48 protein-coding genes and 1 tRNA gene (1 of these 49 running past the window's edge) are annotated in these 57,671 nt (G+C 54.0%); 22 read left to right on the top strand and 27 right to left on the bottom strand.

The features are described 5' to 3' along the window. From V7775_RS06705 to V7775_RS06695, 3 genes are all read right to left on the bottom strand, one after another. Positions 1-699, bottom strand: the 5' portion of a protein-coding gene (locus tag V7775_RS06705; RefSeq protein WP_335751114.1) for an ATP-binding cassette domain-containing protein. Its footprint begins 1,521 nt before the window's first position; only the first 699 of its 2,220 coding nucleotides appear in the window; its start codon is at positions 697-699; its stop codon lies off the left edge, out of view. Continuing rightward, positions 696-1,988, bottom strand: coding sequence for a TolC family protein (locus V7775_RS06700; RefSeq protein WP_335751113.1), 1,293 nt, complete (start codon positions 1,986-1,988; stop codon positions 696-698). Before V7775_RS06700 ends, V7775_RS06705 begins: the two co-directional genes overlap by 4 nt. A 137-nt stretch (positions 1,989-2,125) precedes the next feature. Next, entirely contained in the window at positions 2,126-5,320 is a 3,195-nt protein-coding gene (locus V7775_RS06695; RefSeq protein ID WP_335751112.1) for an Ig-like domain-containing protein, read from the bottom strand. Positions 5,321-5,650: 330 nt separating this feature from the next. On the opposite strand from V7775_RS06695, the gene V7775_RS06690 reads away from it, so the two are divergent. From V7775_RS06690 to V7775_RS06670, 5 genes are all read left to right on the top strand, one after another. After that, positions 5,651-7,648 (top strand): CocE/NonD family hydrolase, encoded by a 1,998-nt coding sequence (locus V7775_RS06690; RefSeq protein WP_335751111.1) that lies wholly within the window; start codon positions 5,651-5,653, stop codon positions 7,646-7,648. A 121-nt stretch (positions 7,649-7,769) separates the two neighbouring features. Beyond that, on the top strand, positions 7,770-9,377 hold the full coding sequence (locus V7775_RS06685; RefSeq protein WP_335751110.1) for an ABC transporter substrate-binding protein: 1,608 nt from the start codon (positions 7,770-7,772) through the stop codon (positions 9,375-9,377). Positions 9,378-9,380: 3 nt separating this feature from the next. Next, positions 9,381-10,337, top strand: a complete 957-nt coding sequence (locus tag V7775_RS06680) for an ABC transporter permease (RefSeq protein WP_335751109.1) — start codon at positions 9,381-9,383, stop codon at positions 10,335-10,337. Beyond that, positions 10,334-11,149, top strand: coding sequence for an ABC transporter permease (locus tag V7775_RS06675; protein ID WP_335751108.1), 816 nt, complete (start codon positions 10,334-10,336; stop codon positions 11,147-11,149). Before V7775_RS06680 ends, V7775_RS06675 begins: the two co-directional genes overlap by 4 nt. After that, positions 11,146-12,783: an ABC transporter ATP-binding protein gene (locus V7775_RS06670; protein WP_335751107.1), complete on the top strand. Its 1,638-nt coding sequence runs from the start codon at positions 11,146-11,148 to the stop codon at positions 12,781-12,783. The genes V7775_RS06675 and V7775_RS06670 overlap by 4 nt, the downstream gene beginning before the upstream one ends. Before the next feature lie 19 nt (positions 12,784-12,802). Here the strand turns inward: V7775_RS06670 and V7775_RS06665 are convergent, their stop codons facing one another. Beyond that, positions 12,803-13,297 (bottom strand): hypothetical protein, encoded by a 495-nt coding sequence (locus tag V7775_RS06665; protein ID WP_335751106.1) that lies wholly within the window; start codon positions 13,295-13,297, stop codon positions 12,803-12,805. A 139-nt stretch (positions 13,298-13,436) separates the two neighbouring features. Here V7775_RS06665 and V7775_RS06660 point away from each other — a divergent pair, with 139 nt between their 5' ends. Continuing rightward, the gene (locus V7775_RS06660; protein WP_335751105.1) at positions 13,437-14,273 is read left to right on the top strand and encodes an alkaline phosphatase family protein; all 837 of its coding nucleotides are present in this window, start codon (positions 13,437-13,439) and stop codon (positions 14,271-14,273) included. A gap of 6 nt (positions 14,274-14,279) precedes the next feature. Here V7775_RS06660 and V7775_RS06655 read toward each other — a convergent pair whose 3' ends face one another. From V7775_RS06655 to V7775_RS06605, 11 genes are all read right to left on the bottom strand, one after another. After that, complete coding sequence (locus V7775_RS06655; protein ID WP_335751104.1) at positions 14,280-15,197, bottom strand: alpha/beta hydrolase; 918 nt, start codon at positions 15,195-15,197, stop codon at positions 14,280-14,282. A gap of 2 nt (positions 15,198-15,199) precedes the next feature. Further along, complete coding sequence (locus V7775_RS06650; RefSeq protein ID WP_335751103.1) at positions 15,200-17,077, bottom strand: acyl-CoA synthetase; 1,878 nt, start codon at positions 17,075-17,077, stop codon at positions 15,200-15,202. A 212-nt stretch (positions 17,078-17,289) separates the two neighbouring features. Further along, positions 17,290-17,721 carry a peptidoglycan-binding protein LysM gene (gene lysM, locus V7775_RS06645; protein WP_335751102.1) on the bottom strand — a complete coding sequence of 144 codons (432 nt, stop codon included), beginning with the start codon at positions 17,719-17,721 and terminating at the stop codon, positions 17,290-17,292. A 72-nt stretch (positions 17,722-17,793) separates the two neighbouring features. After that, positions 17,794-19,596, bottom strand: coding sequence for an ABC transporter transmembrane domain-containing protein (locus tag V7775_RS06640; RefSeq protein WP_335751101.1), 1,803 nt, complete (start codon positions 19,594-19,596; stop codon positions 17,794-17,796). Between the two features lie 97 nt (positions 19,597-19,693). Continuing rightward, a tRNA-Gly gene (locus V7775_RS06635) sits at positions 19,694-19,768 on the bottom strand. Between the two features lie 82 nt (positions 19,769-19,850). After that, entirely contained in the window at positions 19,851-20,579 is a 729-nt protein-coding gene (locus V7775_RS06630) for a maleate cis-trans isomerase family protein (protein ID WP_335751100.1), read from the bottom strand. Then, a complete protein-coding gene (locus tag V7775_RS06625; protein ID WP_335751099.1) occupies positions 20,576-21,718 on the bottom strand; it encodes a M24 family metallopeptidase in 1,143 nt (380 codons plus the stop codon). The genes V7775_RS06630 and V7775_RS06625 overlap by 4 nt, the downstream gene beginning before the upstream one ends. Further along, complete coding sequence (locus V7775_RS06620) at positions 21,718-22,755, bottom strand: pyridoxal-phosphate dependent enzyme (RefSeq protein ID WP_335751747.1); 1,038 nt, start codon at positions 22,753-22,755, stop codon at positions 21,718-21,720. Before V7775_RS06620 ends, V7775_RS06625 begins: the two co-directional genes overlap by 1 nt. A 59-nt stretch (positions 22,756-22,814) precedes the next feature. Next, complete coding sequence (locus tag V7775_RS06615) at positions 22,815-23,384, bottom strand: hypothetical protein (RefSeq protein ID WP_335751098.1); 570 nt, start codon at positions 23,382-23,384, stop codon at positions 22,815-22,817. Positions 23,385-23,391: 7 nt separating this feature from the next. Beyond that, positions 23,392-25,632, bottom strand: a complete 2,241-nt coding sequence (locus V7775_RS06610; protein WP_335751097.1) for a xanthine dehydrogenase family protein molybdopterin-binding subunit — start codon at positions 25,630-25,632, stop codon at positions 23,392-23,394. A 3-nt stretch (positions 25,633-25,635) separates the two neighbouring features. Next, positions 25,636-26,094, bottom strand: coding sequence for a (2Fe-2S)-binding protein (locus V7775_RS06605; RefSeq protein WP_335751096.1), 459 nt, complete (start codon positions 26,092-26,094; stop codon positions 25,636-25,638). A 227-nt stretch (positions 26,095-26,321) separates the two neighbouring features. Between V7775_RS06605 and V7775_RS06600 the strand changes: the two genes are divergently transcribed. After that, the gene (locus V7775_RS06600) at positions 26,322-26,870 is read left to right on the top strand and encodes a TetR/AcrR family transcriptional regulator (protein ID WP_335751095.1); all 549 of its coding nucleotides are present in this window, start codon (positions 26,322-26,324) and stop codon (positions 26,868-26,870) included. Positions 26,871-27,036: 166 nt separating this feature from the next. Here the strand turns inward: V7775_RS06600 and V7775_RS06595 are convergent, their stop codons facing one another. Further along, positions 27,037-28,149, bottom strand: coding sequence for an S-(hydroxymethyl)glutathione dehydrogenase/class III alcohol dehydrogenase (locus V7775_RS06595; protein WP_335751746.1), 1,113 nt, complete (start codon positions 28,147-28,149; stop codon positions 27,037-27,039). A gap of 57 nt (positions 28,150-28,206) precedes the next feature. Continuing rightward, positions 28,207-29,175, bottom strand: coding sequence for an NAD-dependent epimerase/dehydratase family protein (locus tag V7775_RS06590; RefSeq protein ID WP_335751094.1), 969 nt, complete (start codon positions 29,173-29,175; stop codon positions 28,207-28,209). Between the two features lie 93 nt (positions 29,176-29,268). Here V7775_RS06590 and V7775_RS06585 point away from each other — a divergent pair, with 93 nt between their 5' ends. Continuing rightward, entirely contained in the window at positions 29,269-30,150 is an 882-nt protein-coding gene (locus V7775_RS06585; RefSeq protein WP_335751093.1) for a LysR family transcriptional regulator, read from the top strand. On the opposite strand, the gene mnhG is transcribed toward V7775_RS06585, so the two are convergent. From mnhG to V7775_RS06540, 9 genes are all read right to left on the bottom strand, one after another. After that, positions 30,147-30,548 (bottom strand): monovalent cation/H(+) antiporter subunit G, encoded by a 402-nt coding sequence (gene mnhG / locus V7775_RS06580; RefSeq protein ID WP_335751092.1) that lies wholly within the window; start codon positions 30,546-30,548, stop codon positions 30,147-30,149. The two genes, V7775_RS06585 and mnhG, sit on opposite strands and share 4 nt — an antisense overlap. After that, the gene (locus V7775_RS06575) at positions 30,545-30,832 is read right to left on the bottom strand and encodes a K+/H+ antiporter subunit F (RefSeq protein ID WP_335751091.1); all 288 of its coding nucleotides are present in this window, start codon (positions 30,830-30,832) and stop codon (positions 30,545-30,547) included. Before V7775_RS06575 ends, mnhG begins: the two co-directional genes overlap by 4 nt. Beyond that, entirely contained in the window at positions 30,829-31,329 is a 501-nt protein-coding gene (locus V7775_RS06570; protein ID WP_335751745.1) for a Na+/H+ antiporter subunit E, read from the bottom strand. The genes V7775_RS06575 and V7775_RS06570 overlap by 4 nt, the downstream gene beginning before the upstream one ends. Before the next feature lies 1 nt (position 31,330). Then, positions 31,331-32,887, bottom strand: a complete 1,557-nt coding sequence (locus V7775_RS06565; protein ID WP_335751090.1) for a monovalent cation/H+ antiporter subunit D — start codon at positions 32,885-32,887, stop codon at positions 31,331-31,333. Further along, positions 32,884-33,228, bottom strand: a complete 345-nt coding sequence (locus tag V7775_RS06560) for a Na+/H+ antiporter subunit C (protein WP_335751089.1) — start codon at positions 33,226-33,228, stop codon at positions 32,884-32,886. Before V7775_RS06560 ends, V7775_RS06565 begins: the two co-directional genes overlap by 4 nt. A gap of 1 nt (position 33,229) precedes the next feature. Then, positions 33,230-36,097: a monovalent cation/H+ antiporter subunit A gene (locus V7775_RS06555; RefSeq protein WP_335751088.1), complete on the bottom strand. Its 2,868-nt coding sequence runs from the start codon at positions 36,095-36,097 to the stop codon at positions 33,230-33,232. 159 nt (positions 36,098-36,256) lie between these two features. Beyond that, entirely contained in the window at positions 36,257-37,003 is a 747-nt protein-coding gene (locus V7775_RS06550) for an SDR family oxidoreductase (protein ID WP_335751087.1), read from the bottom strand. Positions 37,004-37,029: 26 nt separating this feature from the next. Further along, positions 37,030-37,527: a GNAT family N-acetyltransferase gene (locus V7775_RS06545; RefSeq protein ID WP_335751086.1), complete on the bottom strand. Its 498-nt coding sequence runs from the start codon at positions 37,525-37,527 to the stop codon at positions 37,030-37,032. Then, positions 37,520-38,974: an aldehyde dehydrogenase family protein gene (locus tag V7775_RS06540; protein ID WP_335751085.1), complete on the bottom strand. Its 1,455-nt coding sequence runs from the start codon at positions 38,972-38,974 to the stop codon at positions 37,520-37,522. The genes V7775_RS06545 and V7775_RS06540 overlap by 8 nt, the downstream gene beginning before the upstream one ends. 274 nt (positions 38,975-39,248) lie before the next feature. Between V7775_RS06540 and V7775_RS06535 the strand changes: the two genes are divergently transcribed. The 14 genes from V7775_RS06535 to V7775_RS06475 all read left to right on the top strand — a co-directional run bounded on the left by V7775_RS06535 (position 39,249) and on the right by V7775_RS06475 (position 55,335). Continuing rightward, the gene (locus tag V7775_RS06535; protein WP_335751084.1) at positions 39,249-40,991 is read left to right on the top strand and encodes a sensor histidine kinase; all 1,743 of its coding nucleotides are present in this window, start codon (positions 39,249-39,251) and stop codon (positions 40,989-40,991) included. Continuing rightward, complete coding sequence (locus V7775_RS06530) at positions 40,988-42,325, top strand: sigma-54-dependent transcriptional regulator (RefSeq protein WP_335751083.1); 1,338 nt, start codon at positions 40,988-40,990, stop codon at positions 42,323-42,325. Before V7775_RS06535 ends, V7775_RS06530 begins: the two co-directional genes overlap by 4 nt. Before the next feature lie 126 nt (positions 42,326-42,451). Beyond that, the gene (locus V7775_RS06525) at positions 42,452-43,447 is read left to right on the top strand and encodes a TAXI family TRAP transporter solute-binding subunit (RefSeq protein ID WP_335751082.1); all 996 of its coding nucleotides are present in this window, start codon (positions 42,452-42,454) and stop codon (positions 43,445-43,447) included. A 65-nt stretch (positions 43,448-43,512) separates the two neighbouring features. After that, on the top strand, positions 43,513-45,669 hold the full coding sequence (locus V7775_RS06520; protein WP_335751081.1) for a TRAP transporter permease: 2,157 nt from the start codon (positions 43,513-43,515) through the stop codon (positions 45,667-45,669). Between the two features lie 383 nt (positions 45,670-46,052). Beyond that, on the top strand, positions 46,053-47,057 hold the full coding sequence (locus tag V7775_RS06515; RefSeq protein ID WP_335751080.1) for a LacI family DNA-binding transcriptional regulator: 1,005 nt from the start codon (positions 46,053-46,055) through the stop codon (positions 47,055-47,057). Then, complete coding sequence (gene xylA / locus V7775_RS06510; RefSeq protein WP_335751079.1) at positions 47,057-48,367, top strand: xylose isomerase; 1,311 nt, start codon at positions 47,057-47,059, stop codon at positions 48,365-48,367. Before V7775_RS06515 ends, xylA begins: the two co-directional genes overlap by 1 nt. Before the next feature lie 18 nt (positions 48,368-48,385). Then, positions 48,386-49,438, top strand: a complete 1,053-nt coding sequence (locus V7775_RS06505; RefSeq protein WP_335751078.1) for a sugar phosphate isomerase/epimerase family protein — start codon at positions 48,386-48,388, stop codon at positions 49,436-49,438. Between the two features lie 279 nt (positions 49,439-49,717). Further along, positions 49,718-50,851 carry a Gfo/Idh/MocA family protein gene (locus tag V7775_RS06500; RefSeq protein ID WP_335751077.1) on the top strand — a complete coding sequence of 378 codons (1,134 nt, stop codon included), beginning with the start codon at positions 49,718-49,720 and terminating at the stop codon, positions 50,849-50,851. After that, positions 50,848-52,356, top strand: coding sequence for a sugar ABC transporter ATP-binding protein (locus V7775_RS06495; RefSeq protein WP_335751076.1), 1,509 nt, complete (start codon positions 50,848-50,850; stop codon positions 52,354-52,356). The genes V7775_RS06500 and V7775_RS06495 overlap by 4 nt, the downstream gene beginning before the upstream one ends. Beyond that, positions 52,356-53,351, top strand: coding sequence for an ABC transporter permease (locus V7775_RS06490; RefSeq protein WP_335751075.1), 996 nt, complete (start codon positions 52,356-52,358; stop codon positions 53,349-53,351). Before V7775_RS06495 ends, V7775_RS06490 begins: the two co-directional genes overlap by 1 nt. A 40-nt stretch (positions 53,352-53,391) precedes the next feature. Then, positions 53,392-54,339: an ABC transporter substrate-binding protein gene (locus tag V7775_RS06485; protein ID WP_335751074.1), complete on the top strand. Its 948-nt coding sequence runs from the start codon at positions 53,392-53,394 to the stop codon at positions 54,337-54,339. Positions 54,340-54,465: 126 nt separating this feature from the next. Beyond that, positions 54,466-54,636 carry a hypothetical protein gene (locus tag V7775_RS06480; protein WP_335751073.1) on the top strand — a complete coding sequence of 57 codons (171 nt, stop codon included), beginning with the start codon at positions 54,466-54,468 and terminating at the stop codon, positions 54,634-54,636. Next, on the top strand, positions 54,587-54,823 hold the full coding sequence (locus V7775_RS24705; RefSeq protein ID WP_443070096.1) for a helix-turn-helix domain-containing protein: 237 nt from the start codon (positions 54,587-54,589) through the stop codon (positions 54,821-54,823). Before V7775_RS06480 ends, V7775_RS24705 begins: the two co-directional genes overlap by 50 nt. Before the next feature lie 59 nt (positions 54,824-54,882). Further along, entirely contained in the window at positions 54,883-55,335 is a 453-nt protein-coding gene (locus V7775_RS06475; protein WP_335751072.1) for a hypothetical protein, read from the top strand. A gap of 661 nt (positions 55,336-55,996) precedes the next feature. Here the strand turns inward: V7775_RS06475 and V7775_RS06470 are convergent. Next, a complete protein-coding gene (locus tag V7775_RS06470) occupies positions 55,997-57,124 on the bottom strand; it encodes a CAP domain-containing protein (RefSeq protein ID WP_335751071.1) in 1,128 nt (375 codons plus the stop codon). Between the last annotated feature and the right edge of the window lie 547 nt (positions 57,125-57,671).

Below are 57,671 nucleotides of genomic sequence, written 5' to 3'. Positions count from 1 at the left end.
ACCCGCGGCCAGAACCCAAAGCGTTGCCTCGGATTGGTGGGGAATAACACGGTCATAAACCTGCAAGGAAAACAACGCGACGGCCACAGCCAACAGGTTTGCCACAAACGAGCCAAGGGCGACTTCGCCCAATTGACGGCGGAAACGGCCAAACTGTCCCCAGAACCAATGTTTTGGTTTTTCTGCGGTTTTGTGAATCTCTGCGACTTTTTCGATCTGCATTTGCGCACGCAGCGTCAGGCCAGAAAAGAAAGGTACAAAATCAGCGGCAGGGACCTGCGCACGGTTGTCCGGGCACGTCACGTCGTACACAATCAGATCATCACGGTCGCGCCCCATCACCAACAACAACTGGCCTGAAGTCATGTAGACCAATGCCGGAAACGATTGTTCGTCCAGAGTTTTGCTGCGCAAAAGCTCGGCACTTAGGCCATTCCGGCGCAGCAATGTTGCAATGACTTGCGCCTCATCCTGTTCGCTTGCTTCTGGTTTCAGGCGCCGCGCCAGTGCGTCAGCCAAATCAGATTGCGAAACCTCAATACCCAATACGCTGGCGTATGTTGCGATCAACGCGCCCCGTGCGCGAAGACGGTCCTCAAAGCTGGAGGTGTTATCCGCCTTTGGCACCTCGACTGTGTCGTCCAGTTGCAACCGCGCAGAGTTTCCGTTCACGATCGTAAGAGTAAAGGGTTTGCTCATATTGCTGATCCATCCGCCAGAACGCCCAAAAGCTCGGCCATGGCCACGCGCAAACGGATCGCTTCGTATTTCAAAGTAACTTCAGATTCTTGCTGGAGTGCGTAGGTCTCATAAACGCCGACAACATCCATCACCTGACGTTGACCGCCATCGTACTGCGCCTGAAACAGATCAAGGTTCCGTTTCGCCTGTGCAGTTAGGCCAGCGGCCTCCGCTGCTTGGCGTTCTTTGGACGCGATTTGGCCCTCGTACTTGCGCAGTTGACGGTTAGTGTCTTCTACCGCTTGGGCCACACGACGGCCTGCAGCTTCTTTTGTGGCCTCAATGGCTTTCAGCCTGTCGCCCGTTCCAAGCCCAAGAAGGCTGTCGGTGCTCAGTTGAAGCCCGAATGTGCTGTCCTCACCTATGGTGCCGCCTGCGCTTAAGCCCGGCAGTTGGCCAGCGCGGTCAATCTTAGCAGCAGCGATGGCGCGGGTCTTTTCTGCTTCGGACTGGGTAACGCTAAGCGGCTGCGCTAATCCGGCACTTACGGGTAATGCAGGCGTCCCGCGCACATCCCCTAAATCGCCAACAGACATCGCATTTAGTTCAGAGATGGATGTGGTTGCGGTTTCGAGTGCGGCAGATTGGCGGGCTCGGATCTTAAGTAGTTTTTGGCGCAGAATATTGAGGTCTGAACTGTCTGAGACACCGCCTTCAACACGTTGCTGCATAATCCATTCAAAGTGGCCGATATCTTTTGCGTTCCGGCCTTCCAGAACGTGCATTTCGCGTGCTTCGGCTGCATCGATATACAGATCAAGCCCCGTACGGACCCGCTCATTGGTGTCCGTGGCCAGTGCCACGGCGGCAACTTCAACGTCGGCAATGGCGAATTCGCGTTCGCCCTTCTTGCGACCGTTGTCAAAAATCACCTGCTCAACAACCAAGTTGGCAACAATAGATCCGAGGGACGCCAGACTGACGCTTGGGCCAATCTGAGGCAGCCAATTTTTTGATGCGGCGCGTGCGCGAAGTTGCGCTGCGCGCAGGTCACTTTCGGCACTGCGCGAGTGTGCCGCCAACACTGCGGTCGCGACGTGGCCATACGCACTACCTGACGGCAACACGGATTTGCGGGCCTGCAGCCCCTGAATGATATCACTTTGCGCGTTTATCTTTTCAGCGTGGGTCGGTTTTACAGTCGCCGTATTGGACCCCGTGGCTTGCATCGCCACAACATCCGGCGCGCCTGCATTGCCACCTACATCTGATAAACACCCCGCCAACGCGAGCGCACTTGCGCACATCGCTGCCGTCTTTCGCCTACACTGCCCCATATCCTGCCCTTAACGTGCCGATATTGTTATATTTTATTCATATTTTTAGTGTGCCGGGTGCGGCGGTGGTTTGGCCCCGCCGCATCCGGTTTTTGTGTCTTGATCATTTAGATCGTGACAGGGATTTCCTGTTCGATCAGCAACGTACCCTCAGAACCAACTGCGTAGACATTGTATGTCTGGCCGTCGACGTCCTGCGTACCTTGCGCAACACCGCCCTGAATGGTCACTTGATCCTCGGCAGACCCGTGGATGGTCAGCGTGTTGCTTTCGGTGGACAGTGCCAACAGGCTTGCCTCATCGATAACAACGCTAGCCGCTTCGGCGAAGTCCAGATCGAGGTTTTCGATCTGGTAATCACCAAGTGCCATGTTCGTCAGATCAACAGAGTTTGTCGCCGCTTCATCATCCAGTACCAAATAGGTCCCGGACGTGTTGCCTGCGTCATCTGTTGAGCTCACGATCAACTGCGAACCGTTTGGAACATTTTCGTTGAAAACAAAGTCTGTTTCACCGCGCAGGGTGTTAAAGCCTTGCTGACCTGCAACCTCGGAAATGGACCCATCTTCCGCAACCTGAGAGACGCTTTGAACATCGCCAGCGGGCGAGCCATCTTCCATGACGGTCTCGATAGAGATGCCCCGGATACCATCACCAGCGCGGGTGAAGGATGCGATGACTGGGCCTTCTGGTGCAGCTGTATCGATGGACAATGTGTCCGTGATTACAGCTACGTTGCCAACGTGGTCAGTTGCTTCGACAGAGATGTCAGCCGCATAAGCGCCACTCCGCACTTCGCCTGCAGGTACAGTCAAAGACCAATTGCCCGACGCGTCGACGTTTGCAGTATAGGCTGTGCCGTCAAAGGTAACTTCAACAGTTGAACCCGCTTCGACAGAACCACCAAGATCAATGCCCGTTGCCGCTTCGGCAGCATTCACTACCTCATCAGCACCAGCAGAGTTAGTTGTCACTTCTAGTGGAACAACTTCGGTATCGACATCAACAGTTGCAGATGCAGTTGCGGTGTTACCCGCAGCGTCAGTAGCTGTTACGCCAACATCTGCAGTGTACGTACCGGTTTCCAGTTGCGTGCCATCAAATACCGCTGTCCAGTTGCCAGCAGCATCAATCACTGCATTTGCCGAAAGACCCTCAAGCGTCACAACAACCGATGTAGAACCAACCTCGGTTGATCCAGTAATCGTTACGTCGCCGTTTTGCTCGACTGCACTGATGATGTTGTCAACTGCGATATCGTCCACATTGACGCTCAGGTTATCGACACGAGTGTCAACTTCAACGCTATCAGATGCTTCACGGCTGTTGCCATAAGCGTCTGTAGTTGTTGCGGTGATTTCAGCAGTATAGACACCTGCAGCCACGTCGTTCGCTGAGAAGAATGCTTCCCAGTTTCCCGAACTGTCTGCAACCACGTTGTGGCTTACGCCTTCCATGGTCACGGTCACCACAGCACCTGCATCAGCAGTACCTGTGAGAACCACACCATCGCTGGCCTCGACTTCGTTTACAACATCGTCACCCTCAACTGGCGTGCTATCAATCGTCAGCACACCCGCGTCGGTATCGACCTGAACAGAAGTGGTCGCAGTATCAACGTTGCCAGCAGCGTCTGTCGCTGTAGCGGTCATCGTGGAGGTATATGTACCCGCCGTGATGGAACCCGCAGCAAATGTTGCTGTCCAGCTGCCGCTTGCAGAAACAACTGCAGTTGTCGTCACGCCGCCCAATTCAACCGTTACAGTTGAGCCTGGCTCGGTCATGCCGCTTACAGTCAGCGCTTCGCCCGCTTCTGCTGCGTTGATCACGCCATCTGCACCACCGGTGCTGGATGTAATTGAGAAATCGCGCACAAGTGTGTCGACCTCAAAAGTGCCCGATGTGCTGGCGGTGTTGCCAAATGTATCAGTTGATACAACTGAAACTGTGCCCGTATATTCGCCTGTCGCCAAATCGGTGGAGGAGAATGTGGTGGACCATGTGCCAGATTGCGTCGCTGTAACGGTTTGCGTTACGCCCGCTACTGTCACTTCCACTGAGGAACCAGCCTGCGCCGTACCTGTAAAGGATACGCCGTCTGCGTGCTCAACACCGTTGATAGTGCCATCGCCGCCAACTGTAGTTGTATCCACAGTAACGGTTGTGACCGTATCTACGACCAGTGTTTCGGTGTAACTGCGCGAGTTACCAAATGTGTCTGTCGTCACAGCCGAGATTTGAGCCGTGTATTCACCAGCAACCAGCGTGCCTGAATCCCAAGTAACGGTCCAAGTACCAGCCTCGGTGATTACCGTGGACTGTGTAATACCAGCGATCGTGACGTCCAGCGTCGCGCCCGCTTCGCCCGTACCGGACAAAGACACACCATCAACAAAGCTAACTTCATTAAAGAAGTCACCAGTGGATTCTGTACCCTCGGTAAACACGATTTCAGGTGCGATTGTATCGATCTCGAAAGAAGGACCATCCAGCTCAGTTGTAGAGCCCGTTGGATCCGTGAAAACCACTTCGGAGTCATAAACACCGTCTTCAGGGAAATCTTCGCCCTCAAACACAGCTTCAAAGTTACCGTCGTCGTCGATTACCGTTTCTACGGTCTCATCGCCAACTGTAACAGTCACGGTATCACCCGGCTCACCGCCACCAGTGATCGTCAGAACTTCTTCGCCGTCATCACCACCAATGGTGACGTTCGCGTCGTCATCATTTACATAGGGTGTAGCAGGGCCGCTGCCATCATCATCACCACCGCCGCCAGCAACACCAGCAACAACAGCTGCGGCACCAACACCAGCAGCGATTGCAGCGCCGCCACCAAATAAACCAGTACCACCCAAAAGAGCGGCGCCAAGCATGGAGACGTCTTCATCACCCGTGGCCAATGGAACACCAGCTAATTCTGAATTCCCAAGAAAGATCAGCTCGTCTGACGGGCTCCACTTGCCCCATTCAGCTGTAGGACCGTACTGTGCGTACAAGTTGCCCTGACCGGAATCCACAAAGCTTACCTCATTGAGGTAACCATCCGCAGATACGAACAGGCGGTTTGCCGTGCCGTTGTCATTGAAAAAGTTGTCAATTGTGATCGTACGTCCATCAGCAAGCGTAATAACAAGCTGATCCCCCGAGCGCACTTGGCTCGCAAAGTCGGATTGACGCGCATTAATGGAAATTTCTTGGCCAGCACCGGCCACAATCACTTGGTTGGTTGCATCCGCGGATATTGTACCGCGCTGCATGCCGCCCGCACTTCCGCGAACGACGAAATCAATCGCATTCATAGTCTATACCACTCTACTCGAAAGCCCCTGCGTTCTGCAGATCGCTTAACTTCAATATTTTTTGTTTTGCTGCTACCCGGCCCGTTCGAGCGTGCCGTGATTTCACCTTTATTGCGTCACAATATTCACATGAATTACTAAAATCCAGTGTTTTATTATCAAAATTTCCCCGCAGATTCAAATATGTGCGCCTTACGCAACAGACACACGTAAAAAGTGCATCGCACCTCTAGAGGTCTAAAACAAGTAACTGATTCCTATTCAATACCTTACCCTCAATTATTAACTTATCACGTTGACATATCGGCCACGCAAACAGACCCTAGGCGCATGGTACACAACAACAACGCCTTGCGCGCCCTGACCGAAGAAGCCGACCACCCCGTAATTATGTCGGACGGGACACGCCTATCCGCGCGTCTTTGGCGTCCTACGGACGCTGCTGATGATCCGGTTCCCCTTATATTGGAATTTCTCCCCTACCGTAAACGTGACGGCACCTGCGCGCGCGATGCGCTGACCCACCCCTATTTCGCAGAACGCGGCTATGCCTGTGCGCGGGTAGACATGCGTGGCAATGGCGACAGTCACGGCTTAATGGAAGACGAATACACCGCCCAGGAACTTGCGGATGCCGTCGAAGTGATCCAATGGGCGGCCCAACAACCATGGTGTAACGGCAATGTGGGAATGATGGGCATCAGCTGGGGTGGGTTCAATTCACTTCAGGTAGCAGCCCTTGCACCGGACGCCCTAAAGGCCATCATCACACTTTGTTCCACAGTGGACCGTTTTGCGGACGACATTCATTATAAGGGCGGCTGCCTACTGAACGAGAATCTTGGCTGGGGCGCCACCATGTGGAGTTACTCTAGCGTCGCACCAGACCCTGCCTTGCGCGAAGACTGGCGCGAGATGTGGCTTGAACGGTTAGAAAACGAACCCTTCCTGCCATCGGTCTGGCTTCGCCATCAACGCCGCGACGCATACTGGGAACATGGTTCGGTCTGCGAAGACTACTCAAAACTAAAAGTAAAAGTGTTGGCGGTTGGCGGTTGGGGCGATGCCTATAAAAACGCCGTGCCGCAGTTGGTCGAAGCACTAGATGGTGCAAAAGGTATTGTTGGTCCATGGGTTCACAAATACCCACATTTCGCGGCCCCCGAGCCGCGCATCGGTTTTTTACAAGAAGCCTTGCGATGGTGGGATCACTGGCTCAAGGGAATTGATACAGGCGTCGAGGCTGATCCAGACTACCGCGCCTATCTGATGGACGGCGTGCGCCCCAAAGCTTGGTACACTGAACGGCCCGGACGCTGGATCGCCGAAAAGAACGGGGCCACAACCCACCTCCCCGTCCAAACATTGCACCTTGGTACAGAAGGCACGTTAGGGGATGCCCCACAGGCGATGGACGCAGACGTAACATCGCCTGCGCATTGCGGCGCAGCGGCTGGTGAATATTGCGCGATCTGGCTTGGCCCTGAAATGCCCGGCGATCAGCGCGGCGATGATGCGCTCTCAAGAACGTTCACATCCGCTCCCCTGGACGCAGATATGGATTTGGTTGGCGCACCGCGCCTTAGGTTGAAATTATCAAGCGACAAACCTCAAGCTCAGATCGCTGTACGCCTCAACCACATTCACCCCGACGGGGCGGCAACCCGCATCACATACGGCGTCCTAAACCTGTCTCACAGAACCAGCGCAGCAGAGCCGACATCAATGCCGCAAAATGCAAGCGAAGACATAACGCTAGATCTCGATCAAATCGCGTATCGCATCCCTGCTGGCCACCGCATTCGCGTTTCCATTTCGACGGCCTATTGGCCCCTGATCTGGCCCGCCCCTGAGGCTGCCCAACTGAACATCACCCAAGGCAGCATTGCCTTGCCCCAGCGCCCAACCCAAGGCGGCGACGAAGTGAGTTTTCTTGCCCCTGAGGCCGCAGAGCCTTGGAATATTGAGGGAATTCGCCCCGGCAACCACATCCGTCGACATGAGATCGACATGGTAACAGGCATCCAAAGCCTTGTTATCGAAGATGACTTTGGCGAGTTGCGTGATGTTGATCACGGACTAATCAAAGGCGGCATTGCGCGCGAGCGCTGGGACATCCATCCAGATGATCCACTATCAGCGCGCGGGGAATGTGACTGGGAATCCAAATTGGTGAGGGACGATATTGTGCTGCGCACCCGCACACAGTGCACCATGAAATCGGACGCCACAAACTTTCACCTCACCGCCAAGATCGAAGCGTGGGAGAACGACACGCTCGTTTACACACGAGAGGAAAGTGACACCATTCCACGCGACCACATGTAACCCCATGATGTAAAATCAAGGGATTAAACCTTGCGAGTCGGTTGCAAATGCGTAACCCTACCGCATCAATCAAAATGAGCGCGCGCAAAAGACGTGCGATTCCAAATGGGAGACCACCACTATGACAGACCAACTCCAACAGCTAAGTGCAGCCGTCACCGAGGGTCTGATGACCCGCCGTGAGTTCGTTGCACGCGCTGCAGCACTCGGTGTGACAGCAGCAGTTGCCAACTCAATGCTTGCATCTACAGCCAAGGCCGACGGCCATGCTAAACCTGTTGCAGGCGGCACATTCCGCATGGGTGTTTCCGGCGGCGAAAGCACAAACACTCAAGATCCAGCTGGCTGGGCATCCGATGTGCCACTGGCAACTGGCTTCTTCTGGGGTGAGCCTCTGGTAGAACTGGGCGAAGACGGCGTCCTGCGCGGTCTGGTTGCCGAAAGCTGGGAAGGTTCCGCAGACGCCTCCAAATGGACATTTACTGTTCGTCAGGGCTGCACGTTCTCTAACGGCGCACAGGTAACAGCCGATGACGTTTTGAAAACGATGGAACGCCACTCCAACGAAGATTCAAAGTCTGGTGCGCTGGGTATCATGAAAGGCATCGTTGCGATGTCCGTGGACGGCAACAACTTCACATGTGAACTTGAAACAGGCAACGCCGACCTACCATTCCTGATGGCCGACTATCACCTGATCATTCAGCCCGGCGGCGGCTTTGACGATCCAACGGCGGCAATCGGTACCGGCGCATATGTCATGGAAGACTTTGAGCCGGGTGTACGCGCAACTGCGACACGTCGCGCTGATTATTGGGGCGGTTCCCAAGAAGAAGTGGCCCACTACGACAGAGTAGAACTTATCGTTCTGAACGATGCAACTGCCCGTACTGCTGCTTTGCAATCTGGTCAAGTTGACGCAATCAACCGCGTTGAGCCAAAGATCGCAAAACTACTGGACCGTTCACCAAACCTCACTGTGAAAAACGTTTCCGGCCGTGGCCACTATGTGTTCATCGCGCATGTGGATACCGCACCGCTGGACAACAATGACCTGCGTCTGGCACTGAAGTACGCAATCAACCGTCAAGAGCTGGTTGACAAAATCCTTCAGGGTTACGGCGGCATCGGTAACGACATGCCAATCAACGCAGCCTACCCCCTGTTTGATGACACAATCCCACAGCGTGAATTCTCACTTGAGAAAGCGGCCGAGCACTATAAGAAGTCCGGTCACGATGGCAGCCCGATTGTTCTGCGCGTTGCAGACGGTGCCTTCCCTGGTGCGGTTGATGCAGCAGCGTTGTTCCAGCAGTCCGCGCAAGCAGCTGGTATTCCACTGGAAATCAAACGTGAGCCAAACGATGGTTACTGGTCAGAAGTATGGAACGTTCAACCGTTCTGCGCATCTTACTGGGGTGGCCGTCCGGTTCAGGACCAAATGTACGCAACTGCGTATCTGTCCACAGCCGATTGGAACGACACCCGTTGGAAGCGCGAAGATTTCGACGCGATGCTTCTGGAAGCACGCGCCGAACTGGACGAAGGCAAGCGCAAGGAAATCTATTCCAAGATGGGCCGCATGTTGAACGAAGAAGGCGGTGTAATCCTGCCAATGTTCAACGACTTCGTTGATGCGATCTCCAACGATGTTCAGGGCTTTGTGGGCAACCCAAGTGGGCCACAAATGTACTGGAAGACCTTCAAGTACACATGGAAGACGGCATAACCCGTGCATCCCATTATCATATTGGTTGTCCAGCGCTTAGCGCTGGGCATCCTACTGCTCTTCGCCGCGTCCATCCTCATATTTGCAGGCACTACGATGTTGCCGGGCGATGTGGCGCAACAAATTCTCGGACAGGGCGCGACCCCCGAAAACCTTGCAAACCTACGTGCTGAACTTGGACTAAACGATCCCCCAGTCTCCCGCTATTTTAGCTGGTTGGGCGGTGTCTTGCAGGGAGACCTCGGCACAGCGCTAACCAACGGCCGCGACATTGCCGACAGCATCGGCGGACGTCTCAAGAACACCATGTTTCTCGCATTCTGGGCCGCCGTTATATCAGTACCCCTTGCTATCTTCCTTGGACTGCTGGCCGTACGTTACAAAGACAAATTCCCAGACAAACTGATCTCGGCCGTGACCCTCACGACCATCTCGATCCCGGAATTTATGATCGGCTATATCCTAGTATATTGGTTGGCGATCAAACTCCGCTGGTTCCCCTCCGTAGCAATCATGAACGATTCAATGAGCCTGGGTGAGAAGCTGAACGCAATTGCGATCCCTGTGATGGTTCTGACATTGGTTGTGTTGGCGCATATGATGCGTATGACACGCGCTGCGATCCTCAATGTGATGCAGTCGGCCTATATCGAAACTGCCGAGCTTAAGGGTCTGCGCATGCTGACGGTTATCCGCAAACATGCATTTCCTAACGCAGTCGCGCCTATCGTGAACGTCGTTATGATCAACATGGCCTATCTGGTTGTTGGTGTTGTGGTTGTTGAGGTGGTCTTTGCCTATCCTGGCATGGGACAGTACCTAGTTGACCACGTAAGCAAACGTGACGTGCCTGTTGTACAAGCCTGTGGCCTGATTTTCGCCGCCGTCTACATCGGCCTTAACCTGATTGCAGATATCGTTTCTATTCTGACCAATCCGCGCCTGAGGCATCCAAAATGATCCGTATACCTCCCGCCGCTTTGATCGGCTTGTTCTTCACCTCTGTGTTCTTCTTTTGCGCAATCTTTGCTCCCTTCATCGCTCCCTACGGCATGGCCGAAGTGGTTGGTGATGTCTGGGAGCCTTCATCCTCTGAGTTCCTGCTTGGAACAGACAGCATTGGACGTGATCTGCTAAGTCGCATGATCTGGGGCGGCCGCACGACGATCTTTATCGCCACTGCCGCAACCATCCTAAGCTTTGCCACTGGCGCCACGTTAGGCTTTTTTGCTGCCGTGTCCGGTGGCTGGGTAGATCAGGCGCTTAGCCGCTTTATTGATTTGATCATGTCTATCCCATCCTTGATCTTTGCCTTGGTGGTTTTGTCGGTTCTTCCAACAACCATCTTCACTTTGATCATTCTCATGGGTCTGCTCGATAGCACACGGGTATTCCGTCTAGCACGTGCTGTTGCAGTGGATATCACTGTCATGGACTACGTCGAAGCAGCCCGTCTGCGCGGCGAGAAAATTGGCTGGATCATCTTTCGTGAAACACTGCCAAACGCACTCTCGCCTCTGATTGCCGAGATGGGCTTGCGGTTTATCTTTATGGTCCTCTTCGTGTCCACACTGTCCTTCCTTGGCCTTGGCGTACAACCTCCACAGGCTGATTGGGGTGGCATCGTGAAAGAGAACAAAGAAGGCATCAACTATGGCATCCAAGCAGCACTATACCCTGCCTACGCCATTGCGACGCTTTGCATCTCGATCAACCTCATCGCTGACTGGATCCTGTCACGTACCACATCACTGAAAGGCGGCCGGGGATGACCGAACCACTGCTAAAAGTACGCGGCTTAAAAATCGGCGCGACCATCTATCCACCCGGTGAAAAGTCTCGCGACATCGAGATTGTGCACGGTGTGGATTTCGATCTGGAAGCTGGCAAAGTGCTAGGCCTTATCGGTGAATCCGGTGCGGGTAAGTCAACCATCGGCCTTGCGGCCATGGCCTACGGGCGTGGCGGTGTTGAGCTGACTGGTGGCGAGGTTTGGGTGAACGGGCGCGACGTGCTTCAATCCAACATGAGCGACAAACGTCGCTTGCGCGGCGCTGAGGTCACTTATGTGTCTCAATCCGCCGCAGCATCCTTCAACCCTGCCAAGCGGATCATGGAACAAGTCACCGAGGCTGCAATTTTCCAAGGTAAATTCTCCAAGAAAGATGCCGAAGAACGTGCTGTTGCACTATTTGGAAAGCTGGGATTGCCCGATCCGGAAAACATCGGCTCTCGCTATCCACACCAAGTATCCGGTGGCCAGCTTCAGCGTTGCATGACTGCGCTTGCGCTGTGTCCAGAACCTGATTTGGTGGTCTTTGACGAGCCTACTACTGCGCTTGATGTGACGACCCAAATCGACGTGCTGAAGGCGATCAAAGATGCGATCCGTGATACGGGCGTTGCTGCGCTTTATATCACGCACGACCTAGCGGTTGTGGCGCAAGTCAGCGATCACATCATGGTTCTGCAACAAGGCGAGATGGTAGAATACGGTACAACCGATCAGATCATCAACAACCCTGCGGAGGAATACACGCAGGCACTGGTGTCGGTTCGCTCGATCAAACACATCGAGAAAGAACCATCAGATGCACCGATCCTTAAGGTTGAAGGGATTACAGCACGCTACAAAGGCACAGACTTTGACGTTCTCAAAGACATCAATGTTGAAATCCATCCGGGTCAAACATTGGCTGTTGTGGGTGAAAGTGGGTCAGGCAAATCAACACTTGCACGTGTGATCACGGGGCTGCTGCCCCCTAGCAAGGGCAAGATCACATTCGATAATCGCACCCTCACACCAGACCTCGCTACAAGGCCACTGGATGATCTGCGTGAGTTGCAGATGATCTACCAGATGGCGGACACCGCGATGAACCCGCGTCAGACCGTTGGCACCATTATCGGTCGCCCGCTTGAGTTTTACTTTGGCCTCAAGGGCAAAGAAAAACAGGCCCGCATTCAGGAATTACTGGATGAGATCGAAATGGGTGAAGGTTTCCAAGACCGCTACCCTGCAGAACTGTCAGGTGGCCAAAAGCAACGTGTGTGTATCGCACGCGCACTGGCAGCCAAGCCCAAGCTGATCATCTGCGATGAGGTCACCTCAGCGCTTGATCCGCTGGTTGCTGACGGCATTCTCAAGCTGTTGTTGCGTCTGCAAAAGGCCGACGATGTGGCCTATCTGTTCATCACCCACGATCTGGCAACGGTGAAAGCCATCGCTGACAGTATCGCAGTGATGTTTCAGGGTAAGGTTGTGCGCTACGGACCGAAATCCCAAGTGCTTGCACCACCCTTTGATGACTACACCGACCTGTTGCTCAGCTCCGTTCCAGAGATGAAGCTGGGTTGGCTCGAAGAAGTCATCGACAGCCGTAAAATGGAAAGTGCGGGCAACTAATGCCCCGCTGGCGCGCCCGTTAGCGGGCGTGCCTTTCAAAAATGGGCTCCAGCTCATCGCGGGTCCGGCTTCCCGTTAAGGTCTGCACACGCTTCCCATCAGCATCAAACAGCAAAAGCGTAACATGGGGTACACTGTGCCGCTGCGCAAATACCGCTCCTTCTGTCTGGGTGATATCCGCAATTAGATAGACTGGCGGTTCACCCTTCAATTTACCCAATGCCTTACGCGTCTCGCGCTGCAACGCATTGCAAATCGGGCATTGCGGGTCATGGATTTGCACAATGCTAGGCCTGCCCTTCCCGATCTGGCTTAGGTCTCGCTCATCCATAGAACGGTTGAACGAATTGACGGCCCACGCACCTCCGCCCCCCAACACACCTACGCCAAGGGCGCCCATGCCAATCCACCCTAGAACAGTACGCCGTGACGGCGGTACGTTTTCTGCGGCTAGGCTTGTCACCTTGGCCGATTGTGCCTTTTTGCGTTTATTGTTTTTTGACGTGCGGGCCATGGGGTGTCTCCGAATATCCGTTACTCGGATACAGTTACTGCAAAATCAGTGCCTGATCCTCTCACTTTAATGTGTGCTATCGCTTGCGCGTCGCGGCTAGCTGGCCTCATATGGGATGAGCATTTGGGAAGGTATATCCATGGACAACAAACTACTTTTGATCATTCTTGATGGTGTGCCCTACCGCAATTGGCGACGCCTGTTTGGCAACCTTGAAGGCTGGGTAGACAGTGGCGATGCACGGGTGTGGAAAATCCGCTCGGTGCTGCCCTCAATTTCGGCGTCTTGCTATGCCTCTATCCATACAGGCGTTGCGCCGGCCCAGCATGGCTGTACAGGCAACGGCAACGTGTTCCGGATCAGTGAACCTGACGTCTTTGCCCAAGTACGCAAAGGTGGTGGCGTAACGGGTGCTGTCGCGCACAGCTTTTGGTCAGAGTTCTTTAACCGCCATCCTTTCGACCTTGTTCGCGATATCGAATATGATGAACCTGATAGCGACACGATCAATCACGGACGTTTTCATACAATGACAGGCTATAGCGCGGTCAACCAAATGACCCCCTGTGACCTTGATCTATTTGCGACGCTGACCAACATGTGCCTGCGGTTTGGATTGGACTATGGCATGCTGCACACCTGCACTCTCGACAGCATGGGCCACCGGTTTTTCCACGACTGTCAGGAAATGGATCATGCCTGTCACGTCATGGACGAAATGCTGGCACCCTTCATCATGAAATGGCGTCAGGCGGGATATGAAATAATGGTGACCGCAGACCACGGACAAGACGCGCGCGGCCACCACGGTGGGCGCGATCCGCTGCAACAAGAGGCGGCGCTGTATTACTTTGGTGATGCGGAAGGTCCGACGCAGGATGTGGTCATTGACCAGTTGCAACTGGCCCCTACCATCCTCAGCCGTCTTGGCGCACCTGTGCCTGATACAATGAAGGCAGGCAGCTTCCTTAAGTAACGGCCCCTAATAGGGCCAGTTACCCTTTGCCAGTGCATCAATGGCACCAGCCACACGGTCAAAAAACGCGGCTCCACGCGCGCTCATTCCTCGGGCGCGCAGGCATCCATGCACAAGACCTGCCTCATTGAACCACACCGCCTGCCCACCTGCCGCTAGGATCGCATTGCGATAGCTTTCGCCGTCGCTTGCCAGCGGGTCACATTCCGCAGTGACAATAACCGTCGGCGGTAGACTGCTAAAATCCGTATCGTGCAACGGCGCATAACGCGGATCGTCTGTGGGCGGCGGGGTGCCACCCGTGCGGATCGTCTGGTAGAATAACATGTCTTTGGTGGTCAGCTCTGGCGCATTGGCGTGCTCGATATAGCTGCCCTTTGTAGGGTCGCCACCCAGCCCCGGATAGATCAGGATTTGCCCTGCAATCTGCCCGCGTGCGTGATGTGTAACCGCTGCTGCCAAATTGCCGCCTGCGCTATCGCCTGCCGTCAACAATGTTTGCGGATAGGCCAAAGCAATCGCATCAAACGCAGCCTTGGCATCATTGTAGCATCCCGGGAAAATCGTCTCAGGGGCCAGCCCATAATTAACCGAAATAACACGCACACCAACCCGCGCGCAGAGTTCAGCACAGACATCATCGTGGCTATGTAGGCCGCCAACGACAAACCCCCCGCCGTGATAGTAAATGAGGGTGACGTCAGCCTCGCCTGCCTCATAGCGGCGACAAGGCACCCCGCCGTACGGTTCATCCCACACCTCTACGCCCTCAGGGCGTCCAGCGTGGAAAGCAGCGCACATGTCGTCATAGACTGCCCTCTGCTGGGTTATGTCTAGATCGACTGCGTGAGGCGGATAAAACTCCGCCCCCCGCGCGATATAGGCCCGCACCTCCTCATCAAGGAGCAGGCCATAGTCAGCCATGCTCAAGCAGCGTCCCACTGGTTGACGAACGCACCCAATACATTGCCCACCGCATCAGCATCCGCACCGTTCATATTAACGATTGCAACCAAGCCACGTTTTTTATCATCGATCACATGATCCACGCGCGCGCCAACATCTGCTTTTTCCAGCGCCCCGTTAAAGACACGTGTAATCGCGCTACGGCGTAGATCAGGTTTAAATATCTTGCCAACAGCCGTTTTCGGCAGTTCCGGCATGATCTCGATATGCTTGGGATGTGCCGCGCGCTCGTGAACATGAACGTCACAAAAGGCTATCAATTCTTCGGGCGTTACTGATGCCCCGTCGACCAATTCAACAAAGGCACAGGGCACTTCACCCGCATGCGCATCTGGCTGACCAATTGCACCCGCAAAGGCAACCGCTTCATGGCCCAACAGAGCTTCTTCGATTTCGGCTGGATCGATGTTGTGACCGCCGCGAATGATCAGATCCTTCGCGCGACCTGTAATCCAGATATAACCGTCTTCGTCTTTGCGGCCCAGATCGCCTGTCCGAAGAAATTTTTCATCGTAATACAGGTCTTTGTTTTTCTCGGCCTCAGTATAGGTATTGCCAGCAAAGACGCCCGGATTGGACACACAGATTTCGCCAACTTCGTCTACGTCTGCATCGATTGGACCATCTGGAGTGCCTTTGATGATCCGCACCTTGGTATAGGGAAACTCAACCCCGATGGAGCCTACTTTGCGCAACCCATCCGTCGGATTGCCAGACACAAGCACGGTTGCTTCTGTCAGGCCGTAACCCTCAACGATTGTGATCCCTGTCGCTTTTTCAAACCGCTTGAACAGCTCTAGCGGTAGCGGAGCTGATCCGGAAAAGGCTGTTTTTACAGAAGACAAATCCGCATCAATCGGGCGCTGCATCTTGGCAGAAATGGCCGTTGGTACGGTGATGATAAACGTGACCTTCCAGCGCTCGCAGAGCTTCCAGAAGTTATCGAAGACACCTTCGCCGCGATAACCTTGCGGTGTTGGCAAGATGATGTGCGCGCCAGAGTGGATAACACCCATAAACACCGAGTGAACCGCCATAACGTGAAAGAACGGCAGCGGGCACATGGCAACGTCATTTTCCGTATAGAGCAAACGGTTGCCCAGCCAGCCATTGTAAACCAAGCCCGAATATTTGTGCTGTGCCACTTTTGGCATACCTGTGGTTCCACCGGTGTGGAAATAGCATGCAACGCGGTCTTCTTGCGGGTCCTCGAATTGTAGCGTCGTTGGCTGTTTCGCCATCTCCGCATTGAGGTTCATATAGGTCGCTTGGTTTTGGACTGTCCGCTTTGGACGGATCAGCGGCACGATGACCTTTTTCAAACCTGTCAGATAGCGGTGCAGGTCTACTTCCATGACAGTTTTGACATTTGGGGCCAGTGCAACAGCCTCGGCCGTTTTATCAGCCACATCCGTTTTCGGGAAAGGCCGCAGTGTGACAACCACGGTTGCGTTTGTTTCGCGCAAGATTGCACCAATCTGTTCGGCGTCCAACAGCGGGTTGATCGGATTTACGATCCCTGCAATTGCACCACCAACCAATGTGATCGCTGTCTCATTGGTGTTAGGCAACACATAGGCAACCACATCTTTTGGGCCTATGCCCAGATTGCGAAACAGGTTTGCAGCTTGAACAGATTTATCATGGAACTGCTGCCACGTCAGTGTTTCAGCATGATCCGTCGGGCCGGAAAACAACTGATAGCTGATGGCATTGTTGTTCGGAAATTTGGACGCCGTGCTAGATAGCATCCCATAAAGTGTTTTGTGCAGATCGCGGTCTTCCCACGCGCTTTCTGCCTCAATAGCATCACGGTCCGCTATTCCAGAATATCCCATGTGTCTTCCTCCCCTTTGCTGTCACTTTTCGCGACATGCGTAATTTTTCTAAGGTACGATGACGCCCCTGCACGATAATTTCAAGCAAAGCATACAGCCGAACGCAGCGTTATGGGCAAAGCTGCCCAAACGTAAGCGTCGTGTCTTAAAATTTTGGAAGGGGAAGGCAGACAAGGCCGCACCCAACTATCAAAGCGGATGCGGCCAATTGGTTAAGCTGTCGGGATGCGCAAAACCTGACCAGGATAGATTTTGTCAGGGTGCGTCAGCATAGGCTTGTTCGCCTCAAAGATTTTCTCATAGTGCGCGCCATTGCCAAGTGTCTTGGCAGAGATCGCCCAAAGAGTGTCACCCTTTTCAACCGTGTGGAACGTTGGTTCGCCCTCACCGCCTGTAACGTCGTCCTCTACCGCGGCTACGCCTTCGACGTTGCCCACAGCAAGAATGACCTTTTCGCGCATTTCTTGGCTTGCAGCTTTGCCGGTCACTTTGACCTTATCGCCTTCAACAACGATATCCAGACCCTCGGCATCAAGGCCCAGCTCTTTCAGCTCATCTTGTAGTGCGGCACCGGTTACTTCGGCGTCATCATCGCCACCAAAAACCTTTTTGCCCGCACCTTTTACGAAACTCCACAGACCCATTTTAATACTCCTTCAACGGATTAAATTATGGTCAGAGTGTTTCACTCAGCCGGCTATAAGCGCAAGAGGGAATTATGCAGCCACTTCACCATCGGTGAACTGCAAACGCGCCAAACGGGCATAAAGGCCTCCCTTGGCCACCAACGCATCGTGCGTTCCGCTGTCAACGATGCGACCTGCCTCTAGCACAACAATTCGATCCGCCTTTTTTACGGTCGCCAAACGGTGCGCCACAATCAGCGTGGTCCGGTCTGCACTCAGCTCCTCCACTGCGGCCTGAACCGCGCGTTCGCTTTCTGCGTCGAGCGCGCTGGTGGCTTCGTCCAGCAACAACACAGGTGCTGCGCGTAAAATCGCGCGCGCAATTGCGATGCGTTGCTTTTGCCCACCTGACAACATCAAGCCGCGTTCACCAAGATAGCTGTCATACCCGTCAGGCAGTGACGCAATAAAGTCATGCGCCGCAGCCGCACGTGCTGCGACTTCAATTTCAGCGTCCGTCGCGTCGGGGCGGCCAAAGCGGATATTTTCGCGCGCGGAGGCTGCAAAAATAACAGGGTCCTGTGGCACCAATGCGATCTGGCTGCGGAATGTATCACGCGTAAGGTCGCGTAAATCTATTCCGTCAAAGGTGATGCGCCCTGATTGTGGATCATAAAACCGTAGGATCATTTGGATGATCGTCGTCTTGCCTGCACCGGAGGGGCCGACAAACGCAACTGTCTCACCCGGTTTAATCTCTAGGCTCACGCCATCCAGCGCTGCAATATCTGGGCGCCCCGGGTAGTTGAACTTGATGTCCTCAAAACAGATGTGCCCCAGAACAGGTTCTTGCAGCGACTTGGCAGCCGCTGGATCCTTAACAGGGTCTTCGGTTTCCAACAGCTCAACCAGACGCTCAGTTGCACCTGCTGCGCGCTGCAACTCGGACCAAATTTCCGACAGTGCTGCTACCGCGCCCGCAACCATCACCGCGTAGATCACAAACTGAATCAACGACCCTACCGTCATGGCATCAGCCCGCACATCACGCGCGCCAATCCACAGCACGCCTACCACACCCGAGAAGACAAGGAAGATCACAATCGCCGTCAGGAATGCACGTGTTCGAATGCGGCGGCGCGCCGCGTCAAACGAGCTTTCGGTCATGTCTGCAAATTGCTTGCGGCTCGCGTTCTCATGCGTGAATGCCTGAACCGTCTGAACTGCACTTAGGCTTTCGGACGCGTTGCCAGATGAGGCTGCAATCCAATCCTGATTCTCGCGGCTTAGGACACGCAAACGACGGCCCAGCACCAGAATGGGAACAACAACAGCAGGCACAACCAGCAACACCAGCCCAGCCAGTTTTGCCGAGGTGAGCAGCATCAACGCCAACCCACCGATGAATGTAAGGCAATTGCGCAACGCGATCGAAACAGACGAGCCAATGACGCTTTGAATAACAGTTGTGTCTGTTGTGATCCGGCTTAGGACTTCGCCAGTCATGGTGCGTTCATAAAACACCGGACTCATTGAAATTACGCGGTCAAAGGTGGCCTTGCGAATATCCGCAACAACCCGTTCCCCCAATCGCGTGACCAATGCAAAACGCAGTGCAGATCCCACCGCAAGCAGGCCAGCAATCGCAAGTGCCGCTAGGAAATACTGATCCAGCAGCTCTGCCTCGCCCGTATCAAATGTATCCACAACACGTCGTACCGCCAAAGGTAGCGCGAGTGAAATCATCGCCGTGGCGATAAGGGCGCCAAACGCGCAAATCATCAAAACACGGTAAGGGCGCAAGAACGGCAGCAGTGCCCCTAACGCACCAATGCGGCGTGATCGCGCGCGTTCTTCGGTGACTGAGGGGGGGGGCGTGGGGCTATCGGCCATGCACTGTCCTTTACATAAACATGCTGCGCTTTTGGCGCGCGGATACAGCAGGGTCAAGCACTGTGCGAAAAGACGATTTGGATCAAAGGGAAGTTGCTGGAGCGGGCGGAGGGAATCGAACCCTCATCTTCAGTTTGGAAAACTGAGGTCTTAACCATTACACAACGCCCGCTCACAGGGATTGCGTATGACATCAGCGCCAGAGCGTCAAGATCATGATGTGGGTCTGACGTGCAGAATTTGTGTTATTTTACTCAGGGGCGCGTTGCAGCGTTCAACCTACCCGGAACAACCGCCGCCGATGTGAGATGCCAACCCAGCACTTGATTGCTAGACAGGCAGACGATTCCTGTTTGCTCTTCGATCTGCGCAATCACATCTAGGGTGCGCAGGTTCGTGCAGGACAAAAACACCGCCTCGACACTGTCCTGTGTCACCAAGTCGCAGGCCGCATCAATGATGGACTGCGCGCCAATGCGCACCACGCTGGCCTCATTCGCTTCTTCAAAGCTACCGAATACAGGCGTAGTAATCCCCGCCTCTGACAATGCCGCGCGTAACTTGTCCGACACATCTGCCGTGTAGGGCGATAGAAAACCTAGCCGCGTCACACCCAGCGCTCGACACGCTGCGATTAGCGCGGTCAACGGGTCAGAAACACGTGCAGTTTGCGCCCCTGCTCCGATCAATCTGGCAACTTCATCTGCGCCAATCTGGGCTGTCGCCGAGGTACAGCCATAGCCAATACTAGAAAACGGTAGCGCTTGCGGCAAAAGATTTGCTGCGTTGGTAATATGATCCGTCATCGCGCGCAGGCTGTCGGGGGTTACGTCGGGTGCCGACGGTACACGCGTCACATAAAGTGGCACATCGTGCGGCAACATCCGGCGCATGTCGCTCTCAATGGTTTCATCGGTCTGGAGAACAACAAGCCCCAACGGTGCAGGCCCGTCTGGCGTGCGCGCATATTCGTAACGCGTCATAGTTGCACCATGTGCGGCCCAGCACGCGGCGATAAAAACTGCGGTGCGCCGTCAGTGATCAAAATGTCTTCTTCGTGTACCAGCATCTTGCCTTGCCCCGTTTCAATCCCCGGCTCAAGCGTGATCACCATGCCTGCCTCTAGCACCGTATGATCCTCAGGGATCAGGGATAACCCTTCAGTCAGTTGCATCCCCAAACCGTGCCCTAACCGCCCTGCATCAGAGCCACCTGCCCCGCCTGTCACAATCTTATCCATGGCATGGAACACCTCGGCTGCCGTTGTCCCTGCACGTACAATATCTGCCCCTGCATTCACCGCGTCAATCAATCTGGCATGGGCTGTTTCGCTATGCATGCTTATGGGTCCAACGCTAAAATTACGGTCGAAATCACAGAAATATCCATCCCAAACCAGCCCAGTATCCAACATCAACACATCCCCATCAGTGAGAGGCGTATCACTAGCGGGGGAGATCACATCACCATACCCACCTTTCGCCGCGCCGCCTGCAAGGTAAGGCACCCAATCCGCCCCTTCCTCCAGACACAAACGCTGAAAATCACGAAGCACTTGGCTAAGGGGCACCCCTGCACCTGCAATTTCGGGCACGCGGGCAAAAGCACGGCCCGCAATCGCGCAGGCTTGGCTGATTTTTGCGACTTCGCGGTCCGATTTCACCGCGCGCAACCGCGCCGTGATGCCTGCATCGTCCACAACTTTACCATTCAGCCCTACCTGCACCCGCGCCCAATCGGCAAGCGGCATGCGCAGGTGGCTCTCCATCCCCATGGGGGTGCCGATGCGTTTGGCATTCAACCCGTTCAGCGTATCCGTCAGCAGGCTCACGCCATCATCGGTTACGTCAGGTGCGCGCCATGTCCGGATATCTTCGATCCACGTCTGCCCCATCAGTTCAGCACCGATGGACGGGATCACCGCTATGGGCATTCCCGACGCAGGGAGCACCAGAAACCAAGGGCGCGACGGGCTTTCCCAGAACTGCGTTAGAAATCCTGTGAAATAACGTACATCAGGTTCGGTGGTCAAAAGGAGCGCATCAAGATGCGCGGCTTGCATCCACTTTTGCGCGCGCGCCACGCGATCTTGAAATTCAGCTGGAGGAAAGCCGCGCTCCACTACGCTGGTCCTTCGCTCAGCACGCATAGGATTCGCGATTGCGCCGTGACACCCATTGCCGCGCGTTGATCCGCGTTGAGTGAAACCAGCGCAGCAACCCCTGCTGCACCAGAAGGCGACGAGCCAAAACCCGCAACCATACACAGACCAGCACCTGCCTGCCCCTCTGCTTCGGAAATCAGGGCAAAGTCATCGGCATCCCGCGCCAACCCTTTTAACGCAATGATCGAAGGCATCTTGCAATCAAGCCGCCCCATGTCTGACACAGGTCCGCTGCTCTCAACAGCTTTACCCGCAACAATCGAGCCATGCAGCGCGGGTGCTGCGTCCGGCTCAACCACAACAATGCGCGGTGCATCACCCCAGGTTTCGCGCGCCAAGGCAGCACAGGCACAGGCCAAACCACCCACGCCCGCCTGTAAAAAGATATGGGTCGGAGCCTGTGGTAACTGCTCAATCGCCTCAGCCATCAGAATAGTATACCCCTCCATCAGGCGGTGCGGGCGATCAATATACCCGTGCCATGACCCATCCGACAGCAACACCCAGCCGTTATTTTCTGCGGCCTTTTCAGCGGCGCGCAGGCTGTCCTCATAGGTTTCGCCCTCTCGGATAACACGTGCGCCTTGTGTTTCTAGGCGCGTAGCGAAACTCTCAGGGACGGTTTGCGCGATATAAACCACCGATGACGCGCCAAAGGCACTGGCCCCAGCAGCAACAGACATCCCATGGTTGCCAGCACTTGCGGTCACATAAGTGCGTTTACTCACGTCGCCTTCTTGGGCATCACAGGCAACGACATAAGCCGCGCCCAGCGCTTTGAAACTTCCTAATCCCATGCGGCCCCGCTCGTCTTTGATCCAGACATCCTGCACGCCTGCTTGCTTGGCAATTGCGGGTGCGGCACTCAGTGGAGTTGCGGCAGCAACGGGGCAACGTTCAACCAATGCCTGCGCGCGTGGCGCATCCGTAGAGGGCATCGGGACGTCATCAAGACCGACAAGCGGCGCGGGGCGGGTGATGTGTAAAATTTCCATATTGAGAGGTGAGACACGGGACACGCCCGCGTCAAGATATTTCGCGACAGAGGCCGCTATCAATCGTCCTCACAGGGCATCCCGGCAGCGCCCCACACCTCTAGATTGCGGGCAAGTTCTTCAGCCGATCCGGGCGCAGGGTTGCGTCCAGCCCCAGGTGTAAAGCCGTAGCTGACAAAGACGCTGGTGCGTACATGCTCAACCAATTGCGCAATATCAAAACCATCATTGGTTTCAGGGGCCCGCAACAGTTCGCAAACCTCGACGCTGGTTTTGCCGCGCCACGCAAGCTCAACCGGCGGCAATCGCCATGCGTCATCAACTTGCGGCGCCGCGTGCGGCACATCGTTTTTGCCTGCTGCACCAATATGACATGTCCTGCACGGCACGCTGAGCGCGCCAATGCGGCTGTCATCTGCGGTGATGTTCATGCCATGCAGACGTTTAAGGCCATACCCCAGATCATCCCATGCTGGGCGACCGCTGCTTCCAACATGGCAATTGGTGCAACGCGGATGCGAGGCAACTGCGTAGATTTCGCGCCACGCAGTTGCACCCGTTGTTGCATCTTGCGCATTTACAGCGGAACCAAGCGCTGCAAATGCCAATAGTGTCAGTTGAAACCTCACTCCGCTCTCACACAAAATCGACAGTGTTAAAGAACGGCATTTCCCGCAGGCGTATCCCTGTCGCGGCAAATATAGCGTTTGCCAGCGCTGGCGCCGCGGGCGGCACGGGTGGTTCCCCGATGCCGCGCACAGTTGGGTTATTCTCTAACGCGCGCACTTCGATCACGGGGCACTGATGCAGGCGCATCCCCTCAGCCATGTGAAAATTGTCCTGCTCAGCACTGCCGTCAGAATAAGTAATTTCAGAATTCATGGCATGGCCAAGCCCCCAAATCACCCCACCCACCGCAACGTTATTAAACGTCACCGGATCAACGACACGCCCCACTTCGGCCGCGAGCCAGACGCGATCAATCTTGATCCCATCATCCGTGGCGGTCACCTCGACCACTTCGGCAACAGGCACACCAAATGAAGTGACCAATGCAACACCGCGACCCTGTCGTGGACCCAGCGGGCTACCCCAGTTTGACATCTCAGCAACGGCCTCAAGAACCGCGCGGGCATCTGGATCATTTGCCAAACGCAGGCGTTCCTCCATCGGATCAGCGCCCGCCGCATGGATCAACTCATCCAAAAAGCTTTCGGCGAAGAATCCAGCGGTGGACGCCCCTACCGAACGCCAAGACGATGTTGGTGCCAGTTCTGGCACGGCGTAAGCACGCACACGCAGATTTGGCACCGCATAACGCATGTTCCACGCCCCTGCGGCGATCTGCGTATCAGGCCCCGGTACAGGAACGCCAAGACGATTGGATTGTGAACGTGAAGAGGAAACTGTGGCGATGTCCAAATCAAGCGCGGTCACTTTGCCACCTGCATGTGCGCCGCGACCACGGGCCATACCGATCTGACGGTTATGATCCTGAACAAAGTCCTCCTCGCGGCGGAAAGTCAGTTTAACGGGTGTACCCGGTACTTTGGCCGCCACGTCTACTGCTACATCGATGTTGTCGAATTCAAGCCGGTGACCAAAGCTGCCACCTGCAAACTGGCTGTGAAAGAAGACTTGCTCTTCGTCCATGTCCAGCCGTGCCGCTGCACGTTGTTGAACATAACGAGGAAGCTGATGCGCAGCCCAAATATCAACGCGGTCTGCCGTCACCTTCACAACGGCACTCAGTGGTTCAAGCGGTTGGTGGGCCACGTAAGGCGCGCGGTATTCTGCCTCAAGGACGTCACTACCACTCAAGGCATCCTCAACGTCCCCATCATTGCGCCACTCCTTATCAAGGCGATCCTCTACAAAGGATGCTTCAACTTCGGTCCAGTGATCTGCTTGCTCCGCTGGGTACGGTGCTTTTCCCCAATCGATCTCGACTTTTTCAAGGGCGCGGAACGCCCGCCATGTATTGTCAGCAATCACTGCGACACCGTAGGGCAGCTCAACCACTTGAGATACTCCGCGCATTCCCTCAGCCGCGCTGGCATCAAAGCCCAACATCGGCGCACCCTTGCGCGGGTTCATCCGCACGGATGCCTGCACCATACCTTCTACTTTGAGGTCGATGCTATAGGTTTGGGTGCCTGTAGATTTTGCGGCAATGTCTAGACGCTGGGTTGGTTTACCGATCAGACGCCACTGTGACGGATCACGCAAAGATACATCTGTCACCGGATCCATTTGGGCGGCGCGCGCGGCAAGGGAAGTGTAATCAATCCGCGTACCATCTGGCAGCACAACCGCCGCGCGTTCGGTGCTCAGTTTGCCTACAGCGATGCCCGTTTCCTCGGCTGCGGCAGCTTTCAGCGTTTCACGCGCAACAGCGCCTGCTTGGCGCAACTTATCAAAACTGTCTGGAACCGAAGAAGACCCACCAGTAACCTGCGCCCCAAGGACCTTCATCACAGCACCCATCGTGCTGCGCATTGTCTCGGCTGCAAAACTGTTATCGTTTGAGCGGAATGGAACAGTCTCACCTGCCAATGCAGTGTTGTAATATGCTGCTGCTGGCGCACCGGGTGTTGTGGTGACCTGATCAATCTCCACATCCAGCTCTTCAGCGATCAGCATCGCCTGCATGGCCGTAGCTCCCTGCCCCAAATCGGTGTGCGGAGTAACGAGGGTAATACCGTCTACATTAATCTTGACCCATGGGTTAAACACAGCATCCCCCGCAGAGGCATCTGCCAACAGCGGGTTTTCGATGTCACGTTTCACCATATAGGCGCCAAAGGCGACGCCGCCCACGATTGCAGCAGAGCCAATCAAAAAGGATCTGCGGGCAATTGTTTTGATACGCCCCATGGCTCAGGCCTCCTGAAGCTTAGCTGCGGCGGTTTTTACAGCGGCGCGGATACGCGGATAGGTCCCGCAGCGGCACAAATTGCCGCTCATGGCCTGGTCGATCTGATCATCGGTTGGTTCTGAATTGAGGTCCAAAAAGCTGGCCGCTTGCATGATCTGTCCGGACTGACAGTAACCACACTGAGCCACCTGATGTTCAACCCACGCGGATTGAACTGCATGCAGTGCATCAGGTGTGCCGAGACCTTCAATCGTTGTAATTTCGCCATCCACATCCACGGCGGACAACTGACATGAGCGCACAGCGACCCCATCAACATGCACCGTGCACGCGCCACATTGCGCAATACCACAGCCGTATTTCACACCTGTAATGCCCAGCTCGTCCCGCAGAACCCACAACAATGGCATGTCATCCTCCACATCCACTTGATGGGACTTTCCATTTACATTCAGTTCCATGGTCCATTCCTCCTGGAAGTATTTATTCTTAACCGCCCATACGCGATCACCCTCGGCGTGTGATCGCGTATTGTTTGGCTTCTATCCCTGAGGACGCCTCCATGATAAGAACAATGCCTCTCACGGGCGCCTCCCCAAAAATCAACAGCCATTGACTTACACATAAAGCCGTTTCTCTTTATGTCAACGCTCATTGACAAATTCCTTCTACCCCCTACAAACCACTCATGGGTAAAGCACAGAAAACTCGCGAAAAAATCTTGGGCAATGCACGCGACTTGCTTTGGCGTCACGGCTATTCCAATGTCCCTCTTCGCCAGATCGCAACGGCCGCGGGGGTCGATGTTGCGCTGATCTCTCGGTATTTTGGAAATAAACAGGGGCTATTTCAGGCCACCCTTGAAGGCGCGTTTGATATCCCCGAGGTGAGTTCTCCTCAGGAATTGGTGGATATGGTTGTATTGCTGTTCATGTCCCACCCTAGGGATTCCAGCACAGTATCGATCCTCAATCTAATGCTGATGAATGCACAAGACGAAGAGGTCGGCAGTTTGGTCCGTACCCTGCAACAATCCACTTTACAGGCCTCTGTTGAGGACGTCCTTGGCGACACTGCGCGGGCCGCATTGTTCATGGCTGTCATTTTGGGGATGAGCGTGGCGGAAAAGTCCCTGCACCTGCCTGGAATTGCGCCCTGCCAAACCCCTGAATACGAAGGCCAGCTGCGCCACATGCTTATGGCGTCTCTGGCTTACAACAGCCAAGCCGCGCTTTAACGTTTTACTTTATTTAAATAGTTTAGTCTGATCTGCCCCTAAGGCACGATCAAAACGAAACCATGGAAGGCCTGCAATATAACGTGCACTGCAGGCCCTTATTCTTCGTATCCAACCACCTGAACGTTCTGCCACATCGAGAACAATTCAGATGGTGGTGTTCAGATCAAAACTCGACAACAGCGCGGATTGATTTCCCTTGGTGCATCAGTTCAAAACCTTCATTAATCTGATCAAGGGTCAATTTGTGTGTGATCATCGGGTCAATCTCGATTTTGCCGTTCATGTACCAATCTACAATTTTCGGCACATCAGTACGGCCTTTGGCACCACCAAAGGCTGTTCCGCGCCAAACACGGCCCGTGACCAATTGGAATGGGCGTGTTGAAATCTCGGCACCTGCCGCAGCAACACCGATGATGATGCTTTCGCCCCAGCCTTTGTGCGCGGCTTCCAATGCGTCACGCATAACTTTGGTGTTGCCCGTAGCATCAAACGTATAATCGCCACCGCCACCTGTCAGCTCAACCAGATGCTCAACCAAATCACCGTCGATCTTTGATGGGTTCACAAAATCAGTCATGCCGAAATAGCGGCCCGTTTCGTCTTTGTCGTCGTTCAAATCGACGCCAACAATTTGATCTGCCCCCGCCATACGCAATCCTTGGATCACGTTCAGGCCAATACCGCCCAGACCAAACACAATGCAGCGCGCGCCAATTTCGACTTTGGCAGTGTTGATCACAGCGCCAATGCCTGTTGTCACGCCGCAGCCGATGTAACAAATCTTGTCGAATGGCGCGTCCTTGCGCACTTTGGCCAATGCTATTTCCGGCACAACCGTGTGGTTGGCAAAGGTTGAACAGCCCATGTAGTGGTGAATAGGCGTGCCATCCAGCATGGAAAAGCGCGTTGTACCATCCGGCAACTGGCCGCGTCCTTGGGTAATGCGGATCGCCTGACACAGGTTGGTTTTGCCCGACAGGCAATATTCGCATTCGCGGCATTCAGGGGTATACAGCGGGATCACGTGATCACCCACTTCCAGTGTCGTCACGCCCTCACCGATCTCCATGACAATGCCAGCACCTTCATGGCCTAGGATCACAGGGAAAATACCTTCAGGGTCATCGCCGGAACGGGTGAACTCATCTGTGTGGCACAGGCCTGTCGCTTTGATCTCAATCAGGACTTCGCCGCGTTTGGGGCCCTCAAGGTTGACCTCCATGATTTCAAGCGGCTTTCCAGCCTCTACAGCGACGGCGGCACGGGTCTTCATCATGGGGAGTCCTCCTGATTTAATTTCCTGCAGGAGGACCCAAATGTTCGAGTTTTGTCAAGCCGTTCGCGTCTTAGAAATCATCGGTTTTCCGGCTGAAACCTGTGACAGGGAAAGCGCGTCAACCATAGCTGTCGCAAGGGAGGTTGGCTGGAAATCAGGGAGGATGGCCTGTAATGGGGCGCCATCAATGCGGTGCGGCTTGTTCCATAGATAGCGCATTTCGATGACCTCCCGCATGAGCGGACTAAACAGCCCCATCAGTCGCAAAATCCCCCAAGGCATCGACTTTAATTTTAGCGATCGACCGGCCGCGCGCTCAACTGCGGCCTTCAGTTCTACGCCTGTGAGGCTAAAGCCCTCAAAGCCAAAGCTTGAGAACATCGGCAAGTCGTGGCGTTTGTCAGCAAGCCCTGCCATAGCTCGTCCCATATCCGGCAAATAAGCCCACGCATGGACGGCATCCATCCGACCCGGGTAGGTAAACATTCCTTTATCGACCCTATTTACCATTTGGTTCTCAAACCAATTCCCTGTCGGTGTCCCCTCAATAAAATCGCCACCGCGCAGGATGATTGTGCGCAGCCCCTGTTGAGCGGCATCTGCAAATGTACGCTCCATCGTAACGCGCAATGCCCCTTTGCGTGTGGACGGCGTGGGCGCTGCATCTTCGCGCAACACAACAGGAGCGTCTTTGCCAAATGTGTACACATTGCCCGCAATCATCACGGTCGCGCCACTTGATAGACCTGCAGCAATGATATTGGCGGAGTAGATCGGTAGAAATTCTGACCAGTCAGGATAGGGTGGGTTAATTGCGTGTACGATGACATCAACACCCTTTGCCGCTTCAATCACTGCCTTGCGATTGCGCACATCACAGGCAACGCCTTTCACGCCAGCAACATGGGCGCCTTCACCCGTGCGGCTTGCCGCGCGTACATCCCACCCGTTTTGCGCAAAGGCCTGAGTTGCTGCGCGGCCAAAGCGGCCATTTGCGCCTAAGATAAGTACAGTTCCAGTCATGCTGATCTCCAATCTGATTGATATTGACAACTGAACTCTAGCGATTGATATTTGAATGAGTAATCGGCTAAAATTGCATTTAGATATCCAAATATGAATACCTCAAATCTCCCATGGCACCTGCTGCAGTCTTTTGCCGCCATCAGTGAGGCAGGATCATTGTCGCGCGCAGCGGTAACACTGGGCAGCAGCCAGCCCACCCTTAGCCGTCATTTGACACAACTCGAAGAGCATCTGGGATCACGTCTTTTCTTCCGCACGCCTTCGGGTTTGACGCTTACACCAGAGGGGGCTGCCGTTCAGGCGCATGCCGATGCAATGGCGCAAGCCGCCGCGCATCTCTCTTTTGTGGGCGCACAAACTCAAGAGCTCAGCGGCACAGTACGGGTAACAGCAAGTCAGGTCGCGGCGACATATCTTCTGCCCCCGATGTTGGTCAGTTTGCGCCAAAACCACCCCGCACTCAGCCTCGAGCTGGTCGCGTCAGATGACACCGACAACCTGTTAAGGCGAGAAGCGGATTTAGCCGTGCGCATGTACCGCCCAATCCAAAATGATCTAATCGCGAAAAAGGTCGCAGATTTGCCGTTGGGTATCTATGCCTCACGCGACTATCTGGCCCGCCATGGGATGCCAGAAGGACCACAGGATTTAGCGGGACACACCGTGATTGGCTATGATCGCAGCACATTGATAATTGATGGCATGCGGCAAATGGGGATGGTTGTGGATCGCAGTTTCTTTGCGTTCCGGTCTGATGACCAAGTTGTGTGCTGGCGTATGGTTCAGGCGGGTATGGGCATCGGGTTTGGCCAACACTCAATTGCTGCTAACGACCCGAACTTGGTTGCGCTTTGGCCTCAGATGACCATCGGCAGCCTCCCTGTCTGGTTGACCGCGCATCAAGAGCTCAGGATGAGCCCGCGTGTGCGTGCCAGCTTTGACCATCTCGCAGCTTGTTTTGCTACGCTTTAGGTATCAGCGTCAGGTGTGGCCGCTACGTCTTCCATGGCGTCTATCGCCGGGATATCAAAGGTGGCCCACTGTTCGTCACCAGGCAATTCAGGCGGCGCTACACAATTGCCGCGATGCATGTTCACCTTTGCAATAAAGTTGGCTGAAATTGGTGCTGTGATAAACAAGAACGCCATGATCAGTAACTCATGCATCGCGCCATCGCCCAGCACCCCGTTGTAGATGATCGAAGCCAGCAACAGCGCGCCAACCCCCACAGTCCCCACCTTAGTCGGAGCGTGCAAACGCGTCATGCTGTCATTGAATTTCAGTAATCCAATTGCGCCAACCAGCGTGAATACCATACCAACAACTAAGCAAAATGTGACAACGTAGATCGTTACAATTTCATAGGTCATTCGATGATGTCCCCTCTCAGCACAAACCGCGCATAGGCCACGGTTGAGACAAAACCGAGCATGGCAATGATTAGCGATACTTCGAAATAGATTCGTGTCCCTTGGGAAAGTCCCATCAACACAACCAGACCAATGGCGTTTACCACCATCGTATCCAGTGCCAATATCCTGTCGCCTGTCCCCGGGCCAATCACCACACGGATCATCGCCATTATCTGGCAAAGCCCCACAATAGCAAAGGCCCCCATAAGTGCATAGTTCATCAGATCAGTTGCAAGGGTCATACGAATATCTCCTTCAGGCGCGCTTCATAGCGGCTTTTGATCCCGTCGCGCTCTGCGTCGGGGTCGTCTGTGTGCAGCACATGCACCAGCAGGTAGTGGCCGCTTTGTGATAGATCAGCGGATACCGTGCCGGGGGTCAGCGTGATGGTGCCTGCCAACAATGTAATCGCCTCGGGCTGGCGTAAATCCAACGGGATGATGATCCACGCGGGCTTTAGCTTTGCGTTGGGGACGGTCAGGACAATCCATGCAACCTGAACATTGGCAACCATGATGTCCCAGATCACCAACAGCCCGTATGAGATCATCTTACCCTTGCGAAAACTGGTGGGACGTTCAGGCCAGAACGCGGCAGTTGCCCGCGGGATGATGATCCCAAGGAGGAGGCCGAAGACGGCCATACCCGCCGAGAACTTATTCTGAAGAAGCATCCAGACAATCGCCAGAATAACGGTCAGATAAGGGTGTGGGAACAACCACGAAAATAGTCGCATCATCTTAGTGATCCCCTTCATGGTCATCGGCCTTGGCACCGCTCATCTTGCCCGGAGTATCAAGCACCGTTTTTATGTAGGCATCGGGCTGAAACAGCTGATCCGCAGTGGCGGTTGTATAGTTGTAGATCGGCCCCGCAAAAATCGTATGGGCCATCAACAACATCAGCAAACCGCCAACCGCAACACATGATAAGGCAGACGGCGCAGGGCGCCCCATCTCGGGTACGGGTGCACCGTCTGATTGGGCCTTCCAGAACAATACTGATCCGGCGCGCGCAAACCCCACAATGCTGATCAAACTTGCGGTCAACACCACAGTCCAAATCCAAACTGACGGACCTGTGTCAAATGCGGCATTCAGCACCATCAGCTTACCAATAAATCCTGACATGGGCGGCAGCCCCGTCATGGCAATTGCAGCGACAAAAAAGAGACCTGCAATCAATGCTGCTCCGGCGATCGGTGCGTCCGTGACCAGATCCAGATGGCCACGGCTTTGGCGGACCAAATCAACAATCAAGAACAGCGCAGCCGCCGCAAGCGTCGAGTGAACCATGTAATACAGTGCCGCAGAAATGCTCACTGGTGTGAACAAGCTAACCGCAACCATCACCATCCCCATCGAGCTGATGACTGAGAACGCCACCAAACGGTCGAGCTTTTTCGCGGCTAGAACGCCGACCGCACCAACAGCCAGCGACAGCAGGGAAACAGGCAACAACCACGTGCCATGCAGGCCCGCAGTCACGTCCAAATCAACAGGAAAGATCAACGTGTAGACGCGGATGATCGCATATGCGCCAACCTTGGTCATGATCGCAAACAGGGCTGCAACGGGTGGCGGCGCCTCGGCGTAGGAACTGGGCAACCAAAAGTGCAACGGCACAATCGCGGCCTTGATCGCAAAGACGAGGATCAGCAGTACGGCTGCCACACGAATACCCACGGTTTCATCCGCGCTGATCATCTGAACCCGCTGCGCAAGATCCGCCATGTTGAGCGTACCCGTTTCGGCATAAAGTGCGCCAAGCGCAAATAGGAACAGGGTTGAACCCAGCAGGTTGAACAACACGTATTGAACACCTGCACGCAGCCGGACATTGCCGCCCGAGTGGATCATCAGTCCATAGGACGCGATCAACAGAACCTCGAAGAAAACAAAGAGGTTGAACAAGTCGCCTGTCAGGAAAGCTCCTGCGATACCCATCAGTTGGAACTGGAACAACGCGTGGAACATCCGCCCGCGTTCATCCCATTTTGACCCAATCGCATAAAGCAGCACAAACAACGCTAGCACCGACATCAGCAGTACCATCATCGTGCTCAGACGGTCCCCGACCAGCACAATACCAAAGGGTGCTGCCCAATCACCTAGTTGATACAGCATTACCGTGCCATCTGACGTTTCAATCGCAAGGCCAAGGGCAATGGCGATCAATGCCAGCACGCCAGCAATTGAAAACACCCGCTGGATGCCCATGTGATAACGCGCAGCCAAAATGATGAACGGTGCAAGGAGTGCCGGAAGAACAATCGGCATAATCAACCAATGGGTCATGTCGCGTCCTCCCCTTCGGTCTCGGGCATATCATCGACGTGATCATCATCCGTACCCAAGTAGGCCCCAAGCGCAATCATCACGACCACGGCTGTCATGCCAAACGAGATCACAATCGCCGTTAGCACCAATGCTTGCGGCAAGGGATCGGTATAGATGGTTGCCTCTGAAAGGATCGGCGGTGCCGAAGGCGTCAGCCTGCCCGATGCAAAGAGGAAAATGTTCACCGCGTAAGTGAGCAGCGACACACCCAAAATCACCGGAAATGTGCGCAAGCGCATCACCATATACAATCCAGCCGCAGTCAGAACGCCGATGGCAGATGCTACAAGAAATTCCATATTATAGCTCCTGCTCTTTTAAGGCTGGGGTTTCAGACCGTGCGGGATTGATATCCATCGCGTGATCGCTGTCTTTTACATGCGCGCGCCGCGCAAGGCGCGAGAACCCGTCAAGCGACAGCATCACAGCCCCCACAACCGCAAGGAAAACCCCCAGATCAAAGAGCGCAGCAGTCGCCAGTTCAAACTTTTCAAATGGCGGGATGCGCACATAGGTGAAATCGGACGTTAGGAATGGTTTGCCAACAAACCATGATCCGATGCCGGTGAGCCCCGCAATCAGAACACCCGCACCAATCACGCCCTGATGCGGATAGCGCTGGCGCGCAAATGCCCAGCTATATCCACTGGCCATGTACTGCATCACAAAGCCGATCGAAACGATAAGCCCCGAGATAAACCCGCCACCCGGTTCATTGTGGCCGCGCAAGAAGACATAAAAACCAACCATCATAACTACCGGCATCAACACCCGTGTCATCACGACCATCATCATCGGGTGCATGTCGCCCGCCAGCGTTTTATCTGGAGAGCGGTTGAGCAAGCGCGCACGTACTGGGCCGCCCAACAGGGTTTCCGTGAGCGCGTAGATTAGAACCGCTGCAATCCCCAGCACGATGATCTCGCCGAAGGTATCAAAGCCACGGAAATCAACGAGGATCACGTTGACCACATTTGTACCACCGCCGCCTTTATAGCTGTTGGCGAGGTGGAATTCGGAAATGGGTGCTAATACCGGACCGCGCAATAGATAGTGATAGCTAAGTGCCATCGCCGCCAATCCCCCCGCCACAGCAAGGATCACGTCACGTGAGCGGCGCAAGATCGAACTTTCGATCGGAGTTTCATTTGGCAAAAAGTTCAGCGCAAGCAGCAACAGAATGGTTGTCACCACTTCGACGGTGATCTGGGTCATGGCCAAATCAGGTGCCGAGAAGAACACAAAGGCGATGGACACCATTAGGCCAACAATCCCAATCAGGATCAGCGACAACAAGCGGTTGCGGTGCATGAACACCATGCCAAGGGTTGCCGCCACCATCATCCCCCAGCCCGCGATCTCGATTACGCCTGCAGGCTGAACACTGCGTGTCGCCTCACCTACTGTGCCGGACGCCCATGCGTAATAGCCCGCAACGATCACAGTCGCGGCCATAATCGCGCCGTACCGCGTAAACGCACCATTATGCAGCGGCAGTGTGGCTGCTTTTGCCAAACGAACCGAGGCATCAATTACAGCATCAAAAATGGTCTTGGCCTCAGGGCGCGGGGCAGCGTCCCATAACTTGAGCAGTGGCGTGAACAGCGCAAACACAATCAAGCCACCGACGACGGCCACAATCGACATGTACAGCGCAGGCACCAACCCATGCCAGATTTTCAGGTGCGCTTTGGGCATTTCGGCCTCGCCGCCCAAAACTGCGTAAGTGATCCCTTTGACTGCGGGCTCTACCAAAAACGGAGCGACACCAATCACAACAACCAACACCACCAAGAATGCAGGTGGCAACCAAAGGCCCGCTGGCGGATCATGTGGCTTGGCTGGATAATCGTCGCGTTTGGGACCTAGGAATGTGTGGCCAATCAGACGGAAACAATATGCGGCCGAGAACAGAGACCCGATAACGGCCAGCGTGGGAACAACCCAGTGATTGTCACCTAGAACCGTGTGATAGGCCTGCTCCAGCATCAATTCCTTGCTGAGGAAGCCATTGAGCAATGGAATGCCCGCCATCGAAAGCGCCGCCAATGTCGCGATCACAAAGGTGATGGGCATCAGATGGCGCAGACCGCCAAGACGGCGAATGTCGCGTGTGTGTGTTTCGTGATCAATGATACCAGCGGACATAAACAGCGCGGCTTTGAACGTGGCGTGGTTAAGGATGTGGAATACCGCAGCCATCGCACCTAGCGCCGTGCCCGTGCCCAGCAGCATTGTGATCAGACCAAGGTGGCTAACGGTTGAAAACGCCAGCAGCGCCTTGAGGTCGTGTTTGAACAGGGCAATCACCGCGCCCAGCACCATCGTGATTAGACCCGCTGAGGTCACAATCCAGAACCATTCAGGTGTGCCAGCCAGCACTGGCCACATGCGCGCCATCAGGAATATCCCTGCCTTCACCATCGTTGCCGAGTGCAGATAGGCTGAGACGGGCGTAGGTGCTGCCATCGCATGAGGCAGCCAAAAGTGGAACGGGAACTGCGCTGATTTGGTGAAACACCCAATCAGGATCAGGATTAGCGCAGGAAAATACAACTCACTGTTTTGGATCAACTCACGGTTTTGCAGGATCACGCTAAGGTCATAACTGCCCGCAATCTGCCCCAGAATGAGCATACCCGCGATCATAGCCAAACCGCCCATGCCAGTGACAGTGAGCGCCATGCGTGCACCTTGCCGCCCTTCGGGGAGGTGTTTCCAATATCCGATCAGAAGGAAGGACGACAGTGAAGTCAGCTCCCAGAAAACCAGCAAAAGCAATATGTTGTCGGATAAGACAATCCCAACCATCGCACCTTGGAACAACAGAAGGTAGGTGAAAAACTCTCCCATGTTGTCCTCACGCGCGAGATAATTGCGCGCATACGCGATGATCAGCAGACCGATACCAAGGATCATCGTGGCAAAGAAAAAGCCCAACGCATCCAGCATCAATGTGAAATTCAACCCCAATGCAGGGATCCAATCAAACCGGAACATCACAACATCACCAGCCATCACAGCAGGTAAGTTAGTCAGCAGCCCAACAAACGCGGCTAAAGTGACGGTAAATGTCACCCCCGCGCAGGCAGCACGCCCGGCTTGGTTCATCAATCCGGGCAGCAACGCGCCCAAAAACGGCAGTGCAACAATCAAAAGAAGGGACACGCGTGCTCCATACTGTTGGGGCCCAGAGATGTATCCCTCTTGGGCTGTCGTCACAACGCGAGCAGGAATCGCCGCGAAGGTTTTATGTACTCTACGCGTTATCTAAGTCGGGTGCGAACCGATACCAGACCTTAACAAGTTATTTCTTTAGGTTTTCGATCAGATACATCGCCCGCCATCGACTTCCATGCAGACTCCGGTGATCATTGAAGCCTCATCCGAGCATAAATAGCACGCAGCATTGCCCATATCCTCTGGCGTAGAAAAACGGCCAAGCGGTATCGTAGCCAAAAATTTTGCACGGATTTCAGGCGTATCTTCGCCCATAAAGCTTTTCAACAGAGGCGTTTCACCAGCTACGGGGTTCAATGCGTTCACCCGTACACCTGAAGGTGCCAGCTCAACCGCCATGCCCTTGGTTGCATTGATCATCCAGCCTTTGGAGGCGTTGTACCAGTTCAGATTTGGGCGCGGTGAGACGCCGGCGGTTGAGGCGACGTTCAGGATGCTGCCTTGCCCGCGCGCCTTCATCATCGGCACAATATGGCGGGCGGTATAGTAGACCGACTTACAGTTCACCCCGAACACGAGGTCAAAATCCTCTTCGCTGACGGTCTCCATTGGCGCGGGCAAATGCGTGACACCCGCGTTATTCACCAGAATGTCGATGTGTCCCCATGCTTCAGCCGCTTGGGCCGCCATTGCCTGCACACTGGCATTGTCAGCCACATTTGCGGTGGCCACAATCGCATGCGCACCCATTTCCTGACGCAGCTCTTCAGCCAAATCGGTATTCAGGTCCGCAATCATAACCTGAGCGCCCTCAGATACAAATTTGCGCACAATGCCCGCGCCAAAGCCAGACGCACCGCCCGTTACAATCGCTGTTTTCCCTTGCAAGCGCATGGCCTACTCCCCTTGGTTCATTTAAATTACAAAGCCCGTTTCAAAACGTGGCGTATATGTCCGTCCCCTGCCGGATCGCCCGGCACGGTTCTTTCCAACACAAATCCTTGGGCGTCCCAAAACGCGCGACCGCGTTCATTCACGTCTAGCACGGCCACTCGGATGCAGCGCGCACCTTCGCTAACCGCCAAGTCAAACACATGCCTCGCGATCCGCGCGCCGAGGCCTGCGCCCCGCGCGGCTGGATCAAGCAGAAGAAGTCCCATGTACCACTCACCCTGCTCGTAGAAGTTACGCAGGCAGGTCACAATTCCCGACAGCCCATTCTCTCCTACTGCGCCAAAGGAAAAAACATCCTCGGGCGGCAGGGTTGGCGGCGCTTCGGCCAGTATATTTGCGCCGTAATCCTGTGCCGGCGGCGCGCCTGTCTCAAGGATGATATAGTCAGCAGCCCGTACGCATAGATCTTGAACAGCGGCCAAATCGGCCTGCGGATCTAACGCACGGATCACTGGCTCAGCCATGATACGCCGCAACAGTTTTGAGCGACGTGAAGCCGTACAGCGCCTCAAAACCCTTTTCGCGGCCATGACCCGACAGGCCCGACCCGCCGAACGGCAGCTCTACGCCGCCCCCCGCCCCGTAGTTATTGAGGAATACCTGCCCTGAGCGCAACGCCTTTGCCAAACGCATTTGCCGTGCACCATCGCGCGACCAAACCGAGGCGACCAATCCGTAGGATGTGCCATTGGCAATCGCCAGCGCCTCGGCTTCATCCTCAAACGGGATGACAACCTGAACAGGTCCAAAAATCTCATCCTGCGCAAGGGAGTGATCGGGCGAGACACTTTCAAACAATGTGGGTGCGACGTAGGCCCCCCCTGCTGGCGCATCCGCGACAACTTCACCTTGGGCTATCATGTTTAGGTCTGCGCCTTTGGCTAAAAAGCTCTCAACGATTTGTTTCTGACGCTGCGAAACCAGTGGCCCGACGGCGAGATCATCCATCGCGGGGCCAGCACGCAGCGCGGCGTAACGCTCGGCCATTTTGCTAACCACCTCGGCATAGACACCCCGTTGAACAAGGATACGCGAAGAGGCTGAACAGGTTTGGCCAGCGTTTTGAATACCTGCGCCCACCAGAAACGGTAGGGCCATTTCAATATCAGCATCATCAAACACCAGTTGAGGAGACTTGCCGCCCAGTTCCAGCGTGACAGGCACAATATTTTGCGCCGCCGCTTGCTGGATCAAACGCCCCGTCCCCACAGAACCAGTGAATGAAATGTGGTTCACGCCGCTATGGGCGGTCAGCGCCGCACCAGCCTCGGCACCGGTGCCCGCAACGACATTTAACGCACCATCAGGCAAGCCCGCGCGCCGTGCCAGTTCACCAAATGCAAGGGCCGTCAGGCAGGCCTCTTCGGCTGGTTTAAGGACTGCAGCATTGCCTGTCGCCAAGGCTGCGCCAACAGAACGACCGATGATCTGCATCGGGTAATTCCACGGGATGATATGGCCCGTTACGCCGTGCGGCTCTCGCAGTGTGTAAACGGTATATCCATCAAGGTACGGGATCGTTTGGCCGTGCAGTTTATCCACCGCGCCAGCATAAAATTCCATGTAGCGCGCAAGGGCGACAACGTCATCGCGCGCTTGGGTTAATGGCTTTCCAACATCAAGCGCTTCAAGCTTGGCGAGTTCGTCAATGTTCTCTAACACCAACGCGCCAATCTTCTGCAACACGCGCCCCCGCTCCACAGCGGTTGCTTTACCCCAAGGGCCCTCAAAAGCCGTGCGTGCGGCCTCCACAGCGCGGTCAATATCAGAAGTACCGCCGCAGGCGATTTCACACAGGGTGCTGCCATCAGACGGGTTGATCAACGCCATGGTCTGCCCGCTGTCACAAGGCGCCCAACGGCCCCCAATCAAGCAATGAGAAGGGTCTATATCTAACGGTCGGAGGCTCATGACGGCAGTCCTTTCACATGGAACAATCCAACTTGGCAAGTCAGCAACCCATTGGCAAGGCAGCAAGTTCACATTCGCTGTATTCTCTACAACAACTGCAGCTATGAGCTCTTGTTGGTTGGCCCGCTTCCAGCATCATTACTCTCGATCCCAAAGACCATCCGAACAACCATCAACCTTGCGGATTTCCGCAGGGCCGTTCAAGTATGCCAGCCGAGCAGCTATTTACATGACCTGCAGTCCCGTATGACAAGTAAGACCTTGGGAGAGAGTAATGCAAACTGAAGCAGATATCGAACGCGCGCCAGGGAGGATGCGGAAAAGTGTTCTCGGCGTGTTGCTCTTTACTGTTGTGTTTGGCATCGCCGCGACCTTCTTTGGAGCTCAGCATTATTTTGAAAAGTTAGAGGGTGAAGCGGCGTCAAACCGTATGAACCTCTATTTGCGCGCGCTGAATGAAACGCTGCGCCAGCACCAACATTTACCTTTCGTTTTGGCCCACGACCCGCGATCTGCACTGGCCTTGCAACCTGTTGCCCCCGAAACGGACATAAACGAACGGCTGCAACTGTTGGCTCAAGAAGCCAAGCTAGAAGCGATCTACCTGATGGATATAAACGGGCGCGTTCTTGCAACGTCAAATGCACACGAACCCCACAGTTTTCTTGGGCAAAACTACGGGTTTCGCCCCTACTTTCAAAGTGCGCTGCAAGGCCAACGCAGCGACTACTTTGCCATTGGCGCAACATCAGGTCGGCCTGGGTATTTCGTGGCTGAACCCGTTCTATCCAGAGAAGACGCCTTAAGAGGCGTCATCGCGATCAAGCTGGATGTGAGCGAACTTCAACGGTCTTGGGAAAGTGATAGCGAAACGATTGTGGCCATCAACAAAGACAATATCGTGGTTCTAGCTTCAAATCCAGACTGGCTATATCGCCCCATCAACTCCTTGGACCCCAAAGTCCGAAGCGCCATTCTAGAGAACCGACAGTTCAGCGGTGAGGCACTTACTCCTTTAGATTGGTCTTTTTTTGGAGAAAGCCGCGTTAGTGTCGAAGGAACCAATTATTTGTTGGCTTCGGGAGAAGCAGATTGGCGTGGTTGGACAGTCCACTACTTACAGCCTGAAAGCTACATACTTCGAGCAACACTTTTGACGACAGCTTTTTTCGGCAGTATCATCATCTTCCTCCTTGGTTTTGCGACGTTTCTTCGGTCCCGACGTATTGAGCTGGCGTATGCGGCATCAGAACGCCAACGGTTACAATTGGTAGAGAGCAACAACCGTTTGGAACACGCACAAACCGAACTTGCGCGCAGTGCAAAACTAGCCGCCCTTGGACAAGTTGCAGCCTCAGTTACACATGAACTGGGCCAGCCCATCAGTGCCTTTCGAAACCATCTAGTGGCCGCTGAAATGAGCAATGAAATTACGTCACCTCAAACGGCCACGAATTTGAATAAACTTGTCGACAGGATGGAATCCATCACAGGACAGTTCAAATTTTTTGTGCGCGGCCGGAGTCCCCAAAAAGCAATTGTCGATTTATCAACGGTCCTTCAAGAAGTTGAAAACCTTTTGAGAACCGAAATTGTAACAGGGAAAATTGATTTTCAATCTGCCCATTTACCTGAGCCAATCAAATTGTATGCACACCAGATCCAACTAGAACAAGCTTTGGTCAACCTCCTGAAAAACGCGATCCATGCCGTCGAAAATGAACCAAACCCTAAGATCAGGATGGATGTTGTTAAAAACTTGGACACTATTGAAATACGCATTACTGACAATGGTCCCGGGCTCGCTGGTACGACCCTTAAAGACCTGCAAGAACCGTTTTTCAGCACCAAACCCTCCGGTGTTGGTATGGGTCTTGGCCTTGCCATCGCGACGGAGATTATTAACGATCACGCAGGGGATCTGACCCTTGGGGAGGTCACCAAGGGTGCGCAATTTGTAGTTACACTGCCGATCAAAAATGACGGGCCACTGCAAACCGATGGGGAGAGAACATGAACTCAGGGACAGTCCTTGTTATTGATGACGACCGCGAAATGCGCGCATCATTGGACCATTTATTGCAAAGCGCGGGATACGACACCGTGATCGCAAAAAATGCGCATGAGGGGCTGGAAGCGTTACAGCGCAGTGCCCCCGATGTTATTCTAAGTGACGTACAAATGCCCGGAATGGACGGTTTGGAATTTCAGCTAAAAGTCCGCGAGATCAGCCATGTGCCTGTTGTTTTGATCTCTGCACATGGGGATATCCCGATGGCTGTTGGTGCCTTGCAAAACGGTGCATATAGCTTTGTCGAAAAACCCTTTGCACCGCGGCGCCTTTTGGGGATTCTTAAAAATGCCATCCGCATGAAGCGTCTCGAGGACAGCACGAAACTCCTGCAAAGTCGTTTGGCTGAGCTGACCGACCTGGAACGTATTTTGATTGGCAACAGTGCTCAGATAAATGCCGTGCGTGACACGATCTTTGATTTTGCCCAGAGCCGTGCAAATGTTTTAATCCTTGGGGATACGGGCACGGGCAAGGAACTGGTAGCGCGGGCGTTACATGATCTGGGCACATCAGCTGCGGCCCCTTTTGTGCCGGTCAACTGCGCTGCGATCCCGCCGGAACGGTTTGAGGAAACAGTGTTTGGCACCAGTGAAAACTTAAACGGGCTGATGAACCAAGCAGATGGCGGAACCTTGTTTCTTGATGAGCTAAGTTCCATGCCGTACCAGACACAGGCCAAATTTCTGCGTGCCATTGAAACACAGCAATATCAACGGGTCGGTGAGACCGAGGTTCAGACCGTAAAGTTGCGTGTCATCAGCGCGGCCTCAGCCCAGATCACGCAGATGGTGGCTGACAAAACCTTTCGCGAGGATTTGTTGTTCCGCCTAAACACATTGGACATCGTGCTGCCCTGTTTGGCTGACCGCGGCGAGGATGCCTTATTGTTGTTTCGCCATTACATGCTGCGGCTTAGCAAGCTGTATGAATTGCCGTTTCCCAAGCTGACGAATGACGATATTTCAGCAGTAATGGCGTATGACTGGCCCGGGAATGTGCGAGAGCTGCAAAACGTCGCAGAACGACGCGTGCTGGCGCAGCGGCGTGGCGGTGGCTCTGTCAGGCAGGCCATCGCGCGACAGACCCCCATGCAACCATTCCCTGAAACGTTGCGAGAGGCCGTTGCTGCGTTTGAGCGTGAATTGATCAGCCGCGCGATTCAGGACGAAGACGGGCGCATGGACGATGTTGCCGCTACCCTTGGCATTGGTCGCCGGACATTGAACGAAAAGATCGTCAAGCTGAGCCTTGATAAAGACGCGCTTTTGAAAGGCTGAATAATCCTGCGGAATTCCGCAGACGGTTTTCTTTCTGTCCTGCACTTTCCTTCATACCGCGCGCGCTCCCTGTTCGGCATGAACGTCACAGGCTGTTTTACAGCTATATTTCTGGGAGGAACTATCATGAAAATGTTGAAAGCGCTTGTTATGAGCGCGGGTCTTGTGACGTCTGGTGCCGCGTTTGCGGAAGGTGGCGATTATGTTTTAAACACGGCATCCACAGGCGGCACCTATCACCCTGTTGGTACTGCGATCTCTACTTTGTCGAAGATCAAATTACTGCCAACACAAAAGTTTTCGCTAACCGCCGTAAATTCCGCTGGCTCAAGCGCGAACGTACAAGCCTTGTCCGCAGGCACTGCTGACTTCGCAATTCTGCAAGGTCTGTTTGGGTCTTATGCCGTCACCGGTACTGGCCCCATAAGCGAGCCACAGGTAAATCTGCGTTCGGTTACAATGCTATGGCAAAACGTCGAACAATTTGTTGTTCCAACAGAAAAAGCCACAACAGGGACAGTTGAAGATCTGGCCACGCTCAAAGGCATGTCGGTCGGCATGGGCAAACAGAATTCTGGCACCATCGGCTCCAACACCCTTTTGTTGTCCGGTCTGGGCCTCGACGTAAACGCTGATTTCACATTGGTCTCTGCAGGTTACGGCCCAACGGCAGACGCATTGGCTAACGGTCAAGTGTTTGCAGCAGGCATCCCGTCTGGTCCCCCAACTGGTGCAATTACCAAACTGATGGCTTCTAACGAGGGCAAATTCACAATCCTCGACGTGACGGCGGATCAAGCCGCTGCAATGGACGGCGGCCGTAACCTTTGGGTGCCCTACACAATTACAGCAGGCACGTATCCAGGTCAGACCAAGGATGTGAACACCATCGCGCAACCTAACTTTTTGGCCGTTAACGCAAGTGTGGACGAAGAGCATGTCTATATGCTCACTAAAACGATGTACGAAAACCTACCGTTTCTACAGGCAATCCACCCGGCAACCAAAGCCATGATGATTGAATCTGCAATGGCTGGCCTGCCCGCCCCCCTACACCCCGGAGCAGCGCGTTATTACACCGAAGTTGGGTTGGAAATTCCGGCTAACTTGATCGCGAAATAAAGCGGCAAACGATCTAAAGGGGCAGCTAAATAGTTGCCCCTTTTCTTATACATTGGGGGGGACACATGACATTTTCCATAGAGAATGGGCCATCGACGCGCGACACACTTTTGAGCATGCCAACGGGAAAGTTTGAGCCTCGGCACATTGTGCTCGTTTTTGCCATCTGCTTTGCGATTTGGCACGTATTAACAAACGTTTATCTTACCGAACCTGGGCTATGGCAGAATGCCACCCACTTTGCGGGCTTTGCATTTCTGGCATCCATTACCATGAGCCCTTGGGGCAAACGATCGGGCGAAACATGGGCTTGGATTGTTGATATTGTCTATGGATTGCTAGTGGCGGGAGCTGCTCTCTGGGTGGCTTGGGCCGAAAGCGGCCTGTACGAGCGTTCCCTCGCGGTTACAGGTTTGGGTTGGCAGTTTACGTTCATCGATTGGGCCGCCGGACTGCTGCTGGTATTTGCCTGCATTGATCTGTCTCGCCGCGTCGCGGGTTGGGTTATTCCAATCCTGATTGTCTTGTCCCTCAGCTATATCCTTTTTCTGGGTACAATGTTGCCCGGTGTCTTTCGATCAGCCAGCTTGCCACTCAATGACGTGTTGTTTCGCACTCTTTATAATGACGAGGGGATGTTTGGCATCCTTGGCAATATCTCGGTCACCAACATCACACTATTTATGATCTTTGGCGGATTTCTGGTTGTTTCTGGTGCCAGTAATTTTGTGATCGAGATTTCCAAAGTTGTTGCGGGCCGTGTCAAAGGTGGTGCGGCCTTTGTTGCTGTCATTTCTTCTGCTCTTACGGGCACGATCTCTGGATCTGCGATTGCCAACACGGCCTCTACCGGGGTCATCACCATACCGCTGATGAAGTCAAACGGCTTTCGCCCACAATTCGCAGCAGGAGTTGAGGCTGCTGCATCGACAGGCGGTCAACTTATGCCACCCATCATGGGCGCGGGTGCCTTTGTGATGGCCAGCTACACCTCTATCCCCTATGGCACGATTGTTGCGGTGTCTGTTGTTCCTGCAATCCTCTATTTCTTGTCAGTTGCATTTATCGTGCGCATTGAGGCGGTCAAATATGACGCTGGTTCTGAAATTGACCTGACGGTAGATCGCGGCAAGATGCTGTCGGGTGGTCTGGTGTTTGTCATCCCATTAACAGTGATGATCTGGTTGTTGTTGACAGGTGTGACGCCCTCTTACGCCGCGTGTTGGGCGATTGTCGCCGTGATCGTAACCTCTTGGTTCACCAGCCTTGTTGCACATTTTGACCAAGATGGTTCGTTCAAGCCCGTCAACATGGGCCCGTCAAAGATATCAGAGGCGCTTATCAGTGGTATCCGTTCTGCCATTATGACCGCTATCCTGCTGACAGCCATCGGGATCATGAACAACGCGATTGTGACCAGTGGCGTTGGCAATGGTTTTTCCTTGATGATCGCGCAGTGGTCGCAAGGCTCTCTGGTGCTGGCCATTGCGTTGATCGCCATTGCTTCGTTGGTGTTGGGCATGGGGCTGCCAGTGACCGCTGCCTATATTATCCTTGCGATCCTGACGGCCCCCGCGCTGGCAGGAATTATGGCTGATGGATTAATTGCCGAACAACTGGTTGCAGGCATCACAGACCCCGCGAAATCAGGGCTATTCTTCCTTGTGGATCATCCTCTTGTTGCGCAAGTGACCACTGGCATGACCAAACCTGAGGCATGGGAGTTGATCCGGAACATCCCCTTTGAGATCGCCGTCACGATCCGTCCCGTCATGGTTGATCCTGCGTTGCAAACCACATTCTTGCTCACCGCCCACCTGATCATTTTCTGGCTCAGCCAAGATTCGAACGTGACGCCCCCTGTTTGCCTTGCAGCGTTCACTGCGGCCGGAATTGCGGGATCCAGCCCAATGGCTACAGGCTTTGAAAGCTGGAAAATCGCCAAGGGCCTGTATGTCGTACCCCTATTGTTCGCCTACACACCTTTGATTTCAGGTGACCTAATCGAGGTTCTGCAAATCGGTTTCTTTGCGCTCTTCGGGATTTACGCAACCAATGCTATCATCCAGTGGTATGCAGAGGGTCCTATTGGCCCAGTGGCGGCATTGCTTTTGGTCCTTGGTGCCGTGGGCGCGTATTGGCCCTTGGCCCTACTGCCCAATATCGCCGGCGCAACTGTGGTAATGGCTGTTATTGTCATGTCATCCCGCAGCAAGACTTAATAAAACTGGCCTCGCTAGAATTCTCGCGGGGCCACCCACGAATCAACTTTCGCCTCAGGTTCCCCCCAATTTGAAGGAATCATGAAGTTAAACCTAAGACTCTGCCAGCTACGTTGTTGTGGCCGTCGCAATGGACGTCATGGTTTCTAAAGGTCAATTGTGACCTGCGCCAGTTCTGCCCCCCCCTGCCATTTTTCAAATTGGTCCAGCACATGCTGGGCCGACCCTCCATTTTCTAAAGGGAGAATGGTCCCATTTCGGTGATTGGCCTTCAATTGTCCAAGCGTTTTGAATGCTACGTATTTGGTAATGACATACTACCATCATAAAATTGATTGACGTACCTCAAATTTAACTTTACCAATTATTAACCGGGGGGAAACATGAACGGACCAACAGTACATGATGTTGCAAAGACGGCTCAGGTTAGCCTTGCTACGGTTGACCGCGTTTTAAATAACCGTGGCGGCGTCTCAAAGAAGGCAGAGGAAAAAGTCAAAGCTGCTGTCGCGCAGACAGGCTATGTGCGCAATCTTGCTGCTGCAAATCTGTCGCGCCGTCGTGTTTACCGGTTCTGTTTTATTGTCCCGTCGGGCGACACGGGATTTGTCGCCTTGTTGCTTGCCGCACTTGAACGCGAGCGCAGCAGGTTGGTCGAAGAACAAATACTAATCCAAATCATTCCGACCAATGCCTTTGATGTCGCAGGCCAAGTTGCGGCATTGCGCGATCTTGAGTGCGACGCGGTGGCGATCATGGCAAGTGAAGCCCGCGAAGTTCAAGACGAAGTCAGTCGCCTGCGGGCAGCAGGTGTTCGGGTTGTAACCCTTGTGGCCGACCTGCCCCAATCCGATCGCGAGGCCTATATTGGTCTTGATAATGTTGCCGCTGGCCGTACGGCAGCGGAATTTATGGGACGATTTTTAGGCGATTCAGGTGAGATTTTGATGATCGCTGGGTCCTTGTCTGCGCGTGACCACAATGAGCGCCTTATGGGGTTTCGTAGGGTCATGCAGGAACGTTTCCAGCACCTAACACTTTTGCCAGCGGTTGAGGGTAATGATGACGCCAAGACTGTTGAACAGCTAGTGTCAGAAGCGGCCGCAGCACGGCCTTTGGTTGGTATATATGCGATCGGTGCAGGAAACCGAGGACTGGTACGTGCCGTCAAAAACGCAGAAACCAAACCCGTCACAATTGTACATGAACTTACACCAACATCACGCCAAGGGTTGCGCGATGGCACCATTGATCTGGTGTTGGATCAAGACACGTCTGCGGCCGTTGTGGCCGCCGTTCGGATCATGCGCGACCTCACTGAGCGACGTGAGCAATCCGTTGATACCGGAAAAATCCGATTAAATATTTATAGCCGAGAGAACATCTAATGAGCAGATACTTTGCCGACATTGAACCTATTGCCTTTGGCGGCCCTGACAGCACCGATCCTATGTCGTTTCGCCATTACAACCCTTCCGAACAGTTGGGCGACAAAACTATGGCCGAGCATCTGAAGTTCGCTGTGTGCTACTGGCACAACTTTGTCTGGGAAGGGAACGACCCCTTTGGTGGACAGACATTTGAGCGGCCCTGGTTTCCTGCGGACACAATGGCGTTGGCCAAACAAAAGGCCGATGATGCCTTTGATATGTTCCGCATTCTGGGTGTGCCGTACTTTTGTTTTCACGACCATGATGTGCGTCCCGAAGGCGATAGCCTACAAGAAAGCCACAAACGCCTGAACGAAATGGCGGATTACATGGGCGAGAAAATGGCCAACGGCGGCCCCAAGCTGCTTTGGGGCACGGCGAATATGTTTTCGAACCGCCGCTATATGTCTGGGGCATCCACCAACCCCGACCCAGACGTGTTTGCCTACTGCGCCTCAACTGTGAAATCTTGCATGGACGTCACCCACCGCTTGGGCGGCGAAAACTATGTGCTTTGGGGCGGTCGCGAGGGGTATGAAACCTTGCTCAACACCAACCTGGACCGTGAGTTGGAACAGATGGGCCGTTTCCTCAGCATGGTTGTCGAATACAAACACAAGATCGGCTACAAAGGCGCGATCCTGATCGAGCCAAAGCCGCAGGAACCTACCAAGCATCAGTATGATTATGACGTCGCCACGGTTTACGGCTTCCTGAAGCGTTTTGGTCTTGAGAACGAGGTTCAGGTGAATGTCGAACAAGGACACGCAATCCTTGCAGGCCACTCGTTTGAACATGAATTGGCGATGGCGCGAACCCTTGGTATCTTTGGGTCCATCGACATGAACCGTAATGATTACCAATCGGGCTGGGACACGGACCAATTCCCGAACTCCCCGTCCGAGGCAGCATTGGCCTATTACGAAGTACTAAAGGCCGGCGGCTTTAAAACGGGTGGCACTAACTTTGACGCCAAACTGCGTCGCCAATCTTTGGATGCAAGCGATTTAATCGCAGCCCATGTTGGTGGAATGGATGTCTGTGCCCGTGGCCTTAAGTCAGCCCATGCAATGATTGCTGATGAAGCCTTAGAGGGCCCGCGTGGTGCACGCTACGCCGGCTGGGAAACCGATGCAGCCAAGGCGATGTTGGCCGAGGGTGCCACATTGGATGGTATCGCAGCCGCGGCCGAAGCCGCAGGTCTGAACCCGCAACCAATGTCGGGACAGCAAGAGAAACTAGAGAACATCGTCAATCGCTACGTTTAACGTCTGGGAGGAAAATGTATGAAAACGATTAAAGGTCCGGCGCTGTTTCTAGCGCAATTTGCAGGCGACGACGCGCCGTTTGACTCTTGGGATTCGATCACCAAATGGGCGGCGGATTGCGGCTATAAAGGCGTGCAAGTTCCCAGCTGGGATGCGCGCATGATTGATCTAGACAAGGCCGCCAGCTCAAAAGGGTATTGTCAAGATTGGGCTGGCCAAGCACGCGCAAATGGCGTTGAAGTGACCGAACTATCAACTCACCTGCAAGGCCAGTTGGTTGCGGTTCATCCCGCTTATGACGATGCCTTTGATGGCTTTGCCGCCCCCGAAGTGCGCGGCAATCCCAAAGCCCGTCAAGAATGGGCTGTGGATCAGGTAAAAAAGGCGCTTACCGCGTCCAAACACCTTGGGATCGGCGCACATGCCACGTTCTCGGGCGCATTGGCGTGGCCCTATGTTTACCCATGGCCGCAACGCCCCGCGGGTTTGGTGGAACAAGCGTTTGACGAGCTGGCAAAGCGTTGGTTGCCGATCCTAGATCACGCCGAAGATTGCGGCGTTGATGTGTGTTATGAAATCCACCCCGGCGAAGACCTGCATGACGGCATCACCTACGAGATGTTCCTTGAGCGCACAGGCAACCACGCCCGGGCCAACATGTTGTATGACCCCTCCCACTACGTCCTTCAATGCATGGATTACCTCGACAATATCGACATCTACAAAGACCGCATTCGGATGTTCCACGTCAAAGATGCAGAATTCAATCCAACAGGGCGTCAAGGCGTCTATGGCGGCTATCAACCATGGGTCGATCGCGCGGGCCGCTTCCGGTCATTGGGCGATGGACAGGTCGATTTCGGGGCTGTGTTTTCCAAAATGGCCGCCAACGGGTTTGACGGTTGGGCCGTCGTTGAGTGGGAATGCGCCATCAAACATCCCGAAGACGGAGCACGTGAAGGTGCGCAGTTCGTCAAAGACCACATTATCCGCGTGACCGAACGCGCCTTTGACGATTTCGCCGATGGCGGCGCGGACAACGCGTTAAACGCCAAGATGATGGGGATTTGAGGTGCGAGTCTATGTCGTTGATACTGACGGGACGAAATTACCCGCACACTACTACGAGCCAAATGCGCGAACCAAACCGGACATGTTTGGCAAGACCCAAGGTTATCGCTGTGCACCGTCGGGGGACAAACACAACTTCTCCGACAAAGGACTGTTTTACCGAAAGATAGAAGATTTAGCCGATCACCTCAAAGCAAATCGCAGCTGGGGAGTTCGTGTCACCAAAAGCCCAAGCCAGTCATTGCGGTACAAAGAAATTTTTATTGACGGAGTGAAACTATGACACCTATTCGGCTTGGCATGGTTGGCGGCGGCAATGATGCGTTTATTGGCGGCGTTCACCGCATTGCATCGCGTATCGACGGGCGGTTTGAATTGGTCGCGGGGGCGCTGTCCTCAACGGCTGAGAAATCCAAAGCGTCCGGCGCGGCCTTAGGCTTGGATGCGGATCGCTGTTATGGTGATTTCGCGGAAATGGCCAAACGCGAGGCCCGTTTGAAAAACGGGATTGAGGCGGTTGCAATTGTGACGCCCAATCATGTGCACTACCCCTCAGCACGTGAATTCCTGAAACGCAGTATACACGTGATCTGCGACAAACCACTAACGTCTACTTTAGCGGACGCCAAAAAGCTGGTGGCGGCAGCGGAAAAGTCCGACGCACATTTCATCCTAACGCACAACTACACTGGCTACCCGATGGTGCGCCAAGCGCGCGCGATGGTGGCTGAGGGTGCTCTTGGTAAAATTCGCGTTGTGCAGGCGGAATACCCGCAGGATTGGCTGACAACCCCACTTGAAAGCGAAGGGTTGAAGCAGGCGGAGTGGCGCACCGACCCTGCCCGTTCCGGCGCTGGCGGTTGTGTTGGCGACATCGGAACACATGCCTATAATCTTGCGGGTTTTGTGAGTGGTCTGACACTTGAAAGCCTTGCCGCCGATCTGACCAGTTTTGTTGAAGGCCGACGCCTGGATGACAACGTCCATGTGATGCTGCGCTACATCGGTGGAGCCAAAGGCATGTTGTGGTCGTCCCAAGTGGCACCGGGTAATGAGAATGCGCTGAAGCTGCGGGTTTACGGTGAAAAAGGCGGGTTGGAATGGTCACAAGAAGATCCCAACTACCTGTGGTTTACACCTCATGGCGAACCTAAACGCCTTTTGACGCGCAATGGCGCTGGCGCACACGGCGTAAACCAAGCTGTCTCGCGTATCCCCCCGGGCCACCCTGAAGGTTACCTTGAAGGGTTCGCAAACATCTACAATGAGGCCGCTGATCTGATCACCGCAGCACGTGACGGCAACACAATCGAGCACATGTTGCCAACGGTACATGACGGCTTGGACGGTGTGACGTTCATTGATGCTTGCGTACGTTCCTCGGCCCGTAACGCGGCATGGGTCAAAGTATGACCCAAACACCCGCCCTATCGTTAACCAATATTTGCCGCAGCTTTGGGCCTGTCCAAGTTTTGCATGATGTGGACATCACGCTTGCTGCTGGAGAAGTGCACGCGCTTATTGGTGAAAACGGAGCGGGTAAATCGACCACAATGAAAATCATGTCGGGGTATTTGGCCCCGACGAGTGGCACGCTCACTTTAAACGGGCAGCCTGTGTCCTTGGCCAACTCACAAGACGCCGAAGCGCAGGGCGTGGTTTTGATCCATCAGGAATTCAACCTTGCAGACCAATTAAGCGTGGAACAAAATATCTTCCTTGGGCACGAAAAGAAACGTGGCTTCCTGTTGGACAAGGCCGGAATGCAGGCCGAAACACGGGCGCTGCTTGCGCGTTTGAATTGTCAGGTCGACCCGTCTGCTCGTGTTCGCGATATTGCCAATGCAGACAAGCAGATGGTCGAGATCGCCAAGGCATTGTCACGTAATGCATCCGTGTTAATCATGGATGAGCCAACGGCGGTGTTGACCGAGCGCGAAGCCGAAGTGCTTTTTGAACAGGTTGAACAGTTAAGGGCCGAAGGTGTCGCGATTTTATTCACCTCCCATAAGTTGGATGAGGTAAAACGGATTTCGGACAAAATTACCATTTTGCGGGATGGCCATGTGGTGTCCAGCGGCCCAGCAAGTGATTGCAACGAAGACCAAATGGCCGAAAGCATGGTGGGGCGCGATGTCTCATCACTTTACCCTGTGCGCGTTGGATCAGTTGGTACGGAACCAGCTCTTGAGGTCAGTAACTTTTCAGTCCCGGGGTTCGCGCAAGACATCTCTTTCACCCTGAAAAAAGGCGAAATCTTGGGTGTCTCCGGTTTGATTGGATCGGGACGCACTGAAACGATGGAAGGACTGATTGGGTTGCGCACAGCCACTGGCGATGTGCGTATCAACGGAATGCCCGTCAATCTTAGATCTCCTCGTCAAGCACAAGATGCAGGCCTTTGTTATCTAACAGAAGATCGCAAAAGCCGTGGCCTGCTTTTAAGCAAAGGCATGCGAGAAAACCTGACGCTCCAATCGTTGCCAGATTTCACCAATTGGTTGATCAATCAGAATTCCGAAGAGATGGCCCTGACCAAAGCGATTGAAGATTTCGACATTCGTGCGCCCACGCGCGAAGTTGCCGTGGGGAACCTGTCAGGCGGCAACCAGCAAAAACTATTGATCGCCAAGGTGATGCTGGCCGCTCCAAATATCGTCATCATCGATGAGCCGACACGCGGCATCGATATTGGCACCAAACAACAAATCTATGAATTTATCCACATGCTCTCGCAGCAGGGAAAATCCATCATCGTTATCAGTTCCGAGATGCAGGAGGTCATTGGCCTCGCGGATCGCGTCATCGTCATGCGCACAGGGCGCATAGCAGGCGAAGTTTCGGGCGCTGACATGACGGAAGACAGAATCGTGCGGCTCGCGATGGGCCTTGGCGCGCAAAAAGAAGAGGCAGCCTAATGGCCACGGCAGAAACCACTCGCAAACCCAACATGCTACTCGACCTCAAGGTCATGGGGCCGATTTTGGCCCTTGTTGTGCTGGTCATTATCGGCACGCTGATGAACGGAAACTTCCTAAGCACAGGCAACATCACCAATGTTTTGTCGCGCTCTGCCTTCATCGGGATCATTGCGGTGGGCATGACATTTGTCATCACTGCGGGTGGTTTAGACCTGTCAGTGGGATCTATGGCGGCCTTTATTGCCGGCTTGATGATCCTTGTGATGAACGGGTTATTACCCACAATGGGGGCTGGTTGGCCTTTGGTCATGGTGGGAATGCTAACGGCCATTGTTGCAGGCACTGCCGCTGGGTTTGTGAACGGATTTCTCATCACAAACATGCGGATCGAGGCGTTCATTGTCACGCTTGGCACCATGGGAATTTACCGCAGCCTTGTGACGTGGCTCGCCGATGGCGGCACCTTGTCCCTTGATTTCGGGATGCGCGCAATCATTAGGCCCATCTATTTTGACGGCATCCTTGGCATCAGCTGGCCGATCATCGTCTTCGCGCTTGTTGCGATTATCGGCGAAGTGGTCATGCGGCGTGCGGCATTTGGGCGTCATGCAGCCGCTGTTGGTTCCAACGATCAGGTCGCACGTTATTCATCCGTGAATGTGAACCGTGTGCGCATGATGACTTACGTGTTCTTGGGCATCTTGGTTGGCGTGGCCACCATCATGTACGTCCCACGTTTGGGGTCGGCATCATCCAGCACAGGTGTGCTGTGGGAACTTGAAGCCATCGCCGCTGTCATCATCGGCGGCACGATGCTCAAGGGCGGTTTTGGTCGGGTTTGGGGCACCGTGATCGGCGTGCTGATCCTGTCCTTGATCGGCAATATTTTAAACCTAACCGACGGTGTGTCACCCTACCTAAATGGTGCCATCCAAGGAATTATCATTATTCTCGCTGTGATTTTGCAGCGGGACAAGAAGGCGGAGGGATAAAACCCACCGTAATTTAAAATGGTCAACTAGGAGGAAAACCATGAAATTTTCTAAAATCACAGGTGCAGTCGCACTTGCAGCTACGCTGGCAATGCCCGCATTTGCACAAGATACAAAAGTAATCGGTGTATCAATTCCCGCAGCGACCCACGGTTGGGCTGGTGGCATGAACTTCCACGCTCAAGAAGCTGTTAAGCGCCTTGAAGCGGTCTATCCACAACTAGATTTTGTTCTAGCAACGGCGTCTGATCCAGCCAAGCAAGTCAACGACATCGAAGACATGATGGCAACGCGCAACATCGACGCGCTTGTCGTTCTGCCTTTTGAGTCCGAACCCCTGACAAGCCCGGTTAAAGCCGTCGCAGACAGCGGCGCATGGGTCACCGTTGTGGACCGTGGATTGGCGATTGAAGGTATCGAAGATCTGTATGTCGCAGGCGACAACTCAGGCTTTGGGAAAGTGTCCGGCGAATACATGGTTTCTGCCATGCCAGACGGTGGTAAAATCGTTGCGTTCCGCGGCATCCCCACAAGCATCGACAACGAACGTGTCGCCGCTTTTGAAACAGCCATCGAGGGTTCGGGCATCGAGATCATCGGCATGGAGCACGGCAACTGGAACCGCGACGATAGCTTTGTTGTCATGGAAGACTTCCTGTCCAAGCACTCAGAAATCAACGCGGTTTGGGCGTCGGATGATGACATGGCAATCGGTGTTCTAGCAGCGATCGAGGCCGCGGGTCGCGACGACATCAAATTTGTCCTTGGTGGTGCTGGCATGAAAGAGATGATTGCACGCACACGGGACGGCGATGTTATGATCCCTGCAAATGTAACCTATCCACCGTCCATGATCGCAACAGCGATTGAATTGACGGCAGTTGGTCTAACGTCAACAGCGCCAGTATCCGGTACATTCGTTATTGGTTCTGTCTTGATCACTCAGGAAAATGCAGCTGAGTTCTACTACGCTGATAGCCCATTTTAGGATTGGAAACGTAGCGAGAGGCCAATTGGTTCCTCGCTACTGCCTGACGTCAGTGTTTGTGGGTCCAAATAGCTCTATTTGATAGGACAGTGTTGTTGGCTCATCGCAACCACTGAAGAGTGGAAGATGAGGCAGACAACTGGAATGCACAAAAGACGTGGCGAGAAGATCGTCAAAGATATCAAACGTGCCACGCGCATGCATTATTTTTCGAAAGAGAAGATCTGCATCGTGCTGAACAGGTTGCGTGGCGAAGACATCATTGCTGAGCCGTGCCGCCCGTTTCTCGGCATCTGAGAAGCTGGAGATCATCAGGCTCCTCGAAGGATCGCATCTGTCGACACGACTGATGTTGTCCAAACTGGGTATCCCCCGCACCAAATTCTACCGCTGGCATGATCGTTATCACCAGCCTGGTGAGGTTGGATTGCAGGGCCAATCTCCAAACCCAGACATGTTTGGAACCGCTTTTCCGACGAGGTGAGGCACAAGATCGTTAACCTCGCCCCGAAAGAGACGAAATTATCGCCGCGAGAATTGGCGGTGACGTTCAGCGATCAAGAACGTTCCTATGCCTCTGACGCCACAGTCTACCGCTACCTCAAGGCACGTGACCTGATCACCAGCCCTGAGGTAGCGGCCGCTGAGTTATCTATAGAGAATGAGCGGATCAAAGTTGCAAAAGCCAGAGAAACTGCGGCATCTGAGGCCGCTGCTGTAAAACAAGCGCCAAACATAAAGATCAATTCAGCAAACTTGATTCGAGTTGTCAGTCAATCGCGTTACTGCGATGCCGCTTCATTCTTACGGTACAACTGTCATCGCACACCAAAGTGCGGTGACGCTCCAAATGATACAACTTTGGATGCAGACGTATGCGGTTTACCAGGCTCTGCTGATATGCCGCTTTTGTTGGAAGTTAATTATTGCTGCGGAACAGCTCAGAAGAATGATACTTTTCCATATAGAATAAAAGCGTATTTGGTTTGCGAATAAAATAAACAATCCTAAACGGTTTAACCCACAGAATAACTCTAAGAGCATCGTAAGCACGGCAATAAGCGTTTCTACCGTGCTGTGCTAGCAATGTCCTAGGTAAAGTCATGCTAGCACAGCGATTTCGCCACAATTCAGAAAACCTCTAAGAATATGTTTCTTATTATATTTAAACTTCACTCAGAGGCGAATTTGGACCGCCGACACGAGGGTTTTCAATGCCCTTAATGATAGTTTAAACTGTTGATCTTGTTGGTGCCCGTTTGAACTGTGCTAGGTCTGCGCTAGGTCTGCGCTAGATTTCAACATTGGCACGTTGATTGCTAGGTTGGCTTAGTAATAGTCTGATTTTGTTGTTTTTCAGCGTGACGGAGCGGACATATTTTTGATTGAGGACTTGAATTGATCAAGTTTTCTTGGCGTATGAATTAGCATGAGATTTTGGATGCGGGTCTTTCAAACCCGACATCCACCTCACTTTGTCCGAATAGCTAAATACGGACAAAGGGGCTATTCATCCTATTGCAACCAATGGCGGCTTTTCAGAAAAAGCTCGGCCAAAGGTGGTTGACGAGACAAGCTTCCGTTGGATTTGAGATTAGGGGCGCGGCGATCTCAATTGCGGCGCCCCATTTCGACTATTGCAAGCGCATGCGCTAGATCAGCACATGTATGAAAAGACGTCGACTTCGGCCACGTCAGTGATACCAACCAACGTCAAAGACGTGTCATTGCCAAGATCGATGACTGTATTTCCATCTACAGCACTGGCGTTTTCGGCAAAGAAATTCTCAACATTTTGGCGATTGCCAACAAGCGATGGATCGATGAACAAGACATCCTCGCCAACGGTGAAGTCAGTGATTTTGTCATTGCCTGCGGAGAAATCGAAATAGTCTTCACCTGATCCGCCGGTCATGATGTCGTCACCAATTTCTCCGATGAGGAAGTCCATTCCGTCGCCGCCCTCCAGACTGTCATTCCCTTTGCCGCCAAACAGGACATCGTCACCATTTGCACCAATTATGGAATCATTACCGGCCTCACCGTCTAGGTAATTCGACCCGTCTGACCCGGTGACTTCGTCATCGCCCGCTCCAGCAAAGATCATGAACCAAGTCCCTGTGGCTGTGATCTTGTCGTCACCGGCAGTTCCAAAGTGGACGCCTGAAACAAGATCCATTCCATCGTCAGGCTCTGGTGTCGGCTCAGGTTCCGGCGTTGGCTCTGGTGTCGGCTCAGGTTCCGGCGTTGGCTCTGGTGTCGGCTCAGGTTCCGGCGTTGGCTCTGGTGCCGGAACCGGATCAGGCGTTGGGGTTAAGTCCGATTCAACTGAGGTTGACGTATCGCCATCGGTACGTGCAAAGTTTTGCGTAACGACCACGCCATCAAAACCATCAAACTCTCCACGCTCAATTCCTATCCCGATTTCAGTGAAATCGGGATTGAGGATGTTAGCCCTGTGTCCTGGGCTCTCCATCAGACCTTGATGCAGTTGCGCGACATCATCAGCAATCCCTTCAGCACCACGTTCGGATTGCCAAGCAATGTTTTCACCTGACGACCATGACCCCTCGAAGGGATAGTTTGCCGCTTGCATCCGCTCAGTCGCGGTTGATCCCCCCTGGCCGGTGTGGGAGAATTCGTCGGTACTGATCATCCATTTACTGTGATCTTCGCTGGAATCGTTCAACAGCGTGTTCAACTTTACTGGGTTCAAACCCGCCGCCGCCCTCTCTTGATTGATCAGTTCGAGCATTTGTCGTTCAGCAGTGCTGGCAAGTGCCATTGGTCTTCCTTTCTTTGTTTATCTGGTAGGAAGTCCGTCAAAGCACGCCGAATAGACACCTTGCTACTATGAGCAAAACACCGCTTTGAAAGCAGCCAATGGTTGCTCAAAACACATCAGCAGCAGAGCTATTATTCGCTGAGAGTTTTTCTGCTTATCGTTGGTGATCTGTCTCATTTCCGGGGCCAATCCGAAGATCGTAAATGATTACGGAAGGTTGGTTGCCGAGACACTGCTGAAAGCAGCTCAGTAGGTTTGAAAGTACCGGAAAGCGCATTGCGGACATTGATGCACCTTGCAGCATCAGTCACTCTGGGCTCTAAACGGACGTTCGCTGCCATTGCAAAGGTCGCGGGCTGCTACTTGGACCGTTGAGACCGCCGGACAAAGTGTTGATTCGCTGCGGCTGCAGCTTTCGTTGGTTACTTTACTATCTGCTCAAGCATTGATGAGCTTTGCTTGCAGGTTCTCTCTAGGGGCTGCCAGCGGGCTTGCCGCGTATCCCAGCCGGACCAGCATTTGAACTGTGCCGCCTGATGGAGCCAAA

This window comes from Sulfitobacter sp. (assembly GCF_036960155.1).
GTDB lineage: Bacteria > Pseudomonadota > Alphaproteobacteria > Rhodobacterales > Rhodobacteraceae > Sulfitobacter.
The sequence above is the reverse complement of the archived record's forward strand: the minus strand, read 5'-3'. Positions and strand labels throughout refer to the sequence as shown.

What these genes read in the sequence shown, in the direction of transcription:
- V7775_RS06700 (WP_335751113.1), bottom strand. Translation starts at nt 1,988, where the DNA reads ATGTGCGCAAGTGCGCTCGCGTTGGCGGGGTGTTTATCAGATGTAGGT.
- V7775_RS06695 (WP_335751112.1), bottom strand. Translation starts at nt 5,320, where the DNA reads ATGAATGCGATTGATTTCGTCGTTCGCGGAAGTGCGGGCGGCATGCAG.
- V7775_RS06690 (WP_335751111.1), top strand. Translation starts at nt 5,651, where the DNA reads ATGGTACACAACAACAACGCCTTGCGCGCCCTGACCGAAGAAGCCGAC.
- V7775_RS06685 (WP_335751110.1), top strand. Translation starts at nt 7,770, where the DNA reads ATGACAGACCAACTCCAACAGCTAAGTGCAGCCGTCACCGAGGGTCTG.
- V7775_RS06675 (WP_335751108.1), top strand. Translation starts at nt 10,334, where the DNA reads ATGATCCGTATACCTCCCGCCGCTTTGATCGGCTTGTTCTTCACCTCT.
- V7775_RS06670 (WP_335751107.1), top strand. Translation starts at nt 11,146, where the DNA reads ATGACCGAACCACTGCTAAAAGTACGCGGCTTAAAAATCGGCGCGACC.
- V7775_RS06665 (WP_335751106.1), bottom strand. Translation starts at nt 13,297, where the DNA reads ATGGCCCGCACGTCAAAAAACAATAAACGCAAAAAGGCACAATCGGCC.
- V7775_RS06660 (WP_335751105.1), top strand. Translation starts at nt 13,437, where the DNA reads ATGGACAACAAACTACTTTTGATCATTCTTGATGGTGTGCCCTACCGC.
- V7775_RS06655 (WP_335751104.1), bottom strand. Translation starts at nt 15,197, where the DNA reads ATGGCTGACTATGGCCTGCTCCTTGATGAGGAGGTGCGGGCCTATATC.
- V7775_RS06650 (WP_335751103.1), bottom strand. Translation starts at nt 17,077, where the DNA reads ATGGGATATTCTGGAATAGCGGACCGTGATGCTATTGAGGCAGAAAGC.
- lysM (WP_335751102.1), bottom strand. Translation starts at nt 17,721, where the DNA reads ATGGGTCTGTGGAGTTTCGTAAAAGGTGCGGGCAAAAAGGTTTTTGGT.
- V7775_RS06640 (WP_335751101.1), bottom strand. Translation starts at nt 19,596, where the DNA reads ATGGCCGATAGCCCCACGCCCCCCCCCTCAGTCACCGAAGAACGCGCG.
- V7775_RS06630 (WP_335751100.1), bottom strand. Translation starts at nt 20,579, where the DNA reads ATGACGCGTTACGAATATGCGCGCACGCCAGACGGGCCTGCACCGTTG.
- V7775_RS06620 (WP_335751747.1), bottom strand. Translation starts at nt 22,755, where the DNA reads ATGGAAATTTTACACATCACCCGCCCCGCGCCGCTTGTCGGTCTTGAT.
- V7775_RS06610 (WP_335751097.1), bottom strand. Translation starts at nt 25,632, where the DNA reads ATGGGGCGTATCAAAACAATTGCCCGCAGATCCTTTTTGATTGGCTCT.
- V7775_RS06605 (WP_335751096.1), bottom strand. Translation starts at nt 26,094, where the DNA reads ATGGAACTGAATGTAAATGGAAAGTCCCATCAAGTGGATGTGGAGGAT.
- V7775_RS06600 (WP_335751095.1), top strand. Translation starts at nt 26,322, where the DNA reads ATGGGTAAAGCACAGAAAACTCGCGAAAAAATCTTGGGCAATGCACGC.
- V7775_RS06595 (WP_335751746.1), bottom strand. Translation starts at nt 28,149, where the DNA reads ATGAAGACCCGTGCCGCCGTCGCTGTAGAGGCTGGAAAGCCGCTTGAA.
- V7775_RS06590 (WP_335751094.1), bottom strand. Translation starts at nt 29,175, where the DNA reads ATGACTGGAACTGTACTTATCTTAGGCGCAAATGGCCGCTTTGGCCGC.
- V7775_RS06585 (WP_335751093.1), top strand. Translation starts at nt 29,269, where the DNA reads ATGAATACCTCAAATCTCCCATGGCACCTGCTGCAGTCTTTTGCCGCC.
- mnhG (WP_335751092.1), bottom strand. Translation starts at nt 30,548, where the DNA reads ATGACCTATGAAATTGTAACGATCTACGTTGTCACATTTTGCTTAGTT.
- V7775_RS06575 (WP_335751091.1), bottom strand. Translation starts at nt 30,832, where the DNA reads ATGACCCTTGCAACTGATCTGATGAACTATGCACTTATGGGGGCCTTT.
- V7775_RS06570 (WP_335751745.1), bottom strand. Translation starts at nt 31,329, where the DNA reads ATGATGCGACTATTTTCGTGGTTGTTCCCACACCCTTATCTGACCGTT.
- V7775_RS06565 (WP_335751090.1), bottom strand. Translation starts at nt 32,887, where the DNA reads ATGACCCATTGGTTGATTATGCCGATTGTTCTTCCGGCACTCCTTGCA.
- V7775_RS06560 (WP_335751089.1), bottom strand. Translation starts at nt 33,228, where the DNA reads ATGGAATTTCTTGTAGCATCTGCCATCGGCGTTCTGACTGCGGCTGGA.
- V7775_RS06550 (WP_335751087.1), bottom strand. Translation starts at nt 37,003, where the DNA reads ATGCGCTTGCAAGGGAAAACAGCGATTGTAACGGGCGGTGCGTCTGGC.
- V7775_RS06545 (WP_335751086.1), bottom strand. Translation starts at nt 37,527, where the DNA reads ATGGCTGAGCCAGTGATCCGTGCGTTAGATCCGCAGGCCGATTTGGCC.
- V7775_RS06540 (WP_335751085.1), bottom strand. Translation starts at nt 38,974, where the DNA reads ATGAGCCTCCGACCGTTAGATATAGACCCTTCTCATTGCTTGATTGGG.
- V7775_RS06535 (WP_335751084.1), top strand. Translation starts at nt 39,249, where the DNA reads ATGCAAACTGAAGCAGATATCGAACGCGCGCCAGGGAGGATGCGGAAA.
- V7775_RS06530 (WP_335751083.1), top strand. Translation starts at nt 40,988, where the DNA reads ATGAACTCAGGGACAGTCCTTGTTATTGATGACGACCGCGAAATGCGC.
- V7775_RS06525 (WP_335751082.1), top strand. Translation starts at nt 42,452, where the DNA reads ATGAAAATGTTGAAAGCGCTTGTTATGAGCGCGGGTCTTGTGACGTCT.
- V7775_RS06520 (WP_335751081.1), top strand. Translation starts at nt 43,513, where the DNA reads ATGACATTTTCCATAGAGAATGGGCCATCGACGCGCGACACACTTTTG.
- V7775_RS06515 (WP_335751080.1), top strand. Translation starts at nt 46,053, where the DNA reads ATGAACGGACCAACAGTACATGATGTTGCAAAGACGGCTCAGGTTAGC.
- xylA (WP_335751079.1), top strand. Translation starts at nt 47,057, where the DNA reads ATGAGCAGATACTTTGCCGACATTGAACCTATTGCCTTTGGCGGCCCT.
- V7775_RS06505 (WP_335751078.1), top strand. Translation starts at nt 48,386, where the DNA reads ATGAAAACGATTAAAGGTCCGGCGCTGTTTCTAGCGCAATTTGCAGGC.
- V7775_RS06500 (WP_335751077.1), top strand. Translation starts at nt 49,718, where the DNA reads ATGACACCTATTCGGCTTGGCATGGTTGGCGGCGGCAATGATGCGTTT.
- V7775_RS06495 (WP_335751076.1), top strand. Translation starts at nt 50,848, where the DNA reads ATGACCCAAACACCCGCCCTATCGTTAACCAATATTTGCCGCAGCTTT.
- V7775_RS06490 (WP_335751075.1), top strand. Translation starts at nt 52,356, where the DNA reads ATGGCCACGGCAGAAACCACTCGCAAACCCAACATGCTACTCGACCTC.
- V7775_RS06485 (WP_335751074.1), top strand. Translation starts at nt 53,392, where the DNA reads ATGAAATTTTCTAAAATCACAGGTGCAGTCGCACTTGCAGCTACGCTG.
- V7775_RS06480 (WP_335751073.1), top strand. Translation starts at nt 54,466, where the DNA reads ATGAGGCAGACAACTGGAATGCACAAAAGACGTGGCGAGAAGATCGTC.
- V7775_RS06470 (WP_335751071.1), bottom strand. Translation starts at nt 57,124, where the DNA reads ATGGCACTTGCCAGCACTGCTGAACGACAAATGCTCGAACTGATCAAT.